Origin of the sequence: Streptomyces tibetensis (genome assembly GCF_040647715.1) — a bacterium.
In the GTDB taxonomy this organism is placed as follows: Bacteria; Actinomycetota; Actinomycetes; order Streptomycetales; family Streptomycetaceae; genus Streptomyces; species Streptomyces tibetensis_A.
The window spans coordinates 223,575-281,245 of the sequence record NZ_JBEZCR010000009.1 but is presented as its reverse complement, the minus strand read 5'-3'; the positions used below and the strand labels follow the sequence as shown (position 1 = coordinate 281,245).

The 57,671-nt window shown below is 70.8% G+C and carries 40 protein-coding genes, 1 tRNA gene and 5 pseudogenes (1 of these 46 only partly in view); 24 read left to right on the top strand and 22 right to left on the bottom strand.

Going from position 1 to position 57,671, the window contains the following annotated elements; all coding sequences use genetic code 11:
- Positions 1-21: 21 nt before the first annotated feature.
- From AB0B29_RS24980 to AB0B29_RS24970, 3 genes and pseudogenes are all read right to left on the bottom strand, one after another.
- Complete coding sequence (locus AB0B29_RS24980) at positions 22-1,446, bottom strand: DEAD/DEAH box helicase (protein ID WP_436845876.1); 1,425 nt, start codon at positions 1,444-1,446, stop codon at positions 22-24.
- A 142-nt stretch (positions 1,447-1,588) separates the two neighbouring features.
- Positions 1,589-1,825: pseudogene (locus tag AB0B29_RS24975) on the bottom strand (transposase family protein); the annotation flags it as partial.
- Between the two features lie 43 nt (positions 1,826-1,868).
- Positions 1,869-2,222: a DUF7878 domain-containing protein gene (locus AB0B29_RS24970; protein WP_362243783.1), complete on the bottom strand. Its 354-nt coding sequence runs from the start codon at positions 2,220-2,222 to the stop codon at positions 1,869-1,871.
- Positions 2,223-2,850: 628 nt separating this feature from the next.
- Between AB0B29_RS24970 and AB0B29_RS24965 the strand changes: the two genes are divergently transcribed.
- On the top strand, positions 2,851-4,071 hold the full coding sequence (locus tag AB0B29_RS24965) for a metallophosphoesterase (RefSeq protein WP_362243666.1): 1,221 nt from the start codon (positions 2,851-2,853) through the stop codon (positions 4,069-4,071).
- 154 nt (positions 4,072-4,225) lie between these two features.
- Here the strand turns inward: AB0B29_RS24965 and AB0B29_RS24960 are convergent, their stop codons facing one another.
- Positions 4,226-5,656: an endo-1,4-beta-xylanase gene (locus AB0B29_RS24960; protein ID WP_362243665.1), complete on the bottom strand. Its 1,431-nt coding sequence runs from the start codon at positions 5,654-5,656 to the stop codon at positions 4,226-4,228.
- Between the two features lie 482 nt (positions 5,657-6,138).
- Between AB0B29_RS24960 and AB0B29_RS24955 the strand changes: the two genes are divergently transcribed.
- A complete protein-coding gene (locus AB0B29_RS24955; RefSeq protein ID WP_362243663.1) occupies positions 6,139-7,608 on the top strand; it encodes a non-reducing end alpha-L-arabinofuranosidase family hydrolase in 1,470 nt (489 codons plus the stop codon).
- A 60-nt stretch (positions 7,609-7,668) separates the two neighbouring features.
- Here AB0B29_RS24955 and AB0B29_RS24950 read toward each other — a convergent pair whose 3' ends face one another.
- On the bottom strand, positions 7,669-10,104 hold the full coding sequence (locus tag AB0B29_RS24950) for a SpoIIE family protein phosphatase (RefSeq protein WP_362243662.1): 2,436 nt from the start codon (positions 10,102-10,104) through the stop codon (positions 7,669-7,671).
- Between the two features lie 278 nt (positions 10,105-10,382).
- Positions 10,383-15,599, bottom strand: coding sequence for a family 43 glycosylhydrolase (locus AB0B29_RS24945; RefSeq protein WP_362243660.1), 5,217 nt, complete (start codon positions 15,597-15,599; stop codon positions 10,383-10,385).
- A 269-nt stretch (positions 15,600-15,868) separates the two neighbouring features.
- Between AB0B29_RS24945 and AB0B29_RS24940 the strand changes: the two are divergent.
- Positions 15,869-17,065 (top strand): annotated as a pseudogene (locus AB0B29_RS24940) (SMI1/KNR4 family protein); the annotation flags it as partial.
- Between the two features lie 113 nt (positions 17,066-17,178).
- Here AB0B29_RS24940 and AB0B29_RS24935 read toward each other — a convergent pair.
- Complete coding sequence (locus AB0B29_RS24935; protein WP_362243659.1) at positions 17,179-17,961, bottom strand: class I SAM-dependent methyltransferase; 783 nt, start codon at positions 17,959-17,961, stop codon at positions 17,179-17,181.
- Positions 17,962-18,255: 294 nt separating this feature from the next.
- On the opposite strand from AB0B29_RS24935, the gene AB0B29_RS24930 reads away from it, so the two are divergent.
- Positions 18,256-18,471, top strand: coding sequence for a hypothetical protein (locus tag AB0B29_RS24930; RefSeq protein ID WP_362243658.1), 216 nt, complete (start codon positions 18,256-18,258; stop codon positions 18,469-18,471).
- An 82-nt stretch (positions 18,472-18,553) separates the two neighbouring features.
- Here the strand turns inward: AB0B29_RS24930 and AB0B29_RS24925 are convergent, their stop codons facing one another.
- The 3 genes from AB0B29_RS24925 to AB0B29_RS24915 form a co-directional block, all read right to left on the bottom strand.
- Positions 18,554-19,537, bottom strand: coding sequence for a BtrH N-terminal domain-containing protein (locus AB0B29_RS24925; protein ID WP_362243656.1), 984 nt, complete (start codon positions 19,535-19,537; stop codon positions 18,554-18,556).
- Positions 19,538-19,589: 52 nt separating this feature from the next.
- Positions 19,590-20,348 (bottom strand): DNA alkylation repair protein, encoded by a 759-nt coding sequence (locus AB0B29_RS24920; RefSeq protein WP_362243654.1) that lies wholly within the window; start codon positions 20,346-20,348, stop codon positions 19,590-19,592.
- Between the two features lie 115 nt (positions 20,349-20,463).
- Positions 20,464-20,916, bottom strand: coding sequence for an Lrp/AsnC family transcriptional regulator (locus AB0B29_RS24915; RefSeq protein ID WP_362243653.1), 453 nt, complete (start codon positions 20,914-20,916; stop codon positions 20,464-20,466).
- Positions 20,917-21,027: 111 nt separating this feature from the next.
- On the opposite strand from AB0B29_RS24915, the gene AB0B29_RS24910 reads away from it, so the two are divergent.
- Complete coding sequence (locus tag AB0B29_RS24910; RefSeq protein WP_362243651.1) at positions 21,028-21,654, top strand: LysE family translocator; 627 nt, start codon at positions 21,028-21,030, stop codon at positions 21,652-21,654.
- A gap of 37 nt (positions 21,655-21,691) precedes the next feature.
- On the opposite strand, the gene AB0B29_RS24905 is transcribed toward AB0B29_RS24910, so the two are convergent.
- The 4 genes from AB0B29_RS24905 to AB0B29_RS24890 are packed head-to-tail and all read right to left on the bottom strand — an operon-like array spanning position 21,692 to position 26,639.
- On the bottom strand, positions 21,692-22,294 hold the full coding sequence (locus AB0B29_RS24905; RefSeq protein ID WP_362243649.1) for a sarcosine oxidase subunit gamma: 603 nt from the start codon (positions 22,292-22,294) through the stop codon (positions 21,692-21,694).
- Positions 22,287-25,127, bottom strand: coding sequence for a sarcosine oxidase subunit alpha family protein (locus AB0B29_RS24900; protein WP_362243648.1), 2,841 nt, complete (start codon positions 25,125-25,127; stop codon positions 22,287-22,289). Before AB0B29_RS24900 ends, AB0B29_RS24905 begins: the two co-directional genes overlap by 8 nt.
- On the bottom strand, positions 25,124-25,405 hold the full coding sequence (locus AB0B29_RS24895; RefSeq protein WP_362243647.1) for a sarcosine oxidase subunit delta: 282 nt from the start codon (positions 25,403-25,405) through the stop codon (positions 25,124-25,126). Before AB0B29_RS24895 ends, AB0B29_RS24900 begins: the two co-directional genes overlap by 4 nt.
- Before the next feature lie 13 nt (positions 25,406-25,418).
- Entirely contained in the window at positions 25,419-26,639 is a 1,221-nt protein-coding gene (locus AB0B29_RS24890) for a sarcosine oxidase subunit beta family protein (RefSeq protein WP_362243645.1), read from the bottom strand.
- A gap of 178 nt (positions 26,640-26,817) precedes the next feature.
- On the opposite strand from AB0B29_RS24890, the gene AB0B29_RS24885 reads away from it, so the two are divergent.
- The 4 genes from AB0B29_RS24885 (at position 26,818) to AB0B29_RS24870 (ending at position 33,746) form a co-directional block, all read left to right on the top strand.
- Entirely contained in the window at positions 26,818-27,513 is a 696-nt protein-coding gene (locus AB0B29_RS24885) for a GntR family transcriptional regulator (protein WP_362243643.1), read from the top strand.
- A 112-nt stretch (positions 27,514-27,625) separates the two neighbouring features.
- On the top strand, positions 27,626-30,022 hold the full coding sequence (locus AB0B29_RS24880; RefSeq protein ID WP_362243641.1) for a SpoIIE family protein phosphatase: 2,397 nt from the start codon (positions 27,626-27,628) through the stop codon (positions 30,020-30,022).
- Positions 30,023-30,346: 324 nt separating this feature from the next.
- Positions 30,347-31,660 carry an ATP-grasp domain-containing protein gene (locus tag AB0B29_RS24875; RefSeq protein ID WP_362243639.1) on the top strand — a complete coding sequence of 438 codons (1,314 nt, stop codon included), beginning with the start codon at positions 30,347-30,349 and terminating at the stop codon, positions 31,658-31,660.
- A 16-nt stretch (positions 31,661-31,676) separates the two neighbouring features.
- Positions 31,677-33,746 carry a CocE/NonD family hydrolase gene (locus AB0B29_RS24870; RefSeq protein ID WP_362243637.1) on the top strand — a complete coding sequence of 690 codons (2,070 nt, stop codon included), beginning with the start codon at positions 31,677-31,679 and terminating at the stop codon, positions 33,744-33,746.
- A gap of 717 nt (positions 33,747-34,463) precedes the next feature.
- Here the strand turns inward: AB0B29_RS24870 and AB0B29_RS24860 are convergent.
- Entirely contained in the window at positions 34,464-34,886 is a 423-nt protein-coding gene (locus AB0B29_RS24860; protein ID WP_362243635.1) for a Pycsar system effector family protein, read from the bottom strand.
- A 725-nt stretch (positions 34,887-35,611) separates the two neighbouring features.
- On the opposite strand from AB0B29_RS24860, the pseudogene AB0B29_RS24855 reads away from it, so the two are divergent.
- The 3 genes and pseudogenes from AB0B29_RS24855 (at position 35,612) to AB0B29_RS24845 (ending at position 38,333) form a co-directional block, all read left to right on the top strand.
- Positions 35,612-36,209 (top strand): annotated as a pseudogene (locus AB0B29_RS24855) (hypothetical protein).
- Positions 36,210-36,808: 599 nt separating this feature from the next.
- Complete coding sequence (locus AB0B29_RS24850; RefSeq protein ID WP_362243633.1) at positions 36,809-38,182, top strand: hypothetical protein; 1,374 nt, start codon at positions 36,809-36,811, stop codon at positions 38,180-38,182.
- A 78-nt stretch (positions 38,183-38,260) separates the two neighbouring features.
- Positions 38,261-38,333, top strand: a tRNA-Gln gene (locus tag AB0B29_RS24845).
- Positions 38,334-38,386: 53 nt separating this feature from the next.
- Here AB0B29_RS24845 and AB0B29_RS37795 read toward each other — a convergent pair.
- Positions 38,387-38,512, bottom strand: a pseudogene (locus AB0B29_RS37795) (RRQRL motif-containing zinc-binding protein); the annotation flags it as partial.
- 86 nt (positions 38,513-38,598) lie between these two features.
- On the opposite strand from AB0B29_RS37795, the gene AB0B29_RS24840 reads away from it, so the two are divergent.
- Positions 38,599-38,982, top strand: coding sequence for a hypothetical protein (locus AB0B29_RS24840; RefSeq protein ID WP_362243632.1), 384 nt, complete (start codon positions 38,599-38,601; stop codon positions 38,980-38,982).
- 14 nt (positions 38,983-38,996) lie between these two features.
- On the opposite strand, the pseudogene AB0B29_RS24835 reads toward AB0B29_RS24840, so the two are convergent.
- Together AB0B29_RS24835 and AB0B29_RS24830 are read right to left on the bottom strand one after the other, a co-directional pair.
- Positions 38,997-39,965 (bottom strand): annotated as a pseudogene (locus AB0B29_RS24835) (transposase); the annotation flags it as partial.
- Between the two features lie 31 nt (positions 39,966-39,996).
- The gene (locus AB0B29_RS24830; protein WP_362243630.1) at positions 39,997-40,521 is read right to left on the bottom strand and encodes a MarR family winged helix-turn-helix transcriptional regulator; all 525 of its coding nucleotides are present in this window, start codon (positions 40,519-40,521) and stop codon (positions 39,997-39,999) included.
- A gap of 120 nt (positions 40,522-40,641) precedes the next feature.
- Here AB0B29_RS24830 and AB0B29_RS24825 point away from each other — a divergent pair, with 120 nt between their 5' ends.
- The 10 genes from AB0B29_RS24825 to AB0B29_RS24780 all read left to right on the top strand — a co-directional run bounded on the left by AB0B29_RS24825 (position 40,642) and on the right by AB0B29_RS24780 (position 52,210).
- Positions 40,642-42,096 (top strand): MFS transporter, encoded by a 1,455-nt coding sequence (locus AB0B29_RS24825; RefSeq protein ID WP_362243628.1) that lies wholly within the window; start codon positions 40,642-40,644, stop codon positions 42,094-42,096.
- 53 nt (positions 42,097-42,149) lie between these two features.
- Entirely contained in the window at positions 42,150-42,527 is a 378-nt protein-coding gene (locus AB0B29_RS24820) for a hypothetical protein (protein WP_362243625.1), read from the top strand.
- An 85-nt stretch (positions 42,528-42,612) separates the two neighbouring features.
- On the top strand, positions 42,613-43,854 hold the full coding sequence (locus tag AB0B29_RS24815) for a cytochrome P450 (RefSeq protein ID WP_362243622.1): 1,242 nt from the start codon (positions 42,613-42,615) through the stop codon (positions 43,852-43,854).
- Between the two features lie 50 nt (positions 43,855-43,904).
- Positions 43,905-44,102 carry a ferredoxin gene (locus AB0B29_RS24810; protein WP_306922533.1) on the top strand — a complete coding sequence of 66 codons (198 nt, stop codon included), beginning with the start codon at positions 43,905-43,907 and terminating at the stop codon, positions 44,100-44,102.
- Positions 44,099-45,277, top strand: coding sequence for an NAD(P)/FAD-dependent oxidoreductase (locus AB0B29_RS24805; RefSeq protein WP_362243619.1), 1,179 nt, complete (start codon positions 44,099-44,101; stop codon positions 45,275-45,277). The genes AB0B29_RS24810 and AB0B29_RS24805 overlap by 4 nt, the downstream gene beginning before the upstream one ends.
- A 140-nt stretch (positions 45,278-45,417) precedes the next feature.
- Positions 45,418-45,843 (top strand): DUF779 domain-containing protein, encoded by a 426-nt coding sequence (locus AB0B29_RS24800; RefSeq protein WP_362243617.1) that lies wholly within the window; start codon positions 45,418-45,420, stop codon positions 45,841-45,843.
- A 69-nt stretch (positions 45,844-45,912) separates the two neighbouring features.
- Complete coding sequence (locus AB0B29_RS24795; RefSeq protein ID WP_362243615.1) at positions 45,913-46,380, top strand: SRPBCC domain-containing protein; 468 nt, start codon at positions 45,913-45,915, stop codon at positions 46,378-46,380.
- Between the two features lie 386 nt (positions 46,381-46,766).
- Positions 46,767-48,116, top strand: coding sequence for a cytochrome P450 (locus tag AB0B29_RS24790; protein ID WP_362243612.1), 1,350 nt, complete (start codon positions 46,767-46,769; stop codon positions 48,114-48,116).
- Positions 48,100-49,104 carry a (-)-alpha-amorphene synthase gene (locus AB0B29_RS24785; protein ID WP_362243610.1) on the top strand — a complete coding sequence of 335 codons (1,005 nt, stop codon included), beginning with the start codon at positions 48,100-48,102 and terminating at the stop codon, positions 49,102-49,104. The genes AB0B29_RS24790 and AB0B29_RS24785 overlap by 17 nt, the downstream gene beginning before the upstream one ends.
- A 193-nt stretch (positions 49,105-49,297) precedes the next feature.
- Positions 49,298-52,210 carry an ATP-binding protein gene (locus AB0B29_RS24780; protein WP_362243607.1) on the top strand — a complete coding sequence of 971 codons (2,913 nt, stop codon included), beginning with the start codon at positions 49,298-49,300 and terminating at the stop codon, positions 52,208-52,210.
- Here AB0B29_RS24780 and AB0B29_RS24775 read toward each other — a convergent pair.
- Entirely contained in the window at positions 52,138-52,617 is a 480-nt protein-coding gene (locus tag AB0B29_RS24775) for a hypothetical protein (RefSeq protein ID WP_362243604.1), read from the bottom strand. The genes AB0B29_RS24780 and AB0B29_RS24775 overlap by 73 nt on opposite strands.
- Before the next feature lie 392 nt (positions 52,618-53,009).
- Positions 53,010-53,255 carry a hypothetical protein gene (locus AB0B29_RS24770; RefSeq protein WP_362243601.1) on the bottom strand — a complete coding sequence of 82 codons (246 nt, stop codon included), beginning with the start codon at positions 53,253-53,255 and terminating at the stop codon, positions 53,010-53,012.
- Positions 53,256-53,498: 243 nt separating this feature from the next.
- Here AB0B29_RS24770 and AB0B29_RS24765 point away from each other — a divergent pair, with 243 nt between their 5' ends.
- Entirely contained in the window at positions 53,499-54,590 is a 1,092-nt protein-coding gene (locus tag AB0B29_RS24765; RefSeq protein ID WP_362243598.1) for an SGNH/GDSL hydrolase family protein, read from the top strand.
- Between the two features lie 64 nt (positions 54,591-54,654).
- Here AB0B29_RS24765 and AB0B29_RS24760 read toward each other — a convergent pair whose 3' ends face one another.
- Both AB0B29_RS24760 and AB0B29_RS24755 read right to left on the bottom strand, forming a co-directional pair.
- Positions 54,655-56,139 carry an MFS transporter gene (locus AB0B29_RS24760; protein ID WP_362243782.1) on the bottom strand — a complete coding sequence of 495 codons (1,485 nt, stop codon included), beginning with the start codon at positions 56,137-56,139 and terminating at the stop codon, positions 54,655-54,657.
- 172 nt (positions 56,140-56,311) lie between these two features.
- Positions 56,312-57,671: the 3' portion of a cytochrome P450 gene (locus AB0B29_RS24755; protein WP_362243596.1), read on the bottom strand. Its footprint extends 44 nt past the window's final position; the window shows 1,360 of its 1,404 coding nt (coding positions 45-1,404); its start codon lies off the right edge, out of view; the stop codon is at positions 56,312-56,314.

Here is a 57,671-nt window from a genome sequence, read left to right as displayed (position 1 = left end):
GGTACGGCCGGGAAGCCGGCCTCAGCCGCCGCGCCGCACCCGGGCCGCCCTGCGGGCCTCCGCGAGCTTCTGGGCCTCGCTGCTCTTGCGGGACGACCTGCCACCGGAGCCGCCCTTCGCGTCCTTGGCGCTGCCCAGGCCGCGGAACGGCGCGTTGTGGTTCTTGGCGCGCGATACGGCCGACCGGCCGTCGAGAGGCTCGCCGGAGGGGGCCTTGGCGCCGGTGATCCGGCTCAGCTCCGCCTCGCCGGACCGCACCTTGGTGACCTTGGGAGCGACCTCGGCGTCCGCCATGACCTGGCTCGTCTCGCGGCGCTGCCCCGGCAGGACGAGTGTCACGACGGTGCCGCACCGGCCGGCCCGGGCGGTGCGGCCCGCTCGGTGCAGATAGTCCTTCGGGTCGGTGGCCGGGTCGACGTTGACCACGAGGTCGAGGTCGTCGACATGCAGGCCGCGTGCGGCGACGTTCGTCGCCACCAGCGAGGTGACCTGTCCGTTCCTGAACTGGGCCAGGGTCCGGGTGCGCTGCGGCTGGGACTTCCCGCTGTGCAGGGCGGCGGCGGCCACGCCGCTGGCCCGCAGATGCCGCGTGAGCTGGTCGACGCCGTGCTTGGTGTCCAGGAACAGCAGGACGCGGCCGTCCCGGGCGGCGATCTCCGTGGCCACGGCGTACCGGTCCGGGCCGTGCACGACGAAGACGTGATGCTCGATCGTGGAGACCGCGCTGGACGCGGGGTCCACGGAGTGGACGGCGGGGTCGCGCAGGTAGCGCTGCACCAACTGATCGACGTCGCGGTCGAGGGTGGCGGAGAACAGCATCCGCTGTCCGTCGGAACGCACCTGGTCCAGGATTTCGGTGACCTGCGGCAGGAACCCCATGTCGCACATCTGGTCGGCTTCGTCCAGGACCACGATGCGCACTCGTCCCAGTCGGCAGCCCTTGCGCTCGATGAGGTCGTGCAGCCGACCGGGCGTGGCGACGACGATCTCGGCGCCGTCCCGCAGCGCGGCGGCCTGCCTTCCGATGGACACCCCACCCACCACGGTCGCAAGCCGCAGCCGCAGGGCCTCGGCGTACGGGGTGAGCGCCTCACCGACCTGCTGCGCCAGCTCCCTGGTGGGGACCAGGACGAGCGCCAGGGGTTCTTTGGGCTGGGCACGTCGCCCGATCGTCCGGGCGAGCACACCCAGGCCGAACGCGAGCGTCTTGCCGGAACCCGTGCGGCCTCGGCCCAGGACGTCCCGTCCGGCGAGCGCGTCGGGCAGCGCCGCAGCCTGGATGGGAAAGGGAACAGTCACATCGTGCTCGTCGAGCACTCTCAGAATCCCGGCAGGCAGCCCCAGCTCTGCGAAGGACGCCACCGTGGGCAGCGCCGATGCAGCGCCCCCGGCCTCGGCGGGTCCGTGGTCCTGCCGCCGGTCATCGACACGTGCTGATTCGCTCACTGAAAGCCTTCCTCCGAAGGGACCGTACCGAGGAAGGCGCGGCGGGGACGCGGTCACCAGCCAGGGACGCCGAGCGGAGCACCGACACGGCAACGCTGCAAAGAGTGGACTCTAGCATGGGGTAAGCGGCCCGTCCCTCCCCCGCGGACTTCGAGACCCCGAACAGCGGGCCGAGCCGGCGCAGCGTCAAGTTGGTGCGCCGGTACGCTGCGACGAGCAGGACACGGTCTTCCAGCGGAAGACTCCCGGGCCTACCGCGCCGGACGGCGTCCGTTCCCTCGTGGCGTAGAGCGGTCACGAGCTTGCGGAAGCAGCGCGGGCCCACCCCATTGAACGGGCCTGTCCAAGACCGCTGCGACGCCGTGATCACACCAGCCACACCGTGATCATCGCACTCGGGGCGACCGGGACCCGGTCCGCTCTCACACCTCCGGGATGAAGGCAGGGTCGATGCCCACCGCGGTCACGCCCTCGCGCACGGAACGGTCGAAGTGCCTGATCTCTGACACCAGGACATCCCAGCTGACGGGCGTGGTCCAGAAGTCCGGCGTGAGGATGGAGCCGATCCGCCAGCCCTGCTCGGAGTGCACAATGCGGATCAGCCCCTCCTCCGCCTGCATCGAGTCCAGCTCGAAGTCCTCATGGCCCGCAGCCGGACTCTGGAGCCAGCGCGCGAGGTGGTACGCCAGCTCGGCGACAGGGAACTGCTCCTCGGACCACACCGCCCGCCCCTGCTCCCAGATGGACAGCCCTGCCTCGATGTCGAGGAGCAGCACCGCCAAGGGAGCCTCCTGCGGGGTGAGACCCCGCCGAGGCAGGTCCGACAGTCCAAAGTTTCGGCAGACGAACCGCACTGCCCGGCCTCCACGAGATCTGGGGCCGACAACATCCAGGCCGACCAAATACGGAAAACCGTACCAAGACGCGTCAGGTGTCCCGCCCGGCGCCCCATGAGCGGGACATCACTTGGGCACCCTCACGGACGAGGAGTGGGCTGCCTGCCCCGAACTCAGAGCCCTGCATCGTTCGCGCCCACAGCCGTCGACCGCCTGCTCGATCTGGGACCGCACCTTCGGCGTCGAGGCGTGGGAGAGCAGCCCCAGGGTGTCGGGCCTCGAGATCACCGACGCCATCCAGCCCGGCGGCATGACCTTGCAGCCCCGCCAGATCAGTCGATCTGGCGGGGCCCGTGTTCGGTATGCGGCCGGAGGCGTCGAGTCGAGTCTGCACCCCTGGAAGGCGGCCACGCACTGCACACGGCGCTGCTGCGACCACGCGGGGACGCCGCTCTCCCGCTCAGACCTCTTCGCCCCCATACGGCAGCGCTCAGGAACACCGGTCCGGTCGGCCCGTGGGTGGCCGGATACAGTGCGCGAGACGGCAGCCCGGTCAGAGAGGGGAAGCATGCCGGACACCAGCGACGCCCGACCCGCCGGGGGTGAAGCGCCAGCTCCGCGGCAGAGCCGGCTGCACCGCCTGATGCGCTACCTCCCCCTGATCGCCCCCGTCCTTCTGTGGGCCGTGCCCTGCTGGGTGCTGCTGTACACCGGGCAGCACTGGCCGCCGGCCGTCACGTCGGCCGGAACCGGCGTGTTCGTCCTCGGCCTTGCAGGTATGCCGTTCGCGATGGTGCGCGGCCACGGACGGCGTCAGCAGGACCGGGCGGCGATCACCGGTGACACCCTGCTGGGCTCGAGCTGGGTTCTGTTCACCTGGTCCGTTCTGCTCGGTGTCTTCCTGCGGCTCGCCCTGACCGTGGCCGGTGTCGGCGAGAGCCAGGACCGGGCCCGCGTCGTCACGTGGGCCGTCCTCGGCGTGAGCGCCGCGCTGCTCGGCTGGGGGTACGCCGAGGCCCGCCGCGTGCCGCGCGTCCGCCGGCTCGACGTGCGGCTCCCGCGACTGGGTGCCGGGCTGGACGGGCTGCGTGTCGTTCTCATCACCGACACCCACTACGGTCCCCTCGATCGCGCCCGCTGGTCGGCACGGGTGTGCGAGACGGTGAACACCCTGGAAGCCGACCTGGTCTGCCACACCGGCGACATCGCGGACGGCACGGCCGAACGCCGTCGCGCCCAGGCCACCCCCCTGGCAACCGTGCGGGCCACCCGCGCCCGGGTGTACGTCACCGGCAACCACGAGTACTACAGCGAGGCCCAGGGCTGGGTCGACCTGATGGACGAGCTGGGCTGGGAGCCGCTGCGCAACCGCCATCTGCTGCTCGAACGCGGAGGCGACACCCTCGTGGTCGCCGGCGTGGACGACGTCACCGCCGAGTCCTCCGGCCTGACGGGCCACGGCGCCCACCTCGCCGGAGCCCTGAACGGCGCCGACCCCGACCTCCCCGTCCTGCTCCTGGCACACCAGCCCAAGTTCATCGACCGGGCGGCAGCCGCCGGCATCGACCTCCAACTCTCGGGCCACACGCACGGCGGCCAGATCTGGCCCTTCCACCACCTCGTACGCCTCGACCAGCCGGCCCTCGCCGGTCTCAGCCACCACGGCGCTCGAACGCTGCTCTACACCAGCCGCGGCACCGGCTTCTGGGGCCCGCCGTTCCGCGTCTTCGCCCCCAGCGAGATCACCCTGCTCGTGCTCCGCTCCCCGCACCAGCCGACCTCGACGTAGTGCTCGTAGGGGCGGCAGGGTCTCTGTCGCTCTCGTTCAGTGAGCCGGCCTCTGCGTCCTTCGGTCCGGGGCGGACGTGGACGGGGTGGAGTCAGGACCATCCTGGCTCCACCCTTGGTGCGTCGATGCACGCTTTCGTAGGTCGTATGTCCCCTCAGGTGCGGGTCCAGCGCTGGTTGGCGCCGTTCGAGCAGGTGTAGAGCTGGATCAGGGTGCCGTTGCCGGTGCCTCCTGCGACGGCGTCGAGGCAGAGGCCGGACTGGACGCCGACGATGGACCCGTCCGAGTTGAGGCGCCATTTCTGGTTCTCGCCGCCCCAGCAGCCGTAGATCTGGACCTTGGTGCCGTTGCCGGTGCCGGCGGCGTCCAGGCACTTGTTGCCGAAGACCCTGAGCTCGCCGGCGGCGGTGTACGTCCACTGCTGGTTGGTGCCGTTGTGGCAGTCCCACAGGTTGAGCTGCGTGCCGTCGGCGGCACCGCTGCCGGGCACGTCGAGGCAGCGGCCCGAACCGGCGCCCTTGATCGCTCCGGAACCCGAAGGGGGCGTGGGGGTGCCGCCGTTGAGGGCGTTGAGGACGGCGGTGTACGCGGACTTCTTGCTGCCGTCGCCGTTGAACAGCAGCGGCGTCTGCTCCGCTCGCCAGGAGTCGGTGTCGCGCACACCCCAGACGGTGATACCGAGGCAGCGTGGGACGGCCAGGCAGTCATTGGTCACGTTCGCGTACGTCGTGGCCGGGGCGCCCTGGATGTCGAGTTCGGTGATGGCCACGTCGACGCCGAGGGCGGCGAAGTTCTGCAGGGTGGTACGGAAGTTGCTGTTGTAGGGGCTGCCGCTGTTGAAGTGCGACTGGAAACCGACGCAGTCGATCGGCACGCCGCGCTGCTTGAAGTCCCGGACCATGGCGTACATGGCCTGGGTCTTGGCCCAGGTCCAGTTCTCGACGTTGTAGTCGTTGTAGCAGAGCTTGGCGGCCGGGTCGGCGGCGCGCGCGGTGCGGAAAGCGACCTCGATCCAGTCGTTGCCGGTGCGCTGCAGGTTGGAGTCGCGCCGCGCTCCCGAACTGCCGTCGGCGAACGCCTCGTTCACGACGTCCCACTGGGCGATCCTGCCCTTGTAGTGGGCCATCACGCCGTTGATGTGGTTGATCATCGCCTGGCGCAGCGTGCTGCCGCTGAGGCTCTGCATCCAGCCCGGCTGCTGGGAGTGCCAGGCCAGGGTATGGCCGCGCACCTGCTTGCCGTTCTGCACCGCCCAGTTGTAGACGCGGTCGGCGGCGGTGAAGTTGAACTGGCCCCGCTGCGGTTCGGTGGCGTCGATCTTCATCTCGTTCTCGGCCGTCACCGAGTTGAACTCACGGCCCGCGATCGTCGTGTAGGCCGAGTCGCCCAGTCGGCCCGAGGCGATGGCAGTGCCGAAGTAGCGGCCGCTCTGCGCCGCCGCGGCGCCGAGGGTGTTCTCGGCGGCATGTGCGGTCGGCGGCACGACCAGTGCGGCGACCACGCCCAGGACGGCGGTGACCAGCATCAACAGCAGGCCGCGGACCTTCCGGCGGACAGCGGGTCTGAGAAGGACGTACGAGCCCATGGCTGTGCCTCCAGGGTAGGAATCATGGAAGGACGGAGAGGGCAGCACGGAGTCACCGAACACCACGGTCCGGGGACCGGGACGATCTCAACCGGCACGGACGGCACCCGTGCCACGCATGTTCGACATACCGAACTATGACCGACCCTCAGGCAGGGATGATTGAGGCGTTGATGACAGGTCGTCAATACTCCCGACGAAAGAAGATTTCGCTCCGTCTTCCGAAACTTCCGATGCCCCAAGGAGCCGGACGACGCCCCCTGTGGCCGTCGTCAGCTGCCGTGGAGCCCGAGACGAGGCGCTGTTTGTGGACAGATCGGCGACAGCCCTTGACCTATGGCCCCGGCATTCCTAGCTTGTGGCGTCGAAGCTTCCGGGAATTCCTCGAAATGTTTCGAGGTTGCCCCCTCTCTCCCCGGCACGTCCGCTCCGCCGTTCATCGGGGTCACTTCACCCCCACTCCCGAAGAAGGAGGCCCTCTGATGTGGTTTCGCCCCCCGTCCCCGGTCCGTACCAGACGATTACTCGCCGTTCTCGCGCCCCTGCTGCTCGTGGCCGGCTTCCTCGGTGCCCAGCCCGCCGCCGCGGCGACCGTAGACCCCAACGCCTCGTATGTGCTGGTCAACCGCAACAGCGGCAAGGCCCTGGACGTCTACAACATGGCGACCGGTGACGGCGCCCGCATCACCCAGTGGTCCAGGAACGATCAGAACCAGCAGCAGTGGCAGTTCGTCGACTCCGGGGGCGGCTACTACCGCATCAAGTCCCGCCACTCGGGCAAGGTCCTGGACGTCCAGAACCGGTCCACCGCGAACGGGGGCTCGATCGTCCAGTGGGCCGACTCGAACGGCACCCACCAGCAGTGGCGGCTCGCCGACAGCTCGGACGGCTACGTGCGGCTCATCTCGCGCCACAGCAACAAAGCCCTCGAAGTACAGGGCTCCTCCACCGCCGACAACGCCAACGTCGTCCAGTACGACGACTGGGGCGGCACCAACCAGCAGTGGCAGCTCGTCAAGGTCGGCGGCGCCAACCCCGCACCGTGCGACCTTCCGTCGACCTACCGATGGACATCGACGGGCGCGCTGGCGCAGCCCAAGCCGGGGTGGGTCTCGCTCAAGGACTTCACCGTCGTCCCCTACAACGGCAGGCAACTCGTCTACGCGACGACGCACGACACCGGGACGCGCTGGGGCTCGATGAACTTCGGCCTGTTCACCAACTGGTCGGAGATGGCCTCGGCGAGCCAGAACACGATGTCGACCTCCACGGTCGCTCCCACGCTCTTCTATTTCGCGCCGAAGAACATCTGGGTGCTGGCCTACCAGTGGGGCGGGACCGCCTTCTCCTACCGCACGTCGAGCGACCCCACCAACCCGAACGGCTGGTCCTCCCCGCAGGTGCTCTTCTCCGGCAGCATCGGCGACTCCGGAACAGGCCCCATCGACCAGACGCTCATCGGTGACGGGACGAACATGTACCTGTTCTTCGCCGGTGACAACGGCAAGATCTACCGGGCCAGTATGCCGATCGGGAACTTCCCGGGCAGCTTCGGCTCGACCTCGACCGTGGTGATGAGCGATACGAAGAACAACCTGTTCGAAGCCCCGCAGGTCTACAAGCTGCAGGGCCAGAACCGCTACCTCATGATCGTCGAGGCGATCGGTGCGCAGGGCCACCGCTACTTCCGCTCGTTCACGGCCACCAGTCTGAACGGCTCGTGGACACCCCAGGCCGCGACCGAGAGCAATCCCTTCGCCGGCAAGGCCAACAGTGGCGCCACCTGGACCAACGACATCAGCCACGGCGAGCTGATCCGCACCGGCCCCGATCAGACCATGACCGTCGATCCCTGCCGGCTGCAGTTGCTCTACCAGGGGCGCAGCCCCAACTCCGGCGGCGACTACGGTCTTCTGCCCTACCGTCCGGGTCTGCTGACACTGCAGCGCTGACGGCCCGGGAAACAGGCAGGCCGGGAAGCATACGTGCTTCCCGGCCCTGCTCAGCGGCGTTCAATCCGGCAGGGGCTGTTCCGCCCAGATCGTCTTGCCCTCCGCGGTGTGGCGGCTGCCCCAGCGCTCGGCGACCTGGGCGACGAGCAGCAGTCCGCGGCCGCCCTCGTCGAAGACCCGGGCGCGGCGCAGGAGCGGGGCGGTGCTGCTGCCGTCGGAGACCTCGCAGACGAGGACGTCGGAGCGGATGAGGCGCAGCTCGATGGGGGCGCGGCCGTAGCGGATGGCGTTGGTGACCAGTTCGCTGACGATCAGCTCCGTGGGGAACTCGAGCTCGGACAGCCCCCAGGCGGCCAGTTGTTCGCTCGCCATCCGGCGGGCCCCGGCGACGGCCGCGGGATCCACGGGCAGCCCCCAGACGCGTACCCGGTCGGTGCCCAGACCACGGATCCGGGCCAGGAGCAGAACGATGTCGTCGGCGGCGGGCTCGGCCCGGACCTTGCGCAGCACCTCCTCGCACGTTTCCTCCAGGCCGGCGGCCGGGCGCCGCAGCGCCTCGCTCAGCAGCTCCAGTCCGACGTCGATGTCACGGCCGGGGGTCTCGACCAGGCCGTCGGTGTAGAAGGCGAGCAGGCTGCCCTCTCCCACGTCGATCCGGGCGGCCTCGAAGGGCATGCCGCCCAGGCCGAGCGGTGGCCCGGCGGGCAGGTCCAGGACCTGCACGGTCCCGTCCGGGTTCACCAGGACGGGCGGCGGGTGCCCGGCCCGGGCCATGTCGCACCGGCCGGCGACGGGGTCGTAGACGGCGTAGAGGCAGGTGGCACCGACCTCTGCCGAGGCCCCCTCGCCCTGCCCGCGGGTGTCCGGGCCTTCCTCCCGGTCGAGGCGGATGACCAGGTCGTCCAGGCGGGTGAGCAGCTCGTCGGGCGCGAAGTCGGCGTCGGCGAGCGTGCGGACCGCGGTGCGCAACCGGCCCATCGCGGCCGAGGCGTGCACCCCTTGGCCCACGACGTCGCCCACCACCAGGGCGACCCGGCCCCCGGACAGTGCGATGACGTCGAACCAGTCGCCGCCGATCTCGTCCCCCGAACCGGCGGGAAAGTAGCGGTGGGCGAGGTCCAGCGCCTGCGCTCGGGGCGGCCCGGGCGGCAGGAGGCTGCGCTGGAGAGTGATCGCGGTGTGGCGCTCGCGGGTGTAGCGGCGGGCGTTGTCGATGCTCACCGCCGCCCGGGCGGCGATCTCCTCGGCCAGGAGCAGGTCGTCCTCGCCGAAGGCGTCCGCGGTGCGGTGCCGCACCAGGTGCATCACACCCAGGGTGACGCCCCGGGCGCGCAGCGGCACCATCATCACGGCGTGCATACCGAACCTCCGCACGCTCTCGGCGCGGGCCGGGTGGGCCGTCGACCAGTCGCCCAGCAGCGGATCCCCCATCCGGTACACGGCGCCCCGGCCCGAGATCAGGACCCGAGCGGGTGGCGAGCCGGGCGGGCAGATGTCGATACCGCCCTCCGGGACCACGGATTCCGGGCATCCCGGCAGCACCGACCGTTGTGCGGTGCGGCGGAAGACGATCTGTGTGCCGGGGGGAATCGGTTGCGGCTCGTGGCCTTGGGCGACCGCCTCCAGCAGGTCGACGGCGACGAAGTCGGCGAACCCGTCCACCGCCACCTCGGCCAGCTCCTCGGCCGTCCGGGTCACGTCCAGGGTGCTGCCGATCCGCGTGCTGGCGTCGTTGAGCACCGCCAGGCGGCGCCGGGCCCAGTACTGCTCGGTGATGTCGATCACCAGGGCGGACATGCCCAGCGTCTCCCCCGCCCCGTTCTTCAGCGGGGAGAGGAAGACCGACCACGCATGATCGCGGATCTCGCCGGAGGCCCGGAAGGGTTGTTCCTCACGGACGATCATCTCGCCGGTGCGCACCACCTCCCGTTGCAGGCGGTCGATCTCGTCCAGGGGCGGGGTGGGGTAGATCTCCCACAGGGTCTTGCCCCTCATCTCGTCCGGGGTGAGGCCCATGGCCCGGCTCATCACCTGGTTGCACGTCACGAACCGTGCCTCACGGTCGTAGACGGCCACCGGCAGCGGAAGTTGCGCGAGCGTGAGGTCCCACAGTTCCGTGGGCTCCTCGCCGGTCGGCCCGGCGGGGTAGGTCACGGCCGCCGGGGTGACGACCCAGGCGGTCCTGCCGCGCGCGTCCGCCAGCGGGGTGCCCCGGAGCTGCGCCTTGACGCGGCCCCCGTCGCGCTTGCGCAGTCCCACGTCACTCGTCCACGGTTCGCCGGCGGCCAGGTGGCGCCGCATCGCCACGGGCAGTTTCGCGGACAGCAGGTGGGAAGCCTGCCGGCCCACGACCTCCTCGGGCTCGTATCCGAGCAGCCGCCCGGCTCCCGCGCTCCACACCAGCACGGCACCGCGGGCGTCGATGACGACGGCGACGTCCTCGGGCGCCGGCGCGCCGTCCCCTTCTGATGTGTTCGTGTCGGGTTGGTTGTCCATGGGGTGTCCCGACTTCGTTCCTGCCGCGCCCGGCACGGCCTGTGCCACCCGTCACGGGCGGTGCCTTCAGCATCCCGCCCCGGCCCGCCTCGCTCAACCGGCGGCATCCGGCTCCCGTCCGCGTCCCGGGCACGGGCGTATACCGGGCCTTCGAGAGGACCGGCCGGTCCCTGCCCGCGCATGGGGGCGCCTCGTTGCGCCGGCATAGGCTCCGGGGCGCAGCACGAGGGCGCCTGACCAGGTCGGATTCCTGTCAGGCGCCCTGGTGAGCGGCCGGGCTAGCGCCGGTGGTTGCCGACGGTGACGACTCCCTTCGTACGGGCGCCGGTCTTGTTGTCGTAGAGGACGTCGCCGGTGGACTTCTTCCAGATCCTGATGCGGAAGGTGTCCGGGCCGTCGGTGGCGGTGACCCGGAAGGCGTATCCGCTCTTGCCGCCCACCGTGCCGGTGCCCTGGTAGACGGCCCGGGAGCCGTTCACCACGAGCCAGTCGGAGCCGGTCGAGCGGAAGGTGAGCCGGGCGGAGCCGAGGACGAACGTGGCCTTGCCGGTGGGGTTGGTGGCTCCCTTGCGGTACTGGGCGGCCAGGGTGAACGCCGCCTTTCCGGTCAGCCCCGGCCTGCCCGGGTAGGCGCCGGCCGGTGAGGTGATCGTGCCCGCGCCGGCGACGGGCCCGGCGGCACGGTCGTAGACGATCAGCTCCGCGAGCGTGGTGGTGTCGGCGGCGTTGTCGTCGTCGGTGACCGTGATGACGGGCCGGTGGATGCCCGCGTCGGTGTAGACGTGTGCGGCGCGGCAGCCGGAGTCGGTGACCGTGCCGGCCGACGGCCGGCCGCCGTCCTTCCAGTCGACCGTGCAGGTGTGGCGGTCGGCCGTGCCCGGGTCGTCGAAGGACGCGGTGACGACGGCGGTCCTGCCCGCCGGCACGGGCGAGCCGGGGCCCTTGGCGGAGGTGATCGAGGGGGCGGCGTTGGCCACCTCGACGGTCGCGGTGTCGGTTCCGCGTCCGCCGGTGAGGGTGACCCGGAAGGTGCCGTCGTCGGTGCAGGTGAGGGTCGTCCGGGCCGCGACCGGGTCCTTGACGGTGCACGGGGCGCCGTCCTGCACCGTCCACTCGGGGGTGCCGGCGCCGGAGACTGTGCCGGCGAGCGTGATCGCCTCGCCCTCGGTGCCGGTGGTGTCCGGACCCGCGTGGACGACGGTGACCGGGTCGATGCCGCCGAGGGTCGGGGCGACCTTCTTGATCAGGCCGTCGGGGCCGAACTCCAGCTTGTCGATGGTGGTTTCGCGGTGGGTGCCGTCTCCGCCGGGGATGGCGAAGCGGTGGTAGGCGACGTACCAGTCGTCGGTGTTCGGGACGTGGACGACGGAGTGGTGGCCCGGCCCCTTGATGCCCAGGGAGAGGTCCTTCTCCAGGATCACGCCCTGCTTGGTCCACGGGCCGGTGGGCGAGGGGCCGGTCGCGTAGGCGACGCGGTAGTTCTCGTCCCGGGTGTCGTTCTCCGACCACATGAAGTAGTAGGTGCCCTTGCGCTTGACGACGAAGGTGCCCTCGTTGTAGCCGCTCGGGGTGATGTCGGTGACCTTCGACGTGTCGATGGACGTCATGTCGTCGCCCAGCGGGACGACGTAGGCGCGGCCGTTGCCCCAGTAGAGGTACTGCTTGCCGTCGTCGTCGGTGAAGACCGCCGGGTCGATCATCTGGCCGCGGAAGTCACCGGCCTTGAGCAGGGGCTTGCCCAGGGCGTCCGTGAAGGGGCCGGTGGGTGAGTCGGAGACCGCGACGCCGATGTTCGCGTCGGCGCAGAAGTAGAAGTAGTACTTGCCGTCCTTCTCCGTCATCGCCGGTGCCCAGGCCCTGCTGTCCGCCCAGCTGACGTCCGGTCCCAGGTCGAGGATGACGCCGTGGTCCTTCCAGTGGACCAGGTCCGTGGACGAGTAGGCCTTGAACTGCGTGCCGCTCCAGCCCTCGAAGCCGTCGGTCGTCGGGTAGATGTAGAAGGTGTCGCCGAAGCGCACGATGTTCGGGTCGGCGTTCAGCCCCGGCAGGACCGGGGTCTTCATGATCAGCGCCGAGACCTTCCAGGTGCGCCTCTTGCCGTCCGCCCCGGTGACCTCGTAGGTCACGGGCTCGGTGAAGTCGCGGACACTGCCCGAGTCGGGGGTGATGGTCGCGCCCTCGGCCAGGGTGAACTCCGGTGCCAGCGCGGTGAGATCGGTGCCCGCCTTCATCGGCAGCGTGATCGTGCCGGCCGCGTTGTCGACGAGCGCGTCGACCTTGAGCCCGGGGTGCGTCACCTTGGCGATGCCCGCCGTGTTGCCGCTGAGCCTCATCACCTCGGTGCCGGTGAGGGCCCGGTCGTAGATGCGGAAGTCGTCGACCTCACCGCCGAAGGAGGGATCGGCGGCGTAGAGGGACTTGCCGATGTAGCCGCTGTAGTCCTTGGCCGCGTCGTACAGCTCGGACGGTTTGATGGTGGTCGTGGTGCGGGCCGCCTCGATGCCGTCGGCGTACAGGACCATGGTCCCGGTGGTGCCGTCCAGCGTCACCGTGACGTGCCGCCACTGGCCGGGAGTGAGCTGCGAGCCGGCCGTGAGCTTCGACTCCGCCGACCAACTCGCCTTCGTGATGGCCGAGTAGAGGCTGGAGCCGCCGTTGGACGGAGTGGCGAACAGGTACTTGTCGCTGTCGGGACCGAGCCCGAACAGCCACTGGAAGCTGCTGCCGCCCTTCCACTTGGCGTACGTCGACACCGTCACGCTGCCGGCGTTCTTCAGCACGCCGTTCGGGATCTTCACGTATGGCGAGTCGGAGCCGCCGGACATCTTGAACGAGCCGCCGTCCACACCGGTGCCGAAGTCGGGCGTGCGCACATAGGTGCCGTGGTGCCCGTGCCCGCTGGAGTCGCGGGCGATGGTGCCGCCCGTCTCGTCGAAGTCGTAGTGCAGCAGCAGGCCGGCCGGGAGGTCCGGTCCCTCTTCGGACACCGTGACCTCGGCCCGGGCCGGGATCGCTGCGCCGCCCGGCAGGCTGCCGGTGACGGTGAAGGTGCCGGCCTGGGCGTACTTCGACGCCGGGACGTCCTCCCAGTCGACGGAGACCGGCCGCTTGACGCCGTCGGCGTACTCGGCGATCACCGTGGCCGGCAGCACCGGCGCCCGGCCGATCGCGGTCTTCACGGAGACGTCCTCGACGCTCCGCACGACCTGGTCCGGCTCGTAGGCGCGCAGCAGCCGGTCGTACTCGGCCTGGGTGACCGGCAGTACGGTGCCGTGGCGGGGCTTGGCGGGCAGGTCGTACCCGGTGGAGGGGGTCCAGGTGCCGGAGTCGAGGTCGGTCGTCTCGAACGGGATGTAGCCGCGGCCGCCGAACTCGTCGAGGAACGCGTACCACTTCTCCTCGGTGTTGGACTTGAACACCAGCGGTCCCTCGGCGGCGTTCATCGCGCCCTTGCCGATGCCCTCGGCCACCGGCGTCCAGGACGGGTTCAGGATCGAGTCGCTCTTCTCCTGGAAGATGAACTTGCTGTTGGGGGTCGAGGAGCTGTTGTTCCGCTCGTCCTTGGACAAGCGGTAGTACGTGCCGTCGTGCCGGATCATCGTGGAGTCGATGACCGAGTAGCCCCGGTCGATCCAGACCTTGGGCTCGCTGAAGGTGTAGAAGTCGCGGGTGGTGGCGTACATCATGCGGTTGTAGGTGTCGCCGGAGTGGTCGGCGTTGTCGTACAGCTTCGACGCCCAGAAGACGACGTACTCGCCGCGCTCGGCGTCGTAGAACGCCTCCGGCGCCCAGGTGTTGCCGGCGCTGTCGGGCGAGACCTTCACCAGGCGCTGGTTCGTCCAGTGCACCAGGTCGGTGGATTCCCAGACCATGATGGACTTGCTGCCGGTGCGCTGGGAGGCGTCCCAGTCCCCGTTGCCGTAGATCCTGAGGTCGGTGGCGATCTGGTAGAACTTGTCGCCCTCCGGGGAGCGGATGATGAACGGGTCGCGCAGGCCCTTCTCGCCGAGCGTGGAGGTGAGGACCGGCTTGCCGTCGTTCAGTTCGCGCCAGTGCAACGGGTCGTTGCCCTTGCTGAGGGCGGCGTAGAGCTGCTCGCCGTCGGAGGTGCCCTCGCCGGTGAAGTAGCTGAACATGTACCCCTTGAGGGGCGCCGCGGCGGGCAGTTCGGGCACCTTGGCCGTCAGCACGCGGGTGGCTCGGGCCTCGCCCTTGGTGACGGTGGCGGTCAGTTCGACGGTGGTGGCGCCGTCGCCGTGCGCGGGGCGGTGGACCTCGCCGTCGGCGGAGACGACGTCCGGCTTCGCGGAGGACCAGGTGACGGCCGTGCCGTAGGTGCCGCTCCCGGGCAGGGTGAGGTTGCCGCGCGCGTCGTCGAGATTGTGGACCGTGAGATCCTCGGCGGCCTGCCGGGTGGCGGCGGCGTCGTCGAGTGCGGGGCGGACCGTGACGTCGAAGGTCTTGGTGCCGGTCACGGTGCCCTTCTTCAGGGTCGCCGTGAGCGTGGCGCGGCCGTCGGGTGAGCCTGCCTCCGGGCGGGTCACCTTGCCGGTGGCGGACACCACGGACGGGTTGTCGCTGGCCCAGGTGAGGGAGGAGCCGCCGGCCGGGCCGGTCTTCGGCAGGTCCAGGTCGGCGGTGACATCGCTGGTGTCGCCGAGGCTGAGGGCGTCCCTGTCGGCGGCGACGCCCTGCGTGGCGACGGGGAGGGAGAGCTGCTCGACCTCCGAGCCGTCCAGGGCCCTGTCGTACACCCGGAAGTCGCGGATCCGGCCCTTGAAGAGCTTGTCGCCGTCGTAGACGGACTTGCCGATGTAGTTGGCCTTGGTGGTGCCGGAGCCGATGGCGCCGGGCGTGGTGGTGACCGAGGTGTTGCGGCCGACCTCGACGCCGTCCTCGTAGAGCACGCCCGTGGAGCCGGTCTGGGCGTAGGTGACGTGCTTCCACACCCCGCGGGTGAGGTTGTGGGAGTCGGAGGGCTTGGTGGTCTGTTCGGTCGACCAGTTGCCCGTCGCGACGGAGGTGCGGAAGGAGTTGCCGGTGGTGAACAGGTAGCCGTTGCCGCTGCCCGCGCTGGTGTTGCCGAAGCCGTAGAGGAAGTAGGGCGTGCTCTGGGCGGAGTCGATCAGCACGTCCATGGAGACGGTGATCGAGTCCATGCCCTTCATGATGTCGTCCGGCACCTTGATGTAGGTGTCCGATCCGTTGAAGGAGAGGCCCTGACCGGATGCCGACCAGCCGGCGGTGCCGTTGAGCGTGCCGTCGCGGCCGTTGCCGGAGGCGTCGGTCACCGTGGCGCCGGTGCCGGCGTCGAGCTTGTACCACAGGGCCAGGCCCTCGGTGAGGTCCGCTGCTTCGGGCGCCGGCGCCTCCGGGGCCGCCTGCGCGGAGACGGTGGGGCCGGCGAGGGTGAGCAGCATCGACGCGGCGGTCAGTCCGGCGAGGGGGCCCGCCCAACGTCTCGCGCGGCTGCGAAGTCGTGCGACGTGCGTCATGTCTTGTGGGGTCCTCTGCTGAGGCATGGCTGATGACGGACAGGGCGGAGCGGTGAGCGCGGAGATGACGAGGCGACGGCAACTCCTTGCCGGAGGCCTGGTGTTACACGCAGGTGAACGCGTGTTGCGAGAGTTTCAGCCGACGGCCCGGGCAGCGTCAAGAGGTTCCGAACAATGTCCGACAGGTCGAACATCTTTCTCGGGGGCACTCACCGTCGGCCGCGGACGCCGGCGCGGCATTGTCAGTGGCGGGTGGCAGCATCGGGCCCATGACGGACACCACGGCGTGTGACTGGCGGTCCTTCCTGCTCAGGTGGAGCGGGGAGTGGGCGGATTCCCTGTCGGAGGGCGAGACACGGGGAGCGGACGACGAGGCCGCGCGGCAGGCACGGTGGCTGGGGTTCCCACCCGCGTCCGAGGAGCGGATCGCGGCCATGGAGAAGCGCCTGGGCCGGCGGATGCCCCCGTCGTACCGGGAGTTCCTCTCGGTCACCGACGGGTGGCGGCACGCGGGCGGGTTCGTGTGGCTGCTGGCGGGGACCGACTCGGCGCACTGGCACGACGACGCGTCCGGGCTCGCGGAGATGTTCGAGGAGTATCTGGACGAGGACGCCGGGCCCGAGGAGCGGCAGGAGGCGGACATCTGGCGGCGGGGCCTGCAGCTCGACGTCGAGTCCGACGCCACCTATGTCCTCATGGACCCCGAGGACGTGGACGAGGACGGCGAGTGGGCCGTGTACACGTGGGCGAGCTGGCGTGCCGAGTCGCCCGAGCGGCACGCGAGCTTCGCCGCCTTCATGCGGGACGTGTACCGGGAGTTCCACAGCCTGCGGTCGCCCGGGGGCGCGGAGGAGCCGGTGTTCGTGAACGACACGACACGCGCGCTCGACTCGCAGCTGGAGGAGGCCCGGATCGAGGCACTGCGCGGCGGCTGGGAGCGGGCTCTGGAGGCGCTGGACGAGGCCAAGGGGTACGGCAGACCACGGGCCGCCGGGCTGGGCGACCAGATCCGCCGGCTGCTCGGGCAGACGCACATGGTCTACTTCGACGACCTGGCGACGGATCCGCGCTATGCGTCCGAGCTGCTGCCGCCACTGATCGCCCAGCACGAGGCGCACTCCTGCCGGGGCGATGCCGGCCTGACGTTCCATCTGCGGGGCGCCGACGAGGACGTGGTGGCCCTGGCTCACGCGATGCTGGACCGGATACGCGGCGGCACCTACCGGTACACGGCGACGGGACCGTTCGGCGAGGCGGTCGAGCGGGCCCGGCAGTCGGCGGGGTGGGGAGACCCCGACGGGGCGTGGCGGACACTGATCGACGCGATGCCCCTGTGGGAGCCGCTGGGACCGGATCACCTGGCGCCCCTGGGCTGGGTGGCCGACCCCGTGCTCGGGCCGCTGCTGACCCCGGAGCGGGGCCGGGAGCTGCTGTCCACGCCGAGGGCCGGCACACCTTCGTCACCCGTTCAAGGGGGCGACCGCCCGTGGACGGAGAGAGGTACGCGGTGATCCGGAGGCCCTGAGGAGACCCTCACCCGGCCCTCGGCGAGCTGGGGCGAGGTGGCCGCTGAGCGTGCTCAGCCATTGCCCCTCGTGGCCACAACGGCCCAGGTACGGTGCGGGACTTGGATCACCTCGCCGGGGAAACGCTCGTGCAGCACACGGCCGAGGGCGTCGTCGAAGCGATCCACCTCGTCCGGCGGCAGACTGGCGCCGACCCCGGCACTGGCCCTGACCCGGCCCCGCCACGCCTCGGGCGGGTACGGCACGGCCAGATCGAAGGAGAAGGTCTCGATGCCGGTGAAGCCCGCGGTGGCCAGGTCGGTCAGCCAGCGCGGGTACAGGCCGGTACCGCCGCCCAACGTCCAGGCCGGGTTGAAGGAAAGGATCAACTCCTCGGTCGCCGCGACCACGTTGCCCGGCAGGGGCAGCCAGTCGAAGTGCGCGATGACCGCCCGGCCACCCGGACGCAGCAGCCGCCTCACCTCGGCCGCGGCCTTCGGCGCGTCGAACCAGTGCCAGCACTGCCCGGCCGCCACCACGTCGTACGACGCGTCCGGCAGCCCCGTCGACTCCGCCGTGCCCACCCGGTAGTCGGTGTGCACCCCGGCTTCCCTGTCGAGCTCCCGGGCCTGTTCGAGCAGCGGTGCCGCCGGATCCACACCGGTCACCCGCGCCCCCGCCTGCGCGAACAGCCGGGCCAGGGCACCGGTGCCGGTACCGATGTCGAGTACGTCCTTGCCGGGGAAGGCGATGCCGTGCCGGTACAGGTGCGTGACGAGCTGCGGTGGGAATCCCGCACGGTGGCGGCCGTAGTCCTGCGCGGTGAGCCCGAAGTCAGGACGGAAACTGCTGGTCATGGCGGGCTCCTGCAAGGCTGTGCGGCGACGGGCACCGTCCACCCTGTCATCCCCGACCGCTGATCGCGATGGAAAAGGGAGATCGCCGGGAACAGGCAGGCGGAACGGTCCGCTCCTCTCGGCCTGCCGCCGCCCGCGTTCGGCCCCTGACCTGCCCTGTGCGGGCGACGGGCCCCGGGGCGCGGGTGGGCGAAGGGGCCAACGTGGTGTTCCCCCGGCTGTGTCAAGAGGCCGGGTCGCAGCGGTTCGGCCATGCTGGGGCAGTCGCGCCCTCTCCACGGCAAGGAGCCCGGTATGCCCACGGACCCGCTCGGACGATTCCTGGCAGCTCTGGACCCGGAGCACCGCGAAGCGGTCGGTGCCAGGCCCCGCCAGGAGCAAGAACGCCTCGCGGCGGCCTGGGAACGGGAGCTGGAAGCGGACGACGAGCTCGACACCCTCGACGAACTCTCGCCGCCGGCGGCGGAGGCCGAGGCCGCTCGCCGCGTTCTGGAACGCGGCAGCGACTAGGAAGGCCCTGAGTACCTCCCGGGTGCCCCCCGGTTGGTCTCACCGCGTTCTTCCACGAGTCCCGGAAGTGAGCGGCCAGGGCTCAGGCGAGGTCCGAGAGCCGCCGCATCAGGCGGTGTTCCTCCTCCGCGAGTTCATGCACCAGCTTCGACGCGCGCTCGACGGCGACCCGGTCCCTGGTGGCTCCCGCCTCGCGCAGGAGTTCCGCCACACGGGTCCAGTTCCTCGACACCGCGCGGTACGCGTCCGAAAGGCCGTGGTACTCCCCCGCGCCCGTGAGTTCGGCGGTCTCGGCCAGGAAATCCGCCCACAGGGTGCGGAAGAAACCGCCGCCGGTTCCGCCCTCCTCCATGATCGTGGAGATCTCGGCGAGCGCCTCCTCCGGGGATTCGAGGTCGTCGATCCAGCCGGGCATGAGGTCGGCCGCTTTGTGCATTCCCTTGAACCCCAGATTGGAGATCGGTGGGTTCAGGAAGCTTTCCGCTGTGGCCCTGACGGACCGGCGGGCGACCTCGCCGAGGTCGGGCAGCGGGCCCATCGGAGGGGCGATGGTGAACGAGAGGTTGCGCGAGCTCATCGGGCCCCGGGCGCTGCGTGCACGTGCCAGCGACGCGCCGGAGGCCCACTTCAGCCCCAGTGGCCTGGTCTCGACGAGTGCGAACCGGTCGTCCTCGTAGCCGACGCAGGCGACGTAGTGGGCCGCGAACCGGTAGTCGTCCGTGGAGTAGTCGAGGTCGTAGCGGTCGAGCTTGAGACCGACCACGGTTCCCGAGTCGAGCTCCTGGAGCAGTTGTTCGCGGGCCCGCCTTTTCGAGGAGGTCTCCCGCACGGTCAGTCGGAGACCGAGCGCTTCGGTGAGGTGGGCGGTCAGCCGATCCGGCTTGATCCGGCCGCCGAGGAACGGCGTGGGCATCTGCCTGGTACGCCAGTAGGTGAAGGACAGACCTCTGCCGAGGCCGAAGACGAGCGACTCCGACAAGTCGATCTCGTGTTGCCTGAGAAGGTTGACCAGGGACGTCGATTCGCAGTGATGACCGACGTACGGCCGCTCTTCGAGGAGTGACACGACGGGCTTCTCCCACTGTGGACGATTGCTGTCACATACCGGCCCGCCGACTTCACCCGTGGGCCTTCTTGCCGAGCGCCATCAGGGAAGCCCGGGTTTCCGGATCCATCTTCTCGATCGCGTACCGGAAGGTATCGCGGGCCATTTCGGTGTGCCAGGTGCGCAGGAATGCGGCCACCTCCTCCTGATGGGCCTCGGCGGTGACCTTGAGCAGCCAGCCGCAGCCCTTCTGCACGTACACGTCCTCGTCGTGCATGAGCGTGATGCAGTTGCCGAAGACGTGCGACAGGGGCAGTTCGAACACCGTCCGCCCCACTGCGCGCCGGACGAACTTCACGACGGCCACATTCGCGGCGCGCCTCGCCCAGGGCGACCGGGAGGCGACCCAGCGCCGCGTCCGCGGGATCCGGTCGAGGTGCCCCCGGAAGAACGGGTACAGCAGTTTCAGGCACAGGTCGTCGCACTGTGCCCAGTTGGAGACATACGTTTCCAGCCAGTACTCACAGCGGTCGAGGAGTTCGTCGCCCAGACCGGCCCTCGCGACCTTGTGCAGCAGCGCGAAACCCAGCAGGACCTCCTCGTGGTGCGAGGCACGTGACAGCACCTCTTCCGTCAGGGCCAGGCGTGCCGCCGGGCGGATGTCCGGCCGCTCACGGAAGCAGCCGGTCGCGACCTCCACGACGGCGGCGTTGCTCACCCCCAGGGCACGGATCCCCTCCGGGAAGTACCGCTGCGTTCCGGCCGCGAAGTCCGCGTCGCCCCGCGCCGCCAGGGAGGCCAGGAGGTCCCCGGCCACGGCTGCCACGTCCATGCTGGATCCCTCCGTCACCTCGCCCCGACTGCGAGGCCGTGTACGACGCTGCCGCCGGGCGCCTCGGTCTGCGGCAGCTGGACAAGGCTGAGGCCGACGCCCCGCACGGGTTCCGTCATCCGGGCAGCGGCCGGTCGTCGACGATGTGCTTCATGACCAGGGTGGAGTTGAGGCGCTGAACACCCGGGAGCCGGGCGAGCTGCTGGTCGTAGAGCTGCTGGAAGGCGGTCAGGTCGGCGGTGGCGACGCGCAGGAGGTAGTCGGGGTCGCCGAACAGGCGCTGGGCCTGGAGCACGTGCGGGACGGCGGCGACCGCCTCTTCGAACGCGGAGACCGTGTCGGCGTCCTCCAGGCGCATGGTGACGAAGACGAGGGCTTCGAAGTTCAGGCCCACGGCGGCCGGGTCCACCACCGCGCGATAGCCGCGGATCGCACCGTCGCGTTCGAGGTCGCGCAGCCTGCGGTGACAAGGCGAGACGCTCAGTCGCACGCGCGCCGCCAGCTCGGTGACCGTGAGACGGCCGTCCAGCTGCAGCTCGGCAAGAATTTTTCGATCCATGGCATCCATGGAGGAGATTCTGCCCCAGATACCGCGATCAAGGAGTAAAGAGGGGAACACCTTCGGGCGGATCCGGCCTAGCCTTCCTCTCGCACCACAGCACGTGAGAGGGAACGATCGATGGACACGACGACGCTGGCGGCCTTCCTGGCAGTGGATCTCCTGCTGGTATTCACTCCCGGCGCGGACTGGGCCTACGCGATCACCGCCGGTCTGCGGGACCGGTCGGTCGTGCCGGCCGTCGCCGGACTGGTCGCCGGATACGCGGGCTACACACTGCTCGCCGTGGCGGGTCTGGTGGTGATCGTGGCGAGCTCGGGGACGCTGCTGACCGCGCTGACCATGGCCGGGGCCGGCTATCTGGTCTGGCTCGGCTGGGGGGTGCTGCGGCAGCCGGCGGTCCTTGCGGCCGGCGCGGTGGAACCGGACGCCGAGGGGGCCTCCCGCGCGCGGGTCCTGCTCCGGGGGATCGGGATCAGCGGCCTCAACCCCAAGGCGCTGCTGCTCTACTTCTCCCTGTTCCCGCAGTTCATCGACCCCGCGGGTGCCTGGCCGGTCGCGGGCCAGACCGGTCTGCTCGGCTCGCTGCACATGACCGCCTGCGCCGTCGTCTACCTCACCGTCGGATTCCTCGCCCGCACCGTCCTGAGGACCAGGCCCTCCGCGGCCCGGGCGGTGACCCGGGTGTCCGGCGCGATGATGATCGCCATCGGCGGGTTCCTGCTGGTGGAACGCCTGGCCGGCTGAGGGGACCGAGCGGCCCCCTGCCCGGGAGAGGATGGGGTCACGGCACCTCCGGGCCGCCGAACTCGCTCATCGCGTCGACGATCCAGCGCCCCAGGTAGTCGGCGAACGAGGAGCGCGGCAGCAGGCGGTACGTCGGCGCGTCGTCGGTCTGCCAGAGCAGGACGGCCACGGGACCCACCGTGGTCGACACCGCCCGGCCCGGGCCGAAGGAGCGGGGATGCAGGTCCAGGGGGCAGCCCTTCTCCAGCACCTGCCGGGCGGACGGTCCGCTCAGCTCCAGCGTCGTGCGGTTCGCGGAGACGTCCACGACCGACCCTGGATCCTGCCCCAGTGCCTCCCGCAGTGCGGCGGACTCGTCGGACGGGGACAGCACGAGCCACTCGTCGGGGCCCAGCCAGGCGGCCGTCCGGTGGCCGGAGGCTGCGGTGTCACCGCATCGGCGCGGGAGCTTCGCCCCCAGGACCGTCTCGACCCGGCCGGCCGCCGCGGAGGAGGGGTCCACGCGCACGTTCACCATGTGGAGGAACGGCAGCTCCCGCAGCGTGACGCCCCGGGCGCCGGTGACGTCGGCAGCGCGCATCCGGTCCGCCAGATGGGCCAGTGGGCTGCCGCGCAGGGCGGCGATACCGGAGTCAGCCATCTCGCTTGGTCCCTTCGGGGTCGTAGAGGACGCAGTCGGCCACCTCGACGGGCACCAGGGCCTCGCCCACGGGGGCGAGCAGGGTCTCGCCGATCCTCTCCCGCCCGCCGGTGACGAGGGCGAGGGCGAAGGGGCGGCCGAGTGCCGGGCTGTGGTAGCTGGAGGTGACGTGGCCGAGCATCGGCACGGGCACGGTCTCCAAGGAGACGTCCGGCGCCACGAGTTGGGTGCCCTCGGGCAGCCGGGTCGTGCGGTCGCGCGGCAGCAGGCCGACCAGGTGCTTGCGGTCGGTGCGCGCGGTGTCGGCGCGGGAGAAGGACCGCTTGCCGATGAAGTCCTTCTGCTTCGAGACCACCCAGGACATACCGGCGTCCTGCGGGGTGACCGTGCCGTCGGTGTCCTGCCCGACGATGATGTAGCCCTTCTCGGCCCGCAGCACGTGCATGGTCTCGGTGCCGTACGGGATGATGCCGTACGGCCGCCCCGCCTCGTGCACCCGCTCCCAGACGGCGAGGCCGTACCACCCCGAGACATTGATCTCGTAGGCCAGTTCGCCGGAGAAGGAGATCCGGCAGATGCGCGCCGGGACGCCGCAGGCCAGGGTGGTCTCGCGGAAGGCCATGAAGGGGAACGCCTCGGCGGACAGGTCGACGTCGGGGGCGAGCCGGGCGACGACCTCGCGGGACCTGGGGCCGACGACGGCGATCGTCGACCACTGCTCGGTCACCGAGGTGCAGTACACGTCGAGGTCGGGCCACTCGGTCTGGAGCCACTCCTCCAGCCAGTCCAGGACGCCGGCGGCACCGCCCGTCGTGGTGGTCATGAAGTAGCGGTCGTCGTCGAGCCGCAGCGTGACACCGTCGTCGAAGATCATGCCGTCGGGCTTGCACATCACGCCGTAGCGGGCCGTGCCGGGCTTCAGCTTCTTGAAGGCGTTGGTGTAGATCCGGTTGAGGAACTCGCCCGCGTCCGCGCCCCGGATCTCGATCTTGCCGAGCGTGGAGGCGTCCATGAAGGCCACGCCCTCGCGGGCCGCACGGCACTCGCGGGCCACGGCGGCGTCCATGTCCTCTCCGGGCCGCGGGTAGTACCGGGGGCGCTTCCACTGCCCGACGTCCTCGAACTCGGCGCCGTGCGCCACGTGCCAGGCGTGCAGGGGGGTGGTCCGCTCCGGCTCGAACAGGTCGCCGCGCTCGCGCCCGGCCAGGGCGGCGAAGGCGACCGGCGTGTACGGCGCCCGGTAGGCCGTGGTGCCGATCTCGCCCGGGGAACCGCCGAGCGCCGCGGCGATGACGCCGATCGCGTTGACGCCCGAGGTCTTGCCCTGGTCGTTGGCGGTGCCGAGGGAGGTGTAGCGCTTGACGTGTTCGACGCCGCGCATACCGGCGCCGGTGGACCGCCACACGTCGGCGACGCTGACATCCCGCTGGAGGTCGACGAAGTGGCTGTCCCAGGTGCCGGGTACGCCGTAGGGGCCGGGCACCAGCCACAGCGCGCGCGTCGGACCGCCCGGGGGTCGTGCGCCCTCGGGCGGTACGGCGACCGGGAACCCGGCCCCGGTCGCGGCCAGCGCGCCCGCCCGCGCCCCCTCGGCACGGCAGCCGTCGACGTCGTAGGTCCCGCGGGCCGCACCGACGACCTGCTGGTCGCGCACGACGCCGTCGGGTACGAAAGCGACCAGTTCCTCGTCCCAGCGCAGCCGGCCCTGCCGCTGGCTGTGCAGGTGCACCACCGGGCTCCATCCGCCGGAGACGGCGAGCAGGTCGCAGTCGAACGACCTCTGTTCTCCTGTGAGTCGGCCGTCTGTGTCGAGGGCCTGCACGACGACGCCGGTGAGGCGGCCGGAGCCGGCCGTGTCGACGACCGTGCTGCCCGTCAGCACCGGCACCCCGGTCATCCCGGCGATGTCGGCGGCGTGCGGCGACAGTTCGGGCCGGGCGTCCACGACGGCGGCGACGCCGATCCCGGCCGCGTGCAGAGCGGCGACGGTGTCGTAGGCGCTGTCGTTGGTCGTGCTCACCACGGCCCGCGAACCGGGGGCCACGGCGTAACGGTTGAGATACGTCCGCACGGCCGAGGAGAGCATCACCCCGGGCCGGTCGTTGCCTGCGAAGACCAGCGGCCGCTCGTGCGCGCCGGTGGCCAGCACCACCTGCCGGGCGCGGATGTGCCAGAGCCGCTGGCGTGAGACGCCTTCGGGGGCGGCGGGTCCCAGGTGGTCGGTGCGGCGCTGCAGGGCGAGCACGTAGTTGTCGTCGTAGGAGCCGAAGGCCGTGGTGCGGGGCAGGACGACGACCTCGGGCGCGGCGTTGAGGGCCGCCCGGACGTCGGCGATCCACCGGGTGTCGCGGAACAGCGGACCACCGGGCTCGGGCCGCTCGTCGAGGAGGATCACCCGCGCGCCGGAACCGGCCGCCGCGGCGGCGGCCGAGAGCCCCGCCGGTCCCGCGCCGACGACCAGGACGTCGGTGTGGACGTACTTCTTGTCGTAGACGGCCGGGTCGGGGGCCGTGTCGAGGCGGCCCCTCCCGGAGAGCGTGGTGGCGGACAGGCCGTCGTACAGCTCGACGGTCGGGGCCGGGAGCATGCCCTCCGCACAGGGTCCGTCCAGCTGGACGAGGGCGTTGGGCTCCTCGACGCCCGCGGCGACGATGCCGCGCGGGCGGCCGCGGTAGAGCGACGGGGCGACCTCGACGAGCCCGTTCGCCAGCATCGCGGACGCGAGGGTGTCGCCGGGATGCCCGGTCAGCTCCCGCCCGTCGACGGTGAAGCGCAGCACGGTGCCGCGGTCGACCCGGCCGCCCTGCGGGAGCCGGAAGCGCTGGTCGGTCATCGGGTCCCTCCGGGGCGCGGCTCGTCGAGCCGGTAGCTGGTCAGCACCTCGTGGGTGGCGGTGTCGCGCAGGGCGTTGAACCAGCGGCGGCAGCCGGTGGCGTGCATCCAGCGTTCGGCGAAGGGACCCTTGGGGTTGTCGCGGTAGAAGACGTAGGCGGCCCACTGCTCGTCGGTGAGATCGGCCGGGGCCTCGGGGTGGGGGACGTGGGCCTGTCCGCCGTAGTGGTACTCGGTCTCGTCCCGCGGGCCGCACCACGGGCAGGTGATCAGCAGCACGGTGATGTCCTCCTCAGTGGGCCACGGCCGCTGCGCCGTGTTCGTCGATCAGGGCGCCCGTGGTGAAGCGCTCCAGGGTGAAGGGTGCGTTCAGCGGATGCGGCTCGCCCGTGGCGAGGGTGTGCGCGAAGGTCCAGCCGGCGGCCGGGGTGGCCTTGAAGCCACCGGTGCCCCAGCCGCAGTTGACGTACAGACCCTCGACGGGGGTGCTGCCGATGATCGGCGAGGCGTCGGGGGTGACGTCGACGATCCCACCCCAGGTGCGCAGGACGTGCGCGCGGGCGAAGACCGGGAACAGCTCGACGGCGGCGGCCATCTGCCGCTCGATGACGTGGAAGGAGCCGCGCTGCCCGTAGCCGTTGTAGGAGTCGACGCCCGCGCCCATCACCAGCTCGCCCTTGTGCGCCTGGGAGACGTAGACGTGCACGTGGTTCGACATGACGACCGTCGGGTGCACCGGCTCGTGCAGCTCCGAGACCAGCGCCTGCAAGGGGTGTGACTGCACCGGCAGTCGTACGCCCGCCCGTTCGGCCAGCACGCTGCTGTGCCCGGCCGCCGCGAGCCCGACCCGGCCGGTGCGGATACGGCCCCGGCTGGTCTCGACGCCCACGACGCGGTCGCCGTCCTTGAGGAAGCCGGTGACTTCGCAGTTCTGGATCAGGTCCACGCCCAGCTCGTCGGCGCGGCGGGCCAGCGCCCAGGCGACGTGGTCGTGCTTGGCGATGCCGGCCCGGGGCTGGAAGGTCGCGCCGAGGACCGGATGGCGGGTGCGCGGCGAGACGTTGAGGATGGGGCAGACCTTGGCGGCCTGGTCCGGTTCGAGCCACTCGGCGTCGACTCCGTTGAGCCGGTTGGCGTTCACCCGGCGCATGCCCTCGCGGACGTCCTCGAGGGTGTGGGCGAGGTTGAGGACACCGCGCTGACTGAACAGGAAGTCGTAGTCGAGCTCCTCGGGAAGCCGCTCCCACAGCTTGAGCGCGTGCTCGTAGATCGCGGCGCTCTCGTCCCAGAGGTAGTTGGAGCGGATGATCGTGGTGTTGCGGGCCATGTTGCCGCCGGCCAGCCAGCCCTTCTCGAGGACCGCCACGTCGGTGATGCCGTGGTTCTTCGCCAGGTAGTAGGCGGTGGCCAGGCCGTGCCCGCCCGCGCCGACGATGACGACGTCGTACGAGGAACGCGGCTCGGGATTGCGCCAGAGGAAGTCCGGGTGCTCCGGCAGCGGCTGTGCGGTCATACCGGCGCTCCGTCCGTATCCGGTGCGCCGGGCGGCAGGGCGAGGGGGGACGGGAGTGTGCTGGTCGACGGGCTGGTTGCCATGGGTGCACCATCCTGGGAGCCAACTAATGCGCAACTGATATATCAGACTGTGCGGTACGGTATGGGAGCTCGCCGGACAGGTCAAGGGGGCATTGATGCAGCAGTTGGCGACCGAGCCCACCAGCGGGAACGCGCGGAGCACGCAGCCCGGCCGCGAGGAGTTGTCCCTCGCCGAGCGTGCCTACCGGTCCATCCGCGACCGGCTCGTGATGCTCGAGATCCGGCCGGGCGCGCCGATCCACGAGGAGCAGCTGGCACAGTCCCTCGGCGTCGGCCGCACTCCGGTGCGCGAGGCGCTGAAGCGGCTCCAGTACGAGCGTCTGATCACGACCTATCCCCGGCGCGGCACCTTCGCCACCGAGGTCAACATCACCGACCTCGCCCACATCTCGGAGGTACGCCAGGAGCTGGAGCCCCTGGCCGCCGCCCAGGCCGCGCGCCGCGCCACGGCAGCGGACCGAGAGGTCCTGACGACGCTGCGGCACGAGCTGGAGAACGCGGACCCCGCCCGGCAGGACGGCACCGCCCTGATGCACCTGGACCTCCAGGTCCACCGCGCGGTCTACGCCGCCGCGCACAACCCCTACCTGGAGGACACCCTCGTCCGGCACGACAACCTCGCCACCCGGATCTGGTGCCTGTTCCTCGACCGCCTGCCGGACATGGCGGGTCACGTCGAGGAGCACGGGCCGCTGATCGAGGCGATCGTCACGGGTGAGCCGGAGCGGGCGGCGCGCCTCGCCCGGGGCCACGTCGAGGGGTTCGAGCGGGCGATCCGCGCGGCGATCTGAACGTTCCCGCTGGTCACCGTGGCGCCCCCCGGCAGACGAGCCTCAGCGAGCCCGTAGCGGGACAATCGGGTGCAGGGACCGAGTAGGCAGGTGCGGTACATCCGGAGGCACCGTGCAGGGACGCGTACCGGAGGACTTGGCGGTCGTCGTCGACGCCGGCGGGGTGATCATGGTGTGGAGCGACGGCGCCCGCCGCCTGCTCGGACACGAACCCGCCGAACTCGTGGGCCGGCCCGTCATCGACCTGCTCATCACCGACCTCCCCGAGTCCACGCGGCGCCACGTGGCCGAAGGCCGGCCGTGGTCCGGTGAGGTGGCGCTGCGGCACCGGGACGGCGACCGGGTCGTGGTCCGGCTGCGGGGGACGCCGTTGCGGGACACGGAGGGCCGGCGGCTCTGGCTCGTGACCGGCACCGTACCGGCGTACCCGTGGGCCGCGCGCAGGCCCCTGCCCCTGTGGGACCTCACGCTCGCACAGCTCCCCGTGCCGGTGGCGGTCTACGACCGGGATGCCCGGCTGGTCGGCGCCAACGACCTCATGGCGGAGGTGATGGGCAGGTCCGAGGAGGAGATGAAGGGACTGACCCTGTGGGAGATCGAGCCGAACCCGCCCTTCGACACCTACGACCGCCTGCAGCGCGAGGTACTGCGGACCGGCGAGATGATCTTCCACGAGGAGCAGGGCAAGGCCCCGGGCGAGGTCCGGCCGCACGCCTGGTCGATGTTCCTGTCACCGCTGAAGGACGAGACCGGCACGGTCCAGGGCGTGTCGGCCACCGTGTTCGACACGACGGAGCAGTCCTGGGCCCGACGGCGGCTGGCGGTGATCAACGAGGCCAGTCTGCGGATCGGAAGCACCCTTGACGTGACCCGGACGGCCGAGGAGATGGCGGAGGTGGCCGTCACCGCCGAGTTCGCCGACTTCGTCACCGTGGATCTGCTGGAGTCCGTGGCCCGGGGCGACGAGCCGGGCCCGCTGCCGCCGGACACTCCGGTCACGCTGCGCCGCAGTGCGCAGCGGTCGGTACTGGAGGGCTGCCCGGAGTCGGTGGTGGCGCCGGGCGGCGCGATCCGCTACCCGGTGGGGACCCTTCCGTTGCGGACCCTGGCCACCGAGCGGGGCGTGAGGCACCGGCCGGGGGATCCTGATCTCCTGGAGTGGCTCCGGTCCTCCCCCGCCCGCGCCGAGACCGTGTCCAGGTATCTGATCCACTCGGTGATGATGGTGCCGCTGCGCGCCCGGGGCGTGATCCTCGGCATGGTGCACTTCCTGCGCCACCGGACCCCCGACGCGTTCAGCGAGGACGACCTGCTGCTCGCGGAGGACATCGTGGCCCGGGCCGCGGTGAGCGTGGACAACGCCCGCCGCTTCACACGGGAGCGCCGCACGGCGCTGGCGCTCCAGCGCAGTCTGCTGCCCGAGCGGCTTCCGGAGCTGGCGGCGATGGACATCGCCTACCGCTATCTGCCCACCGGGTCCGGCGCGGACATCGGAGGCGACTGGTTCGACGTGATCCCGCTGTCCGGCACCCGCGTGGCCCTGGTGGTGGGCGACGTGGTCGGCCACGGCATCCAGGCGTCGGCCACGATGGGCCGCCTGCGGACCGCGGTACGCACGCTCGCCGATGTCGACCTCGCCCCCGACGAGCTGCTCACCCAGCTGGACGACCTCGTCATCCGGCTCGACCGGGAGGAGGGCCCGGAGGCGCGCGGGGCGGAGGAGACGCCGGGGCAGGTCGGCGCCACCTGCTTGTACGCCGTGTACGACCCGGTGTCCCGCCGCTGCACCATGGCCCGCGCCGGGCATCCGCCGCCCGCGCTGGTCACGCCCGACGGCGGCGTACGGTTCCTGGACCTGCCGGCCGGGCCGCCGCTGGGCCTGGGCGGCCTGCCGTTCGAGGCGTCCGAGATCCAGCTGGAGGAGAACAGCCTGCTCGCCCTCTACACCGACGGTCTGCTCGAAGCGCCCGGGCACGACATCGACGTCGGTACCGCCCTGCTGCGCCAGGCACTGAGCAGCCCCGTGGGGACGCTGGAGGACACGTGCGAGCGGGTGCTGGGCACGTTGCTGACCGGCCGGCCAGCCGACGACGTCGTGCTGATGCTGGCGCGGACGACCGTGCTCGACGCCGGGAAGGTCCGCACCTGGCAGTTGCCCCCGGACCCCGCGGCCGTGGCCCGGGCGCGCAAGATGGCCGGTGAGCAGCTGGCCGAATGGGGGCTGACGGAGGCGGAGTTCGCCACCGAACTGATCGTCAGCGAGCTGGTCACCAACGCGCTGCGGTACGGCGGCGCCCCCATCGAGCTGCGGCTGATCCGCGACGCGACCCTCATCTGCGAGGTGTCCGACGGCAGCAGCACCGCGCCGCATCTGCGCCGGGCCCGGGTCTTCGACGAGGGCGGGCGGGGGCTGCTGCTCGTCGCCCAGCTCGCCGAGCGGTGGGGCAGCCGCCAGACGGCCACGGGCAAGACGATCTGGGCGGAACAGCCCCTGCCCGCCGGGGTGTGAGCCTGGCCACCGCGCGTCCACGATGCCGTGGGTCACGGCGATCACCTCGCCGACGGTGCAGCGGGTCCGGCCCGGACACGACCTGCGGTGCGGATCTTTCCTGCTCGGGCCGCACATCTCTCCCGTGCCGCCGTCGTCCGCGGCACGGCTCGGTCCACCGGCCGCGCCGTCTTGCCCGCCCCTCGTGCCCACCACGGCGGCAGGCAGGTCCCGTGTGGTCCGGAACGGGGCGCGGTGTCCGGAGCGGCATGCCGGGAGACCCGAGGGGTACTCCGACGATCTTGCAAGCCGGCCTTCGGGCCATCCGCTGTCGGAAGGAGAGCCGTGTCTGACGAGACGGTGAAGAACGTCTTCGTGATCGGGCTCGACGAGGCCAACCTGCCCACGCTCCAACAGGTCCCGGGAGCCGACCAGCTGCGTTTTCACCCGCTGCTGTCGATCGAGGAACTACAGGTCGGCGAGGTGGACCTGCCCGCGCTGCTCGACAAGGCCCAGGGCGTGCTCGACGCGTTCGACGGCAGCATCGACGCGATCGTCGGTTACTGGGACTTCCCGGTCAGCACGCTCGTCCCGATGCTCAGCGAACGCTACGGCACCCGCAGCACCAGCCTGGAGTCCGTGGTCAAGTGCGAGCACAAGTACTGGAGCCGGCTGGAGCAGCAGAAGGCCACCGACCGGCACCCGCCCTTCGGCCAGGTCGACCTGTCGGCCGAGCCGCCACGCCCGCCGGACGACGTGACCTTCCCGATGTGGCTCAAGCCCGCCCTGTCGTACTCCTCCGAACTCGCCTTCGGAGTGGATGACGAGGAGGAGTTCCGCAAGGCGGTCGCCGAGATCCGCGAGGGCATATCCCGCATCGGGCGCCCCTTCGAGCACGTCCTCGAACGCATCGACCTGCCGCCCGAGATGAACGGCGTCGGCGGCCGGGTCTGTCTCGCAGAGGGGGCCATGTCCGGCGTCCAGGTGGCCGTCGAGGGATACGTCCACCAGGGCGAGGTGAGGGTCTACGGCGTCCTGGACTCCATCCAGTACCCGGACTCCTCCTGCTTCCTGCGCCACCAGTACCCCTCGATGCTGCCGCCGCCGGTCATCGCGCAACTGCACGACGTCAGCGAGCGGGTGATGCGGCAGATCGGGATGGACTCGGCCACCTTCAGCATCGAGTACTTCTACGACCCGCGGACCCAGGAGATCAACCTGCTGGAGATCAATCCCCGGCACTCCCAGTCGCACGCGGAGCTGTTCCAGTACGTCGACGGCGTGCCCAACCACCACTGCATGGTCCGTCTCGCCCTCGGCGAGGATCCGCGCATGCCGCAGGGCGAGGGCGAGTACGCGATGGCCGCGAAGTGGTACCACCGCTGGTTCACCGACGGTGTGGTGCGCCGGGTGCCGGGCCCCGAGGAGATCGCCCGCATCGAGCGGGAGACCCCGGGCGTGCGCATCGAGGTCGTCCCCGCGGAGGGCGACAGGCTTTCGGACCTCCCCGGGCAGGACAGCTACAGCTACGAGCTGGCGCACATCTACACCGGCGGGGCCGACGAGGCGGAGCTGCGGGAGAAGTTCGACCACTGCGTGGCCGCCCTGGGCCTGGCCTTCGAGGACGCCCCGGACCAGACCGACGCCCCGCGAAAGTGAGGAGCACGTCACTTCCATGCGTTACGTGACCAACCTGCCGTACGAGACGAAGGAAGAGGAGCACGTCACGATCCCGATGTCCGACGGGGTCCGGCTCTCCGCGCACATCTGGCGCCCCACCTCCTCCGACCAGGAGCCGGTACCGGCGGTGCTGGAGTACATCCCGTACCGCAAGCGCGACCTGACGGCCGTACGGGACTCGATCCATCACCCCTACCTCGCCGGGCACGGTTACGCCTGTGTCCGTGTCGACCTGCGCGGCACCGGTGACTCGGAGGGCGTACTGCGCGACGAGTACCTGGAGCGGGAGCAGGCGGACGCCGAGGAGGTCCTGGCCTGGCTGGCGGAGCAGCCCTGGTGCGACGGCGGCACGGGCATGATGGGCATCTCCTGGGGCGCGTTCGCGGCGCTGCAGGTGGCGGCCCGCCGGCCGCCGTCCCTGAAGGCCATCGCCATCGCGTCCTTCACGGACGACCGGCACTCCGACGACATGCACTACATGGGCGGCGCCCTGCTGTCGGACAACCTGGCCGAGGCGGGCACCATGTTCGCCTACGGCACCTGCCCGCCCGACCCGTCCGTGGTGGGCGAGCGCTGGCGCGAGATGTGGCACGAGCGGCTGGAGAACACCGAGCCCTGGGTGCTGGAGTGGCTGCGGCACCAGCGCCGCGACGACTACTGGCGGCACGCCTCGGTGTGCGAGGACTACACGAGCGTGCAGTGTCCGGTCCTGGCCTCCAGCGGCTGGGCGGACGGCTATTCCAATGCCGTGACCCGGCTGCTCGGCAACCTGGACGTGCCCCGCAAGGGGCTGATCGGCCCCTGGTCGCACAAGTTCCCCCACCTCGGGGAGCCCGGCCCCGCGATCGGCTACCTCCAGGAACTCGTGCGGTGGTGGGACCACTGGCTCAAGGGCGTCGACAACGGCGTCATGGACGGGCCGATGCTCCAGGCGTGGATGCAGGACAGCGTGCCGCCCTCCACCTCGTACGAGGAGCGGCCGGGCCGCTGGGTGGGCGAGCCGGACTGGCCGTCCCCGCACATCCGGCCCGTCACGCACCCGCTCACCCGGCACACGATCGGGCCCGCGCAGGACACGACCGTGCAGGACACGACCGTGCAGGACGCGACCGGGACGGTGTCCGAGGACGGTGCGGCGATGACCGTGCGGTCGCCGCTGTCCGTCGGCCAGTTCGCGGGCAAGTGGGCCTCCTACAACGCGCCCCCGGACCTGCCCTACGACCAGCGGGAGGAGGACGGCGGTTCCCTCGTCTTCGACAGCGAGCCGCTGACGGAGCCGTTGGAGATCCTCGGCTCGCCGAGCGTGGAGCTCGACCTGTCGGTCAGCGAGCCGGTCGCCATGGTGGCCGCGCGGCTGTCCGACGTGAGCCCCGACGGCGCCGCGACGCGTGTCTCGTACGGCATCCTGAACCTGACCCGCCGTGACAGCACGGAGGATCCTGAGCCGTTGGAGCCGGGGCGGCGCTACCGGGCCACCATCCCGCTGAACGGTGTGGCGCAGGCGTTCCCGCCCGGCCACCGCATCCGGCTGTCGCTGTCGACGTCCTACTGGCCGCTGGCCTGGCCGGCACCGAAGCCGGCCCTGCTCAGCGTCCACGAGCACTCCAGCACGCTCACGCTGCCGGTGCGGCCGGTGGAGGAGCCCGACGAGGTGCCGTCGTCGCCCTTCGGCGAGCCCGAGGGCACTGTCCCGCTGGCCACGTCTCAGGTGACGCCGCGAGAGCAGCGCTGGGAGGTCAAGCGAGACCTGGTCGACTACCGCTCCGAGCTGGACATCGTGAAGGACCAGGGCACGGTCCGCTTCGAGGACATCGGCATGGAGTGCGGCCGCCGCGCCCACGAGCGGTACACGGCGATCGCCGACGACTTCACCTCGGTCGGCGGCGAAACCACGTGGACCATGCGGTTCGCGCGGGACGACTGGGACGTTCGGGTGGTCACCCACACCCGGCTCACGTGCGACGAGACGGACTTCTTCGTCGATGCGACCCTCGACGCGTACGAGTCCGACCGCCGGGTATTCTCCCGCACCTGGAACGAGAAGGTCCCCCGCGACCTGCTGTAGTCCGCCTCACCGCAGCTGGGCGGCGCACCAGCGGTGGCGAGGCCGCGGCCGGCGCTTTCCACGCGGGTGCGCTCGGCATACTTCTCCGCCCACCCGCAGGAGTGCGGGCAGGGCCCCCGCAGGTGCGGGACTCCCGTGGAGGGCGCCAGCCATCGGCTTGCGGCATCCAGGCGCGGCAGCACCCGCAGCCATGTCTCGGAACTGGCTGGTCGCCTGCTGCTGCGAGTAGGTCTCCACGCCGTACGGCACCGCCAGCCGCTCGGAGAGGGCGTCGAACAGGGGTTGATTGCGATGCCGTCCGTGCCGAGGGCCTGGGCGTAGGCCCGCTGGTAGCAGTGCCCTGATACGGGGTCGGTGACCAACTCGTGCGGCGCGTTGTCCAGTGCCGAGAACCGGACCTCCACGGGCAGGTTGTGGCGGTCATGGAGGCGGGCGGCCGTGGCGAACGCCATCGACTGCACCAGCGAGGTGCCGGCGTGCGGTGCGCCGTTGATCTGGGTGCCCACCACCAGGGCGATCCGCTGCGGCCTGCTGGCGCGGATACGCGGGGCGAGGACGTCCTCCACGTTCGTCAGGGCGTTCGCGAGGACGGTGTTCGGACTGATGAGCGTCATGCTGGTGCCTCGTCTCATGTCAGTGAGCTGCTGTGACTGCGTGGGCCGGTCCCGCGGGACAGCCGGGCCGGGGGCGTGGGGTCGCAGGAGGCGGACTCCGGCCTTAAAGCAGGGCGCCGAATGCGGCCAGGGCAAGGAGCGCGAGCGCAGCCAGGATGCAGTCGACGGCGCGGCGCAGGGTGCGGTACTTGCGCAGGGCGGTACGCGACAGGACGTGGATCCGGGCGGGCCGGGTGTCGCCGGTCATGGTGCGCTGATCGCGGCTTCGTCCAGCCGTGCCCAGTAGGGGGAAGGACGCGCGGTCGTGGCCGCCGAGCCGGGGCCGGACGACCAGGAGCAGCAGCACAGCCGCAGCGCCTAAGGCAGCCATGGCCAGGGCGCCGGCCGCGCGGGTGAGCCGCGGTCTTCGCCGGGCTGCGCTCGCACCGTGACCGGGCCTTGCTGGCCTTCTGGATCGCGACCAGTGCTCGTGCCGAGGATTGCTCACTGCAAAGCAGGGTGGTGCGGTCGTCGGCAAGCAGACCATCGGCGTGATCCGTAAGGGCAGCCGGGAGTTCCCGGAGTTGCCTGCTACGCCCGACGCGTTCGTCTGGCTGCGGCTCTATCAGGAGGCCGCCTGGAAGGAGGGTGTGCCGCGCGGACGACACCGCCCTCTGTGGTGGAGGACTTCGCCGACCGACGGACTTCGTTCAGCGGTGCGGCGACCATGGGCCCCTCGATAAGGCACGACCGCCGCCTCGCCGGACAGAAACAATTCCACTCACAGGAGGAACGTTCTTCCTCCAGCATCCAGCACCCCCACAGCCCGTTCTGCCAGTTCGCGCAGGCGGTCACCCAGATGCCGCAGCCCGTCACTCATCTACCCGAAAAGCCTGCTTATCGGCTCCAGATGGTGGAGTTCGGTGCAGGCCGGAGGAAGCGACGAGCGGCGCGGTGATCGCGGCACTGGCTTTATTCACGAGTCGTGAAGGCGGCGGTGCGCGGCTTTGGGAGGCACCCCGCTCCACGGATGTGTGGTGTTGATGAGTTTGGGAGGCGCTGGGGCTCTTGCCAGGACAGCGTCGGGATGCTCCTGGTGAAACATGCTGGTCATGCGGCAAACGGGCACTGCAGTCATCCGCCGGTCGCACCACTTCGTCAGCCGTCAGACGGAGCCGAGTCGGCCCTCAGAGCGACGCTCGGAGCCCCCGTGACTGGGATCTTCATTACCGAACGGGCCGAACAGCATTTCATCCAAGCCGAGGACCGCCCATGCAGCAGCTCCAGCACGCCAAAGAACCCACTCCCGTCCACCCCGGACGATTACGCGTCGCATGGCGGGGGGCCCACGAGCCCGTTGCCGGAGTGTCACGACGGATGCGACTCGTGGCTTACGCCGTGCCCTTGGCCGTCCTTCCTTCCAGTATCTGGCGTCTCCCGGCCGCGTTCGGCGACGGTCGCGGACTCGGCGAACGGACGTACGTCGTCTTCCTGTCGATTCTGTCCGAAGTCTTCGCCTTCACTGCGATCGGTCTGATCGCCCGCTGGGGTGAGGTGTTCCCGCGCTGGATCCCGTTCCTTCGCGGGCCGCCGGGTTCCGAGAAGGGCGGCCGTCCTCCCGGCCACCATCGGGGCCGCGAGCCTCACCCTCCTGTTCACCCTTTTGTTCATCGCCTCCGAGATCAGGGATACCACGATCCGAGGCGGCGACCTGCCGACCGATTCCCCCGGCCAAGCCGGCGGCTGGGAAGCTGCCTGGTTCTATTTCTGCTACGCGCCGCTGACCCTGTGGGGGCCGCTGCTGGGCGTGCTGACCGTCGCGTACTGGAAGCGCCGTTCCGCGGCCGAGAGGACACCTGCGGCGGCGTGAGATCGCCGTCGCCTTGATGCTCACTCCGGAGATCAGAGCCTTAGGCGAGCAGTGCCGAGAAGTCGCTTCGGCAAGCGTCTGCTGGCGGCCTACTTGTTTGCCGGCCTCCAGGGCCACGTGTGGCATCCGATACGACCGTCGCCAGCCAGCCTGACGGGCGGCTGGCTGTCACGCGTTCGCGGCCACGACAGTGCCGTCATTTGTCGTCGACATCCATGAGCCGGCTGATCACCGACTGGCTCCGGAACCCGTCGACAAACGCTGCTCCCAAAGATGAACGAAGCCACGGCATGGGTGGAGGGCAGGCGGTCAGACCGCCAGGGCGTGGCCGGGCGGGGTTATGTAGGTGGTGGGGTCGGCGGGGGTGCCGTCGTGGCATTCTAGGCAGGAACCGAGGGTCTTCAGCGGTACCGGCGCAGCGCACTTGTTCCGGAGCTGTCGTATTCCTGGGCGCGAGCAACGCAGAGCGGCGAGGCAGTTCGGATCCAAGGCCGGCCATCGAGGAGTACGTCGAGACCAACGCTCCGTAGCTCGCTCTGTGACTGCGACGTGCGGATAAGCAGTGGAGACCCGGTCGTTGTGATGACAAGGTGAGACTCATGCCGTCGCCCACATCCGAGCAGCTCCTCCGTGAACTGCACGCCTCGCTCACACTGCGCAAGCGTCCGGAGGATGTGGCCCGGCTCATCCAGGATCTGTACGCCGCCCAGGGCACTGACCTCGATACAGCGACCGAGGCGGCGCTCGCCAAGGCTGCTGAGCACTCGCTGCGCAACCTCTGGCACGGCTATACCTCCATGCGGGAGGAGTTCGCCCGTCCAGTTGGCGCACAGCGCCAGCTTGCCCGAGCGGCAGACCTGTTCATGAGCGTGCCGGACCTTCCGGACAACGCCGGGGATGATCCAGCCCAGATCGAGGTGGTGATCCGGCGAGCTGGTGAGGAGATCGGCCGCTCGTACGGGCAGAACGACTTCGGCATGGACCGCCTCAACCGGACCGAGCGCACAGCGGCGGGCCTCGGAGAGATTTCCAAACGCCAGTACAACAAGCGTTTCCGACTACTACGCCGGATGGAAGCCAAACTGGCCCGGCTCATCCACGAGCAGCGCCGACGCGAAGTGGCCATCACCGGCAAAGGTGCCCTCGCCCACGCCCTGCCGTACGAGCTGTTCGCCACAGACCCGGACACGGCGGCCTTCATCGCCTACATCACGGCGCGCGGCTACATGCGCAGCGTCTTCACCAACGGTCGGCAGCGTCAGGTCTACGACGAGGTCGCCGAGGCCCTGTTCCAGCGCCTGAGGAATCTCCCCGAGCAGGCCTGCTGGTACGCGGTCGCGCACGTGCACCCCACAGCTGAAGTGCTGGCCCATGTGTCCGACCAGGACCTCATCCAGCTGCTGGTTCGGTGGAACGGATTCCTGCGCCAGGTCGCCGGCCTACTGGAGGACGCCTGGAACCGGCATCCCCTGGAACGCGACACGATGATCGTGCGCCGTGGCAACGACTCGTCGACGTGGAACCAGGCCGCACAGGCATGGAACACGGCCCGGGCCCACTGGTTCGCGCTGCTAACCGAGCTGAGGCAGGACGAGATCCTGGATCGGATTTGCCCTGGCAAGGTGCCCCGCCTGATGGCGGCCGACGTGGCGTACTGGCACCGCATGAGCGGCGGCGGGCTGCACCCGGACACCTACGTCTGGGCAGACCTTCCTCTGCCCTGGGAAGTACTCCGGGGTGAGAAGGAATGCCCACGCTCGCTCGTCGAAGCAGCTTGCGCCCGGCATCGGGTGGACCCGATAGCTAGCGCCTGGACTGCTCCCAGGCCAGCGGCTGAGGCCGTCGCCTTCCGGCGGACACCCGAGCTGGTACACGGAGTTGCCGTCGCCGACCCGCTCATGGCCAGCGCTCTCCGTTCGGCGGGAGTCTTCTCCGGCAAGGGAAAGCGTGCTGCCGCTCATGAGTGGACGTGACCGGCGGCAATCCCCGCGCGTGTCCGCCCCTGCAAATCAGTTGACCCACACAGCGGCCCAAGCAATGATCACGGTGGCGACGAGGAAGCTCTGCGGAGGAGCGCCCGGCTCTGATCCCGGGTGGACGCAGGTTCGAATCCTGCCCTCGTCGCCTCTCCGCATACTTCCCAGAAACAACGTCCCCGGGCCGCGTCCCTCGTCGACGAGGCACGCGTGATACCTCCGTCGGCACTTCGGGCACGTCTGGCGGGCGGCCATCGCCTTGTCGAGCGCGAGTTCCTTGGCGAGGGTCATGGGCCGTATGGGCTTGGCCAGGTCCACGCGGTAGAGACACCTCAGGCGCTTATCACGTCAAGTTGGGTTGCGGTCGAACAGGCGGGTGCTCCTGTTCTGTGAAGCCGTGGCACGATCGGGGCGTGGAGAGTCCGGATCCCGAGTTGCGCCGTCGCCTCCTGATGGAGGCGCTCATCGTGTTGGCGGCGCCTGCGCCAGCCCAGACGGCATGGCTGGAGAAGCACGGTGTCGTGACGGACGAGATCGCCCTCGATTTCGATCACGCACTCCGCATGGCCGAGCGCCTCGTGGAGGAGGGACTCCTCAGCCGTGGCGCACTACCTGACCTGCGGATGATCGATTCGATCTTCGATGAGATGACTCGCGATGAGTCCCCCGATCGGTGGACGGCAGCGGCTCTGATCAGCGACGTCGGGTGGCGCCAGGCCCGCGGGCTGGCTCAGCAGGTACTGGCCCGGGAGGGCGCGGACACCTCGGTGCTGCCAGACATCTGTGTTGTCCGGTAGCGCACCCTGGTGGCTCAGGCCGCTGCTGCCTGTGAAGCGACGTTCCGCTCGGGAAAGGCCACGGTCTCGTCATAGGTTCGGTTGTGCTGCAGGCAGTGGTAGAGCTGGCCGATCATGCGGTTGAAGAGATTGCGCTGGGCGGCGGCGTGCCAGTCTCCGTGGTCGTCGCGGCGTCGGCGGTAGTGCGTCTTGGCGCCGGGTGAAGCAGTGATCGCGGAGAAGGCCCAGAGGTAACCGGCGTGGTTGAGGCGGTCGTTCTTCACCCAGCGCCGGGTGATTGATGATCTCTTGCCGGAGGCTCGGGTTACGGGTGAGGAGTCGGCATAAGCCTTGAGGCCGCGGGCGTCGGAGAACCGTGTGCGGTCGTCACCGATCTCGGCGAGAACCCGGGCGCCGAGCTGGACGCCAAGGCCGGGGAAGCTGAGGAGGATCTCAGCGTCCGGGTGCTGGAGGAATGCCGCCTCCACCGCCTTGGCCAGGTCGTCAGCGGCGGTGCAGGCGGCCGAAAGCTGGATAAGTAGTGCGAGCATCTGCTGCCCAAGCGCATCCTCGACAAGCGATGGCTGGTGGGCGCAGTCGGCGCGGAGAACTTCGCGGAGCCGCTCGGCTTCGGCTTCGATGCCGCGCTTTCGGCCGGCGCGCTTGAGCGCTGCCTGCAGCTGGGCGCGGGTTAGCCGGGCAGCCTTGGCAGGGGTGGGGGCGGCTTTGAGGAGCTCATAAGCCTCGGGGCGGCACAGACCGTTCTTCCAGGACTCGACGGCAGCCAGAGCGGCCGGATAATACTCGCGCAGCAGAGAGCGGAGCTGGTTGGCGATCTGCTGCCGGTTCCAGGTGGCGTCCTGCTGAGCTCGGGCCAGCACCGCCACCGCGCGGGCCAGGTCGCTGTCAGCATGCAGGGGCCGGTGGACGTGCATGTCGGTGCGCAGGATGTTCGCCAGGACCAGGGCGTCCCCAGGGTCGGGCTTCTTGCGGGAGACGGAGTGGTCATGCCCGGCATTCAACCAGCGCCCGTGATCAGGTTCCCGGGCCGGGCGGCGCGGACGCGGGGCCGTCGCCGATCTCGATCTCGGTGTACCGGACGAAGTCGTCGACGAGCCGGCCGAACAGCCTGGCCAGCCGTCCCCGGTCCTCGGGCGACCAAGCGGCGAGGGTGGCCTCCATGCCCCGGCGGCGCACCTCCCGCATGCGGTCGACCGCGTCCTGGCCCGCCTCGGTGAGCTGGACGCGCTGGGCCCGCCGGTCGTCCCGGTCCGGGACGCGGACGACGTAGCCGGCCCGCTCCAGCTGCCGCAGCTGCCGGGTGACGTGGGACGCCTCCACCGACAGCCGGACGGCGAGCACCCCCGGGCGCAGCGGCTCGCTCTCGGCGATGTGCCGCAGGATCGCCACGGCGGCCCGGTCCAGGGACAGGCCCGACTCCGCCATCAGACGCTCGTGCTGCCGGGACCGGCCTGCCAGGTAGGTGATGCGGTTGAGGGCTCGCTCGATCTCGACCGTGGCCGAGCGGGCGGGATCCCCACTGTGGTGCGGCGTGGACATGCGACGACCCTAGATGTACTTGCCGAAGTTAAGCAATCCAAAAGTTGCTTGACTTCGACAACGGGATTCTGCTTGCCTAAGTCAAGCAACCTCGCTCCCCCGTCAGCACGGAGTCGCTTCATGTCCCACACCCTTGCCCCCAGCCGGCAGGCCGGTCCCTCCGCCCCGAGCAGACCGAACGGCGTCGTCGCCGTGCTCGCCCTCGCGGGGATCGTGGTCTCGCTGATGCAGACCCTGGTCATCCCGATCGTTCCCGAGCTGCCCGACTACCTCGACGCCTCGGCGGCGAACGCCGCGTGGGCGGTCACCGCCACCCTGCTGGCCGCCGCCGTCGCCACCCCGGTCGTCGGACGTCTCGGCGACATGTTCGGCAAGCGCCGTCTGCTCCTGGTCAGCGTCGTGCTGCTGGTGTCCGGCTCGATCGTCTGCGCGCTGAGCGACTCGCTCGTGCCGATGATCGTGGGAAGGACGCTCCAGGGCCTGTCGGCGGCGGTCGTCCCGCTCGGCATCAGCATCATGCGCGACGTGCTGCCCGCCGAGCGGCTCGCCGGCTCCACCGCCCTGATGAGCGCCTCCCTCGGGGTGGGCGGCGCGCTCGGACTGCCCGCAGCCGCCTTCATCGCCGACCACTACGACTGGCACCTGCTGTTCTGGATCTCCGCCGTCCTCGGTCTCGTCGCCCTCGCACTCGTCGTGATGGTCGTGCCCGAGTCCGCGGTCCGCACCGGCGGCAGCTTCGACCTGCTCGGCTCCCTCGGCCTGTCCACCGCGCTGGTGTCCCTGCTGCTGGCCGTCTCCAAGGGCGGCGACTGGGGCTGGACCAGCGGCACGACCCTCGGGCTGTTCGCCGGCGCGGCCGTGGTCTTCCTCGCCTGGGGATGGTACGAACTGCGCACCGAACAGCCGCTGGTGGACCTGCGCACCACCGCCCGCCGCCAGGTGCTGTTCACCAACCTCGCCTCGGTCGCACTCGGCTTCTCGATGTTCGCCATGTCGCTCGTCCTGCCGCAGATCCTCCAGCTGCCCGAGCAGACCGGCTACGGCCTGGGCAGGTCGATGCTGGCCGTCGGCCTGATCCTGGCGCCGCAGGGGCTGGTCATGATGGCCATGTCCGCCGTGTCCGCGGGCATCACCAGGGCCAAGGGGCCGAAGGTCACGCTGATGATCGGCGCTCTCGTCGTGGCCGCCGGGTACGGCCTGAGCATCGTGCTGATGTCCGAGGTCTGGCACATCGTGCTCGTGGCCTGTGTCATCGGCGGCGGCGTCGGCTTCGCCTACGGCGCCATGCCCGCCCTGATCATGAGTGCGGTGCCCGCCTCCGAGACGGCCGCGGCCAACAGCCTCAACACCCTGATGCGTTCCATGGGCACGTCGTTCGCCAGTGCCCTCGCCGGCGTCATCCTGGCGCAGCTGACCACCGACTTCGGAGGCCACGCCCTGCCCTCCGAGAACGGCTTCAAGTCGGTCATGGCCCTCGGCGCCGGCTCGGCCGTCCTCGCCTTCGCGCTCGCCTCCTTCCTTCCGCGCCGGCGAACCGCCGCCGAACCGCCGGAGTCCTCCGGCGCGCAGAACTGAACCGCCGCTCCTGTCAGCCCCCTCCCCCACGCCTCACCGAAAAAGGTGCCTCCATGTCTCCGTCTCCCTCCACCGCCAAGTCCGCCGTCACCGACCTGCTGCTCTGGGCCTTCTTCGGCGCCGGTCTGGCCGCCGCCCTGGGCGCCGGTGCCGTTCTCGACGGCATGCAGCAGGACGTCGCCACGATCGCCGGGTCCGCCGTCGCGCTCGTCACCGGTACGCGTCTTGCCAGGAAGCCGGGGATCTCGGCCTTCCTGGCCAGACCCGGCACGCTGTGGTTCCTGTTCCTGTTCAACGGCGGTGCGGCCACGGCGATGTACTTCGCCCTGGACGGGGTGGAGGGCACCGCCGCCGCTGCCGCGATGGGCCTGGTCGCCCTGGGCGCGGCGGGCGGGATCGTCACACGGCGCCGCAGAGTGGCACGTCCGTAGACACGGCCGAGCACCACCTCCCGCCTGTGACGATCCGGCCGGATCCCCCCACCCCTACCCCCACCGCACCTCACGAGGAGATGCCATGTCCGATGTCCAGTCCTGCCCCGTCACCGGGGCCTCCGGGCCGCTGCCCGGGTATCCGCTGCCGCGGGCGGCCGAGTGCCCACTCGCCCCGGCCCCGGCCGCGCAGGAGCTGCGGGCCGAGAAGCCGATCACGCGGGTGCGGATCTGGAACGGCAGCACGCCCTGGCTGGTCACCCGGCATGCCGACCAGCGGGCCCTGCTGCCCGACCCGCGCGTCAGCGACGACGATCTCGACCCCGGCTTCCCGTACGTCAACGCGCACCGGGCGGAGATCGCGCCGGTCACACCGCGGCTCATCACCAACACGGACGCCCCGGAGCACACGCGGCTGCGGCGGACCGTCAACGGCCCGTTCGTGGTCAAGCGGATCGAGAAGATGCGGGAGCCGGTCCAGAAGATCGTCGACGAGCTCATCGACCGGATGCTGGACGGACCCAACCCGGTCGACCTCCTCCAGGCGTTCGCCCTGCCGGTGCCCTCGCTGGTGATCGCCGAGCTGCTCGGAGTGCCGTACGCGGACCACGACTTCTTCCAGCGCAGCAGCAGCCTGGTGCTGGACGGGGCGGCTCCGCCGGAGGAGGCACGGCGGGCCGGCGGCGAACTGGCCGCCTACCTCGACGAGTTGATCAAGCGGAAGGCGGCCGGCCCGGGCCAGGACGTGCTGTCGGAGATGGCCGGCCGGGTGCGGGCCGGGGAGATGGCGCACACCGAGGCCGTGCACATGGGCGTCGCCATGCTGATCGCCGGTCACGAGACCACCGCGACGATGATCAGCCTGGGCACCCTCGCCCTGCTCCAGCACCCCGACCAGCTCGCCCTGCTGCGCGGGAGCGACGACCCGAAGCTGATCGCCAACGCCGTGGACGAGGTGCTGCGTTACCTGTCCATCGTCCAGACCGGCGTACGCAGGGTCGCCAAGGACGACATCGAGATCGGCGACGTCGTCATCCGCAAGGGCGACGGCATCATCTTCGACCTGCACGCCGCGAACTGGGACCCGGAGGTCTTCCCCGAGGCCGAGCGGCTCGACATCACCCGCCCGGCCCGGATCCACCAGGCCTTCGGCTACGGCCCCCACCAGTGCCTGGGCCAGAACCTGGCCCGGCTGGAACTCCAGGTCGTCTACGGCACCCTCTACCGCCGCATCCCCACCCTGCGGCTCGCGGTTCCCGTCGCGGAACTGGAGTTCGACCACACCGGGACCACCTACGGCGTGCACGGCCTGCCGGTGGCCTGGTGACCCCTCCCACCCCCACTGATCCCCCCACCGAGAGAACCGGGACGACAAGCATGCGTGTGGAACTGGACGTACCGAAGTGCGTGGCCTCGGGCCAGTGTGTGATGGCCGCCCCCGACGTCTTCGACCAGCGCGACGACGACGGCGTCGCGATCCTGCTGGAGGAGAGGCCGGGCGAGGATCTGCTCGACGACGTGCGCGAGGCCGTGGCCGTCTGCCCTGCCGCGGCGATCCGGCTGGTGGAGCGGTGAGGCAGGTCGTGGTCGTCGGCGCCTCGGCCGCGGGGCTGGCGGCGGTCGAGACACTGCGCCGGACGGGCTTCGACGGCACGCTGACCCTGGTCGGCGACGAACCGCACGCCCCCTACGACCGGCCCCCGCTGTCCAAGCAGATCCTCTCCGGCGCATGGACCACCGGGCAGCTCGCGTTGCGCCCGCAGGCGGACCTCGACGCACTCGGTCTCGACCTGCGGCTCGGGACGGCGGCGACGGGCCTCGACCTGACGGGCCGTACGGTGCTGCTGGCCGACGGCTCGCGTCTGCCGTACGACGGGCTGATCGTGGCCACGGGTGTTCGGCCCCGGCGGCTGCCCGGTGACCGGGGCGCGCACGTGCTGCGCACCCTGGACGACGCCCTCGCGCTGCGCGAGCGGCTGAAGCCCGGCCGCCGACTCGTCGTGGTGGGCGCGGGGTTCCTCGGCGCCGAGGCCGCCGCGGTGGCCCGGGGGCTGGGCGCGCGGGTGACCCTGCTGGAACCGGCTCCCGTGCCGCTGGCGCACGCCGTGGGCACCGAGGTCGGGAGGCTGCTCAGCCGGACGCACCTCGACCACGGCGTGGAACTGCGCACCGGCGTGACCGTGACCGGGGTGAACGACGGCGGCGTACGGCTGGCCGACGGCGAGGTGGTCGGGGCCGACGAGGTCCTGGTCGCCGTCGGCTCGCTCCCCAACACCGAGTGGCTGGCGGACAGCGGGCTGCCGGTCGGCGACGGCGTGCTGTGCGACGCGTACTGCCAGGCCGTGCCGGGTGTCTACGCGGCCGGTGACGTGGCCCGCTGGGACAACCCGCTGTTCGGGACATCGATGCGGATCGAGCACCGCACCCACGCCGCCGAGCAGGGCATGGCCGCCGCCCGCAACCTGCTCGCCGCACCGGAGGCCCGCCGGCCCTTCGCGCCCGTGCCCTACTTCTGGTCGGACCAGTACGGCACGAGGATCCAGGCGTACGGCTTCCTGCGCGGACACGACGAAGTCGTCGTCGTGGAAGGGGACCTGGCCGACCGGCGGTTCGTGGCCGCGTACCGCAGGGGTGACCGGCTGACCGGCGCCCTGGCGATGGGCGTGCCGCCCAGGACTGTGCGCGCCTGGCGGCAGGCCGTCGCGGGCGGAGCGGCCTGGCGGGATGCGGTGGGGGCAGCGGCGGCCTGATCCGTACGCCCAGCAGCGGGGCGGGAACGGGCAGGCGTGCACCGCTCCCGCCTTGTGGCCCTCCCCCGTACGGCGGCGGATACTGGGGGACTCGCGATACGGACCGGTTCCCGACCCACCGTCACCGCCAGGAGGAACTCATGACCGTGCGCACGGGACGTGTCGAACTGACCCCCGCCGCCGGGGAACTGCTGCGACGGCTGATCGGGACGCACGGGCCGGTGATGTTCCACCAGTCCGGCGGCTGCTGCGACGGCAGCGCCCCGATGTGCTACCCGCGCGGCGAGTTCCGGGTCGGCGCCTCGGACGTCCTGCTGGGGCATGTGGCGGAGGACACGCCGTTCTGGATGAGCGCGGACCAGTTCACGTACTGGTCGCACACCCATCTCACCGTGGACGTGGTCCCCGGCCGAGGAAGCGGCTTCTCACTGGAGGCCCCGGAGGGCGTCCGCTTCCTGCTGCGCTCCCGCCTCCTCACCGACGAGGAGCTGCGCCGCCTCGCATCGGAACCGCCCTTGCCGAACGGGGCGAACCACACCACCGACGTCCCGGGACAGCACACCTAGGCCGTCCCCGTGCGAACGCCCGCCCGCGTCTCTCCCCCCGCCCCAGGGGCAGCGCCTAGGGTGGCCCCCATGTACACGTCCCGGGTCTCCGGCCACGTCGACGCTCCTCGTGCCGCCGTCTACCGGGCGCTGGTGAGCGCGGAGGCGATCGCACGCTGGCGGGTGCCGACCGGCATGAGCGGCGAGGTGCACGCGTTCGACGCCCGCGAGGGCGGCAGGTTCCGGGTCTCGCTCACCTATGAAGCACCGGACGCCTCGGGGAAGTCGTCCGCGCACACCGACACCTACCACGGGCACTTCGCGCGGCTGGTACCGGACGAGCAGGTGGTGGAGGTGCTGGAGTTCGAAACCACCGACCCCGCGCTGGGCGGCGCCATGACGCTGACGACCACGCTCACCGACGCGGAGGGCGGCGGCACCGATGTGCTGATGGTGCACGAGGGAATCCCCGACGCCGTGCCGGCCGCCGACAACGAGGCGGGCACCCGCACGGCCCTGGCGAACCTGGCCGGGCTCGTGGAGTCCGGCTCCTTCTGAAACTGCATCCCTCTCCGGATGCGTGTAGACGGAAAAGACGTAAGGCGTCCTCGAGAAGTCCGAGTGGCGGAAGAAAACCGCCTGTCGCAAGACGTGCTTCGGAAGTGATTCACCCAGCGCTGCCCCGTGCACCCGTGCGCCCCCCTGGAGAATGGGTTCATCGAGTCGACGGCCCGCCTCGATTGGGCAGGACATGGGGCAAGCGCCGCATCGGTGAAACATCACCGTTTTCCCATGTCGACTGAAGCAGGTGGTATTCGATGAACGGCTGCGTTCCTGAACCGGAACAGGCATGGACGGTTGGTACTGCTCCAGGCATATTCCCATCCATCGGCCACGGTATCGCCTTGTTCCGTCGGCCGCTGGATTTTCTGAATTCTCTTCCCGTGCGGGGCGATCTGGTCGAGATACGCCTCGGCCCGCAGCGGGCGTGGATGGTCTGTCACCCGGAACTGGTCCATCGGATGCTCCGGGACACCCGCACGTTCGACAAGGGCGGACCGCAGTACGAGAGGCTCCGGGCACTGATGGGGGACGGCGTCGTCACCTGCCCGCATGCCGAGCACCGGCGTCAGCGCCGGTTGCTGCAACCCACCTTCCGCCCCGCCGGCGTCGCCGCGCAGACGGGCGTGATGGCCGAGGAGGCCGCGTCGATGTGCCGGGACTGGCGCAGTGGGCAGCGGGTCGATGTCAGTGCCGCCACGCTGGGTCTGACGACCCGGCTGATCAGCGGGCTGCTGCTGTCCGACTCGCTCGGTCCTGCCGAGGCCGACGAGGTGCGGCACTGCCTCGCCGTCATCGTCCGGGGCCTGTTCGTGCGCACGGTCGTACCGGTCGACGTGCTGTTCCGTATCCCCACACCCGCCAACCGCCGTTACCGGCGGGCGGTGGAGCGGGTAGGCGAACTCATCGACACGGCCATCGACGAGCGCCGCCGGGGGACTCCCCGCGACGATCTGCTCGGGCTCCTGCTGAACGCCGCAGCGGACGCGGACGGCGGGCCCTCGGTCACCGGCCGCGAGGTCCACGACCAGTTGGTGTCCCTCCTGCTCACCGGTTCCGAGAGCCCTTCGATGTGTCTGGCCTCCACCTTCAGCCTCCTGGCCCGGCACCCGGCGGTGGAGCGGCGGCTGCACGCCGAGATCGACACCGTCCTCGCCGGCCGGTCACCGGACGCCGGTGATCTGCCGCGTCTGGTGTACACCCGGGCCGTCCTCACCGAGACGTTGCGCCACTCCCCGCCCGGCTGGCTCTTCACGCGGGTCACCACCCGGGAGACGGAGCTCGCCGGACGCCGGCTGCCGCGGGGAACCACCGTCCTGTACAGCCCCTATCTCCTGCATCACGATCCCGCTTCCTTCCCCGAGCCCGACCGGTTCCTGCCGGAGCGCTGGCTGGACCGTGAGGCCGCCGCCCACCCGCACGGGGCGTTGATCCCGTTCGCGGCCGGCAGCCGCAAGTGCATCGGTGACCTGTTCTCCATGGCCGAGATGACGGTGGTCCTGGCGACCGTCGCCGGCCGCTGGCGGCTGCGGCATCCGGCCGGGCGCATCGCACCCCCGCGCCCCGGCGCGACGCTGGGGCCGAGGTCCCTGACGATGATCTGCACATCGCGGGCGGACGCACCGGGCCACACCGCGCCGCGTGGCCTCGCCCGCGGGTCCGGAGCCGTGACGGCGGTGTCCGGGACGAAGCACATACGGAGGGAAGGTGACAACGGTGTCGACCACGCATGAGGAAAGGGCGGCAGTCGCGCAGGACGTGCTTCCTGCGTCCACCTTGGTGGAGCTGATCGACGCTCACCTCTACATGCCCTTCCCGTTCCGGCGCAGTCCGCACGAGGCGGCGGTCACTGCGGGTGTCGACGACTGGCTGTGCGCCACCGGGCTGAGCGACGAACCGGGCGTCCCGGCCATGATCCGGCGCACCCGCCCGGCCGAACTCGCCTCCTACAACAGCCCGGACGCCGATCCCGGCGTGCTGCAGCTCGTCGCCCACCAGATCGCCTACCAGTTCGTCTTCGACGACCGGGCCGAGGAGGTCGGCCGGCACCGGCCCGGCCTGCTGCTGCCCATGCTGGGCGAGAGCATCGCGATCCTGCGGGACGGCGCACCGCCCAGCACCCCGCTGGGAGCGGCCCTGTCCGACCTCTACCGGCAGATCCGCGCGCGGTGCACACCCGCACAGGCCGCCCGCTGGGCGTGGAAGAGCCGCGAGTACGTGCACGGGCTGCTGTACGAGGCGGTGGCCCAGACTCATCCGTCCCCCCTGCGGCCCGGGCTGTGCACGTCGATACGGTCCCTCACCGCGGGCGTCGAGCCCTTCCACCCGCTGTGCGAGGCCGCACAGCCGCGCGAGCTGGCCTCCGAGGAACTCCACCACCCGGTCATGCGACAGCTGAGCCGGCTGTCGGCGGACGCCGCGGTGTGGATCCCCGACCTCTTCTCCGCGGTCAAGGAGCAGCGGTCCGGCGAAATGATCAATCTGGCGCTCGCCTACCAGCGGGCCCACCAGTGCCCTCTGCCGGTGGCCGTCACGCTGGCCATCCAGCAGATCAACCGTACGATCCGCGAGTTCGAGAGCCTCTACGCGGAGATCGAACCGGAGTTGAGCCCTTCGGGCGTCGGCTATGTGGAAGGCATGGCCGGCTGGATCCGTGGCTGCTACTACTGGTCCCGCACCGTGCCGCGCTACGCGGACGCGGCGGCTCCGGTGCTGCGGTGAGAGGGCGGGTCGTCAAGGTGCGTGACGGGTGCCCATTCGGGTCACGGTACCCGCCCGGGCCGCGTTTCACGCGGCTATAGCAGGTCATTCACCCTTCTTCGTCGTGTTCGTTCCGGATTCCACAACAGCGCCCATCGGGCGGCATACGCTCGCGCTGCCTCCCGATGGCCGACGACAGGAAGCGGTACGGCACATGGAGAATGAGCTGCGGCAATCCACCACCGAGGCCCGGCCGTTGCTCGAGCGCCGCAAGGAATTGCGGGCACTGGAATCGGCGCTGACGGGTCTGCGGGACACAGTCGACGGCGTGCCACAGGCACCGCGCGGTGGGCTCATCGCCTTCACCGGTCCGGCCGGGATGGGCAAAACCGCCCTGTTGACCGAGGCCCGCGCCCGCGCCCGGGCGCAGGGGTTCACCGTGCTGTCGGGCCGGGGCGGCGAGAACGAGCAGGAGCTGGCGTTCCACCTGGTGCGTCAGGTCGTCCAGCCCGCGCTGGCGTCGATGGACGAGGGCGAGCTCCGTACCTTCCTGGGCGGCTGGTACGACATCGTCGCCGCCGCTCTCGGTCTGGTCGCCACACCGAGCGGCCATGTCCCGGACCCGACCGGGGTCCGGGACGGTCTCGACTGGGTGATGACGCGCCTGGCGGTGATGAAGGCGCCCGTGGTCCTGTTGCTGGACGATCTGCACTGGGCGGACGTCGAGTCACTTGGCTGGCTGGCCTCGTTCGCCCCGCGGGCCGTGGACCTGTCCCTGCTGATCGTCGTCGCCTTCCGGCCCGACGAACTGCCCCTCGAGGCAGCGGCTTTCGGTTCCCCCTCCGCCGACCTGGGGAACCGTCCCTTCACCCTGGCGCCGCTCAGCGCCACGGCCGTGGCCCGGATCGTCCGGGACAAGGTCGGCGAGCAGGCCGAGGACGCGTTCTGCACGGAATGCTGGGAGATCACCGGCGGGAGCCCCTTCGAGACGGTGGAGCTGTCCGTCAGGCTCGGTGAGCGCAACCTGCGGGGCACCGGCGAGGACCTGCCCACCATGCGCGATCTGGCCGCCGCGGTGAAGGGACCCGGACTGATCGAGCAACTGCAGGGGCTGGGCACCACCACCGTCCGGTTCGCCTACGCAGCAGCCGTCCTCGGGCGGGCCGTCTCACCGGAGCTGGCGGCCCGTATCGCGGCGATCGGCAACACGGCGGCGGCCGAGGCCACGGAGAAGCTGCGCGCGATCCGTGTACTGGCCGACGGCGAGGCGCGCGCAGAGACCCTGGAATTCCTCCATCCCCTGATCGCCACCACGATCTACCGGTCCATCGGGCCGAGCCTGCGTGAGGGGCTGCACAACTCGGCCGCGGAAGCCGTCCGGGCGGCCGGGCTCGGCCACGCCGCCGCGGCCCGGCACCTGCTGGAAGTTCCCTGCGAAGGCAGCGCCGAGGCCGTGGCCTGTCTGCGGGAGGCCGCCCGGGAGGCGCTGCACTCCGGCGCCCCGGAAGCGGCCCGACGGCTGCTGAACCGGGCTCTGCAGGAACCACCGCTTCCGGAGGAACGCGCCGCGCTGCTGCACGAACTCGCCTGCGCGACCTTTCTCATCAACCCGACGGCGACCGTGACACACCTGCGGGAGGCGCTCGCGGAACCGGGCATCGACCCCGAGCTGCGTGCCTCCATGGTGTACCGGCTGACCCAGGCCCTGGCCCACACCGACCGGATGGCGGAGGCCGCGACGGTGGCCGCGGACGAGGCGCAGCGGGCCGCCGCCCATCCTCGGATCAGGCTGCGGATGCAGGCCGACCACTTCGTGTGGAGCGCGTTCCGCACGGACGAGGTCGACTCGTCCGGCCGGTCGCGCAAGCTGGCCCGGCTGGCCGACCGCCTGTCCGGGCGCGGTCTGGAGGAGCGCTACATCATCGGGTCGCGCGCCTGGGACGCGATGATGTGCGGGGAGCCCCGGCACAAGGCTCTCGCCTACGCCGAGAAGGCCCTGCGCGGCGGACTGAGCTGGACCCATGAGAACCACGGCTTCGAGGTGCCCGTCTCGGTCGCGCTGGTGTTCATGTACTGCGACCAGCCGCGGCGGGCCGAGGAACTGTTCGCGAAGGGCATGGCCGAGTGCGAGTCGAAGGGCTGGCGTGGTTCCCACCTGGCCCTGGGCCAGACGCTCTCGGGGTACATCCGATACCGCCGCGGCTGTCTGGCCGAGGCCGAGAACGCGGTGCGGGAGGGCCTGCGCATCGCCGACCGGGTGGAAGGTGCGGTGCCCGCCCAGTGGTTCGCCATCGGCATCCTGATCCAGACGCTCCTGGCCCGCGGCCGCGTCGAGGCGGCACGCCGGCTCGCCGACAGGTACCACTACGGCGACGTCATCCCGAACGCCGTGATCTACCCCGACCCGCGCACGGTCTACGCCGAGTTGCTCCTGGCGGAGGGGCGGCCCGACGAGGCCGCTCCCCTGCTGACCCGTGTCGGGGAGTGGCTCGAGGGCCGGGAATGGCGCAACCCCGCGTGGTGTCCCTGGCAGCTGGGACTGGCCTCGGCCCTGTCGCGCAGTGCTCCGGACCGGGCGGTGCGCCACGCCCGGGACGCGGTGAAGCGGGCCAGGGACTTCGGCGCTGCGTCCGCCATCGGTCAGGCGCTGCGTACGCAGGCGGAGGTGACGGGCGGTGAGGCGGGGCTGGATCTGCACGCGCAGGCCGTCGACCAGCTGCAGCAGTCGCCCGCCGCCTACGAACTGGCCCGTGCCCTGGTCGGCCACGGCGCCGCGCTGGCCCGCGTCGGCCGCCTGCACCAGGCCGCCGACCGCCTCTACCAAGGTCTGGAGTGCGCCGTCCACTGCGGTGCCGAGGGACTCGCCACCCGGGCCAGGAGCGAACTGTCCGCAGCCGGGCTGCGTCCGCTCCCCCTGCGCTACGCCCAGACGGACACGCTCACCGCCCAGGAGCGCAAGGCGGCGGAGCGGACGGCGCGGGGCCACACCGCGGCGGTCGTGGCCAAGGACCTGCACCTCACCGAGGAGGGCGTGCGACAGCTGCTCTCGTCCGTCTACCGCAAGATCGGCACGGACGCCTCGGGCCTGGCCGCGGCGCTGGAGACGTTCCCCCGGGCGCGGCCGTGACAGGCGTCCGCCAGGGGCGGGGGGCGCAGGGTGCGGCCCAACAGCGGGCGCACGTCCTGCTTGTCGTCATTGTCGTGTCCGGAGGTGCGGATGGTCTGAGCCTGGCAGGCGGCTTCCATCAGAAGGTCGCGGGCGGCGCTGACCGGGTACCAGCAGGTCCCGTCCGGGCCCCTCGCGCCCGGCTCGTCGTGGACGCACGCGCCGTCCGGCAGCCGGGAGTGCAGCACCATGGCGATCAGCAGCTCCCGGCCCGGACTGCGCAGGGCCGCCGGGAAGAACGATCCCTCGCGGGGTTCGTCCGGGACCTCGGGGTGGATCACCGCGTTCAGGAAGCGGGCGCCCAACTGTGCATGGACGACGCTGCGCTGGAAGCGGACGCGGTCCCCGCCCAGCTCGACCAGCTCCATCCGGGCGCCCCAGTGGGCGGCGAGCCTGAGGTCGATGCCGCTGCCGCCGACCCTCCGGGGCCAGTTCGCGGACGATCTCGGGGAATGGGGAGCGGGCCGGGTCCTGCTCGTCGACGACGTCGGTGAACCGCACCTCGGAAGTGTCGAGGGCGAGTCCCACGCACGCGAGCGCGGACAGGGAGTGGACGGTCGAACGGCGCTCCTCCGGGGAGAGCGGCAGGTGCGGCTGGAAGCGGCCGCTGATGAGGGCGCTGAGCCAGGTCTCGAACAGATGGAACCGCAAGGACGCCCGGTCGCCGCCCCTGGTCTCCACGGCCTCTTCCTCCGTGGGGGTGCTGAGGGCGCGCTCCAGCAGGCCCTGCTCGTGCAGTCGTGCGGCCGGGAGGTGATGATCAGCGGCAGGCCCTCCTCGGCAGGGTGATGAGGGCCGTGACGGCCAGGAACAGCAGGAGCAGCGCCCCGGTGAACGTCAGCACCAGCAGTGCCACGTACGTGCCGTTCTTGCGGACCCGCCAGGTCCTGGTCCGGTCGTAACCCTGCCGCATCAGCCGGCGTCGGTGCAGGGCGCCGCGGACCCCGAGCGCGTCGCGCAGCACTCGCCCGAGCCGCCGGCGGGGTGTTCCTCCTCCTTCGCTCACCCTGTGAGGTTTCCGCCGTGCAGGGTGTTTCCGGCACGGGCGGCCCCGGATTCACCCGACGGAAGCGCCGCGGGCACCCGCCACCCGGCCGTATGACGCCGGTGCCGCGCGACCGGCAGCCGGGTGCTTTCCCCTCAGCTGCCCACAGGTGCCGGGCGCTTGACGTTGAACCGTTTCACTGCTTCTCTCGAATGGCTGCCTATGGGAGCGCTCCCAGTTCGTCCCCCACGTGAAGGGAATCCCGTGCAGACCACCCCCCACACCGTCCAGAGACGTGCCCTGCCGACCCTCCTCGCGGCCGTGCTCATGGCCTGCCTGCTCGCCTTAGCCGATGGCCCGCCCGCGCAGGCCGCCGCAGAGCGGGCCGGCTTCACCGGCACCACAGTGAAGGCGGCCGCCCCCGGCCAGCCCGGCGACCCGAACATCAAGTTCGTCGGCCGCTGGGACACCACCAGTTCCTCCACCGCCTACACCCCGTACTGGGCGGGCGCGTACTACCGGGTCGGTTTCACCGGCAGGACGGTCAGGCTGAAGCAGCGCGGCACGATCGACCTGTGGGCGCGGATCGACAACGGTCCGGTGACGTTCTACGACGACGTCAAGGGCACGGTGAACCTGACCCCGTCGGCGCTTTCCGCCGGCAACCACACCCTCCAGGTCAACTACCAGGTGGTGGCCGGGTCGTACAAGGGTGACGCCGTCTTCCAGGGACTGGTCCTGGACAGCGGCGCGACGACGTTCGCGCCGCCGGCCCCGGCCAAGCTGGTCGAGTTCGTCGGCGACTCGATCACCGTGGGCACGACGAGCTCGCAGAATGCCCGCACCGCCTACGGCTGGCTGATCGGGGAGCGACTGGGCGTCGAGCACACGCAGATAGCGCAGGGCGGGGCGTGTCTGGTGGCCGCGGCCGACGGGTGCGTGGGGCTGGAGCGGCAGTTCACCAAGCTCAACCCGAACGCGGCGACGCCCGACTGGAACTTCTCCCGCTACCGGGCCGACGCGGTCGTCATCAACCTCGGCACCAACGACGTCGGGCACGGGGTGAGCTCGGCGCAGTTCCAGTCGGCGTACAGCAGTCTGCTGCGCAAGGTGCGGGCCGCCTATCCGCAGGCGTGGATCTTCGCGCTGGAGACGTTCCGCGGGCGGTTCGTCCCGCAGACCGAGGCCGCCGTGAAGGCCGCAGTCGCCGGGGGCGACGCGCGGGTCTCCTTCGTGGACACCACCGGCTGGCTGGGCTCGGGCGATCTGACGGACTCGGTGCATCCCAACGACCGGGGGCACCGGGTCGTGGCCGACCGGCTGGCGCCGGTCATCGCGGCGCGGATCGGGTCGTAGCGGACCGGGGGTAGCGGACCGGTTGTAGCGGACCGGTTGTAGCGGACCCTGACAGGGGCGGGCCTCACATCGGGCCGGGGCCCGCTCCTCCTCCCTTGAGGCGCTCCAGGTCCGAGGGGCGGACCTGGATGACGACCAGGGCGATCAGCGCGGCCACCGCGGTGAAGATCGCCGCCATGATGAAGGCGGCCGAGACACCGGAGGTGAGGATCTCGTCGGACCAGGGTTTGGGCACTTGCCCGGTCTGTTCGAAGCGGATGCGTTCGGCCGGGGTCGCCTGCCGCAGGAAGTCCGGGATCTGCTCGTTCGCCTCGTTGGTGCTGGCCGTGCCGTACATGGTGACGAGGATGGACAGACCGAGGGAGCCGCCGACCTGCTGGGTGGCGTTGAGGAGTCCGGAGGCCGCACCGGTCTCCGGTGTGGGCACGTTGGACAGCGCCATGAGGGTCAGTGACACGAACTCCATGCCCATGCCCAGGCTGAAGACGAGCATGGGACCGAGGACGCTGCCGGCGTACGTGGAGTGAACGTCGGTCAGGGTCAGCCAGGCCAGGCCGGCCGCCGCCAGGATCGCGCCCACCACCATGAAGGGCTTGGGCCCGTAGACGGGCAGGAACCGCGAGGCCAGTCCGGCTCCGACGGCGATGACCGCGCTGACCGGCAGGAAGGCGAGGCCGGCCGCGAGCGGACTGAACCCGAGTACGTCCTGCACGAAGAGCGTGAGGAAGAAGAACATGCCGAAGATGGCGGCGGCCAGACACAGCATGATGCCGTACGTGCCCGCACGGTTGCGGTCGGCGAACATGTGCAGCGGCGTGATGGGCTGTTTCGAACGCCGCTCGATCATGATGAAGGCCGCCAGGACCACGACCGCCCCGGCGAACGAGGCGAGGGTCAGGGCGTCCCGCCAGCCTTCCTGCGCAGCTCTGATGAAGCCGTAGACGAGCAGCACCATGCCCGCGGTGGACGTGAGTGCGCCGGCGATGTCGAAGCGCCCGGGGTGGCGTTCGGACTCCCTGATGAAGCGCGGTGTGGCGAGCGCGATGAGCAGGCCGATGGGCACGTTGACGAACAGCACCCATCGCCAGTTCAGCCACTCGACCAGCATGCCGCCGGCGAGCAGGCCGATCGCGCCGCCGCCGGCCGAGACCGCGGCGAACACCCCGAAGGCGCGGTTGCGTTCCGGCCCCTCACGGAAGGTGGTGCTGATCAGGGCGAGCGCGGTCGGGGAGGCGATGGCGCCACCCACGCCCTGCAGGGCGCGCGCGCCGAGGAGTTGGCCGGAGTTCTGGGCGAAGCCGCCGAGCAGGGAGGCGAACGCGAAGAGCAGCACGCCGAAGATGAAGACGCGCCGCCGGCCGAGGATGTCGCCGGTCCGGCCGCCGAGCAGCAGCAGACCGCCGAAGGTGAGGGTGTAGGCGTTGACCACCCAGGACAGGCTGGTGGTGGAGAAGTCCAGCGCACTCTGGATGTGCGGCAGCGCGATGTTCACGATGGTGATGTCGAGGACCACCATCAACTGGCACGACGCGATGACGAGAAGTGCCATCGTGCTGCCGCCACCACCGGATTCCCTGGTGGTGGTCGTCTGTGGTGAAGCCGGCTGCGGGCTGCTGCCTGCGGTGTCCACCGTTCGACCGTACGCCCGGCCCCCACACCCCACCAATCGATCTCCGTCGGCGCAGGACGGTGCGGGGGCGGCGGTTCGTAGGCCTGGCAGCTCAGCGGCCGCCGCGGATGAGGCCCGTCAGGTAGCGCCACAGCGAGGAGCGCTGCCGGGCGGACGGGTCCGGCAGGACCTCCTCGGCCACCCCGGGTGCGGGGTCGTCCGCCCATGGCCGCGGGGGCGGTGCGGAGGCGAGTTCGTAGTGCACCGGAAGGGAACGCAGGCCGCGCATGAACGGCGAGGAACGCCAAGGCAGTTGGTCGGCGGGCAGGGCCAGGTCGAGGTGGTCGAACCGCTCGAACAAGCGCCCCACCCCGGCCGCCGCGACCGCCGAGGCGAGCTCCCGCGCCGGGCACTGACGCGGCCCGGCTCCCCAGGACAGGTGGGCCCGGGTGCTGATGGTGGTGCCCGCGGCGATGTGGTCGGCGAAGAGCGGGTCGGCGTGGGCGGCGCCCGGCGAGACCCACACGGGGTCACCGGCCCGGATCGTGTAGTTGCCGAGGGGGGTGTCCCGGGCCGCGAAGCGCGGGACGAAGTTGACCAGAGGCGGCTTGCGCATGACGACCCGGTTCATGCTCTCCCTGACCATCCCGGCGGACAGGCTGGCGCGCACACTGCCCTCACCCGAGATGACCTCCACGACCGTGTTGGAGATGAGGATGCCGACGTGGTCGGACGTCATGCCGAGCAGCATGAACAGCTCGCGGGCGAGCTGGTCGAGCGAGAGGTCCGGGTGGGCGGCCAGCAGATACGAGGGAAAGTCGTCGCCCGGCTTCTGGAGCTTCAGCGCGGCGAGTTCGGCCAGTGCCGCCAGCAGGCGTTCCAGCGCGGCCTCGGCGTCCTGGCCCGCGTCGAGCACGCGCCACATGTCCATCAGCGCGTCGTCGCCCTGCGAGCCGGGGAAGCCCAGCAGATGGCTGGCCACCATCAGCGGCAGCGGCCGGGAGAACTGCGCGGACAGGTCCGCCACACCCGTCTTCCCGCCCTGTCCGACCAGGGTGATCAGTTCGTCGGCGTAGGCGGTGACGGCGGACTTCAGCCGCTTGGCCTGGGGGTGACGAGGGTCCTGGAAGGGCTTGAGGGCGACGTCCCACGCGGTGCGCAGCGGCCGGTAGCCGGGGCCGCCCTGGATCAGGATGTGGTTGACCTCCAGGGAGGGTCCGAGCGGCCAGTCGGCCGGCACCCTGCCCTCGGTGCGGGCGCGCCAGTTCTCCAGCCCCTTGGGCCAGCCGTCGTCGTCCTGGAGCACCTGCAGCGACTCACGGTAGCCGAGGACCAGCCAGGCCGGGACCCCCAGCAGATCGACCGGCGCGACCGGGCCGTGCTGCTGCCGCAGCCGTTCGTACACGAACGCGGGACGTATCTCGTAGTCCCTGGTCAGCAGCGGTTCGGGAGCGAGCGTCTCCAGTCCCGGG

What these genes read in the sequence shown, in the direction of transcription:
- AB0B29_RS24965 (WP_362243666.1), top strand. Translation starts at nt 2,851, where the DNA reads ATGCCGGACACCAGCGACGCCCGACCCGCCGGGGGTGAAGCGCCAGCT.
- AB0B29_RS24960 (WP_362243665.1), bottom strand. Translation starts at nt 5,656, where the DNA reads ATGGGCTCGTACGTCCTTCTCAGACCCGCTGTCCGCCGGAAGGTCCGC.
- AB0B29_RS24955 (WP_362243663.1), top strand. Translation starts at nt 6,139, where the DNA reads ATGTGGTTTCGCCCCCCGTCCCCGGTCCGTACCAGACGATTACTCGCC.
- AB0B29_RS24950 (WP_362243662.1), bottom strand. Translation starts at nt 10,104, where the DNA reads ATGGACAACCAACCCGACACGAACACATCAGAAGGGGACGGCGCGCCG.
- AB0B29_RS24945 (WP_362243660.1), bottom strand. Translation starts at nt 15,599, where the DNA reads ATGACGCACGTCGCACGACTTCGCAGCCGCGCGAGACGTTGGGCGGGC.
- AB0B29_RS24935 (WP_362243659.1), bottom strand. Translation starts at nt 17,961, where the DNA reads ATGACCAGCAGTTTCCGTCCTGACTTCGGGCTCACCGCGCAGGACTAC.
- AB0B29_RS24930 (WP_362243658.1), top strand. Translation starts at nt 18,256, where the DNA reads ATGCCCACGGACCCGCTCGGACGATTCCTGGCAGCTCTGGACCCGGAG.
- AB0B29_RS24920 (WP_362243654.1), bottom strand. Translation starts at nt 20,348, where the DNA reads ATGGACGTGGCAGCCGTGGCCGGGGACCTCCTGGCCTCCCTGGCGGCG.
- AB0B29_RS24915 (WP_362243653.1), bottom strand. Translation starts at nt 20,916, where the DNA reads ATGGATGCCATGGATCGAAAAATTCTTGCCGAGCTGCAGCTGGACGGC.
- AB0B29_RS24910 (WP_362243651.1), top strand. Translation starts at nt 21,028, where the DNA reads ATGGACACGACGACGCTGGCGGCCTTCCTGGCAGTGGATCTCCTGCTG.
- AB0B29_RS24905 (WP_362243649.1), bottom strand. Translation starts at nt 22,294, where the DNA reads ATGGCTGACTCCGGTATCGCCGCCCTGCGCGGCAGCCCACTGGCCCAT.
- AB0B29_RS24900 (WP_362243648.1), bottom strand. Translation starts at nt 25,127, where the DNA reads ATGACCGACCAGCGCTTCCGGCTCCCGCAGGGCGGCCGGGTCGACCGC.
- AB0B29_RS24890 (WP_362243645.1), bottom strand. Translation starts at nt 26,639, where the DNA reads ATGACCGCACAGCCGCTGCCGGAGCACCCGGACTTCCTCTGGCGCAAT.
- AB0B29_RS24885 (WP_362243643.1), top strand. Translation starts at nt 26,818, where the DNA reads ATGCAGCAGTTGGCGACCGAGCCCACCAGCGGGAACGCGCGGAGCACG.
- AB0B29_RS24870 (WP_362243637.1), top strand. Translation starts at nt 31,677, where the DNA reads ATGCGTTACGTGACCAACCTGCCGTACGAGACGAAGGAAGAGGAGCAC.
- AB0B29_RS24860 (WP_362243635.1), bottom strand. Translation starts at nt 34,886, where the DNA reads ATGGTCTGCTTGCCGACGACCGCACCACCCTGCTTTGCAGTGAGCAAT.
- AB0B29_RS24850 (WP_362243633.1), top strand. Translation starts at nt 36,809, where the DNA reads ATGCCGTCGCCCACATCCGAGCAGCTCCTCCGTGAACTGCACGCCTCG.
- AB0B29_RS24830 (WP_362243630.1), bottom strand. Translation starts at nt 40,521, where the DNA reads ATGTCCACGCCGCACCACAGTGGGGATCCCGCCCGCTCGGCCACGGTC.
- AB0B29_RS24825 (WP_362243628.1), top strand. Translation starts at nt 40,642, where the DNA reads ATGTCCCACACCCTTGCCCCCAGCCGGCAGGCCGGTCCCTCCGCCCCG.
- AB0B29_RS24820 (WP_362243625.1), top strand. Translation starts at nt 42,150, where the DNA reads ATGTCTCCGTCTCCCTCCACCGCCAAGTCCGCCGTCACCGACCTGCTG.
- AB0B29_RS24815 (WP_362243622.1), top strand. Translation starts at nt 42,613, where the DNA reads ATGTCCGATGTCCAGTCCTGCCCCGTCACCGGGGCCTCCGGGCCGCTG.
- AB0B29_RS24810 (WP_306922533.1), top strand. Translation starts at nt 43,905, where the DNA reads ATGCGTGTGGAACTGGACGTACCGAAGTGCGTGGCCTCGGGCCAGTGT.
- AB0B29_RS24800 (WP_362243617.1), top strand. Translation starts at nt 45,418, where the DNA reads ATGACCGTGCGCACGGGACGTGTCGAACTGACCCCCGCCGCCGGGGAA.
- AB0B29_RS24795 (WP_362243615.1), top strand. Translation starts at nt 45,913, where the DNA reads ATGTACACGTCCCGGGTCTCCGGCCACGTCGACGCTCCTCGTGCCGCC.
- AB0B29_RS24780 (WP_362243607.1), top strand. Translation starts at nt 49,298, where the DNA reads ATGGAGAATGAGCTGCGGCAATCCACCACCGAGGCCCGGCCGTTGCTC.
- AB0B29_RS24775 (WP_362243604.1), bottom strand. Translation starts at nt 52,617, where the DNA reads ATGGAGCTGGTCGAGCTGGGCGGGGACCGCGTCCGCTTCCAGCGCAGC.
- AB0B29_RS24760 (WP_362243782.1), bottom strand. Translation starts at nt 56,139, where the DNA reads ATGGCACTTCTCGTCATCGCGTCGTGCCAGTTGATGGTGGTCCTCGAC.